The organism is Photobacterium kasasachensis (assembly GCF_050336885.1).
Classification (GTDB): Bacteria; Pseudomonadota; Gammaproteobacteria; order Enterobacterales; family Vibrionaceae; genus Photobacterium; species Photobacterium kasasachensis.
Map to the genome: position 1 here is coordinate 57672 of NZ_JAKJSH010000020.1, position 57110 is coordinate 114781.

Below are 57110 nucleotides of genomic sequence, written 5' to 3' on the forward strand. Positions count from 1 at the left end.
TAATCTGCTCCATCTAGTACATTACAAATAGCTTTATCAAGAAGCCTCACAACAGTGAGGCTTCTTTTTTTGCAATCACTAAGTAGTTTATTGGAAAGCGCATTTTTGCTTATTTACTCCATTATGAGCCCGTTATGTAAAATCTCTGTAAGACTTGCTTTAGATGGGAACTCTTGGTTTTGAATACTGCATGAGGCTGGGTATTCTTCGGGCAGAATTATTAATTGAGAGTTTTATCAATGCGCAAGTTGATTGTTGCCAGCGTAGTGAGTCTGGCGTTAGTGGGGTGTGGTTCTGGTTCATCTGGTGGTAGTAGCAATACTGGCCAGTTCAACTTGGCGTTTTCAGATGCGCCAGTCGACGGCTTGAGCAAAGTCTGTGTCGCATTCGATAAGATCACTGTTCATCACACAAACGGCGGTGAGTCTAGCTGGGGGACAACGTCTTTTGCCTCAGATCAAAGCTCGGCGGAGTGTATTCCTGATGGCCTTGCAATACCGCAAGATAGCAATGGAAACCCGGCGTTTATGGTTATCAACTTGATGGCTTATCAGGGCGAGCAGTCGTTACAGGTGCTAAGTGATGAGCAGATGGAAGCCGGCCAGTATACTCAGATGCGTCTGTCAGTGCTTGAAAAAGGGAATTACACTGATGGGACTCCATACTCACATGTCGTAACAGACACAAGTGCCACAGAGGGAATTCGAGTACCTAGTGGCGAGCTGAAACTTGATGGTTTTGATGTACAGGCAAATGCAACTCAGGCCTATACACTGGAATTCGATTTGCGCAAGAGCATGGTCGAAAATGCTAATGGTTATCAACTGAAGCCGCGAGGCGTACGCTTGGTCAACAATCAGGATGTTGCAACGATCTCTGGCGAAGTTGCATTGGGAGGCGGAGCGTGCGGCAACAACATTAATGATGCATTCGTTTATGTTTACACAGCGCCTACCGGTGGTGTTCATGGCGATCTGGGATCGGCCAATGAACCTTACACATCTGTTGGAGTTGATTCTGTGTCCGGTAAGTTTGAAATTGGATATGTGCCTTTAGGTAGCTATGACGTTGTCTTGGTATGTAACGGCAGTGAAGATGACCCTGAAAATGCAGGGGACCAGTTAACAATCGATTCTAGCTTTGTCGATGAAGCATTGACGGCCAGCGGCCGAACGTTCACTTTCTAGTCACTGATAACCCGCTATTACAGCGGGTTTTCTTTTAAATTATCACTATAAAATCAACTAATTATTCTCCGAATATCACATTTTTCATCCAGTTTAGGGCGTAGAATCTTTCGTTATCTCCTAAAGGAGTCAATGTCAGCCCTCTTATTGTCTGTCATCGCCGCAGGACATATTTGAGGACTGATTGTCGAAAAGAAGACTGGAGGGATACCATGACGATAGGCAAATACCTGCGTTGGAAAGATGAAAATGGCAATGAATTCAGACCTGTTTCTCTAACCGGAACAGAGCTGCTTAATGACCGGACACTCAACAAAAGTACTGCATTTACCTACGAGGAAAGAGAAGCTTTTCAGCTGAGTGGCTTGTTACCCCCGCGTGTTCAGACCTTTGATGACCAGCTTAACCGCGTTTATGACGGTTTCAGAAATGCATCGACGGATATCGAGAAGTATCTGTTCCTGCGTGCCCTCCAGGATCGAAACGAGACATTGTTCTACGCCTTGCTGTCTCGCCACATCGAGGAGATGACGCCGATCATCTACACCCCGACAGTGGGCAAGGCTTGTCAGGAGTTTAGTCACCGCTACCAGAAGGCACGTGGTTTATATATTACAGAAGACAACGTCGATAATATGGGCGAGCAGGCCCGTCACTTTACCGGTAAAGACATCAAAATTATCGTGGTAACAGACAGTCAGGGGATTTTGGGATTGGGTGACCAAGGGGTTGGCGGCATGGGGATCCCAATCGGTAAGTTGTCGCTCTATACCTTGGGGGCGGGGATCCATCCGGCTCATTGTTTGCCGATTGCACTGGATGTGGGTACAGACAATCAGGATCTGCTAGACGATCCTATGTATCTGGGTGTACCTCGCAAGCGTATGCGCGGTGAAGAATACAAAACCTTTATCAAGAAGTTTGTCCGTCAGGTGAAGCAGCATTTCCCGAAAGCCGTGTTGCAGTGGGAAGATTTCAGCAAGTCGAATGCGTTTGATAATCTGGCTGATTACGAAGACTTCCTGCCTTCGTTTAATGATGATATTCAGGGCACGGGCTCGGTGGTACTTGCTGGTATTCTGGGCGCAGTCAAAATCAAGGATGAATCGCTCGTTGATCAATCGTATGTGGTTTACGGGGCCGGAGCCGGCGGGGTTGGGGTAGCCGATCAGATTTATGCCGGTTTGTTGAAAGAAGGCTGTTCTCATGCGGCAGCGCGAGACAAAATCTTCATTCTCGATTCTCAGGGGTTGGTCTTTGATGACCGTGAAGGGCTGGATGAGTATAAGAAGCGTTATGCCAAGCCGCGCTCGATTGCAGAGAGTTGGCATACCGAAGTGCTCGGTAAAGTATCACTGACAGAGTTGATCGACAATCACCCGGTCACGGTACTGTTGGGAACCAGTGGCATTGGTGGTGCGTTCAAAGAAGAGCATGTCCAGAAGATGATGGAGTATACCAAGCGTCCAATGGTATTCCCGCTATCCAACCCGACAGCCAATTGCGAGGCGCTTCCGGAAGATATTTATAAGTGGAGTGACGGGCAAGCGATTGTGGCGACAGGTAGTCCGTTTGATAATGTCAGCTACAACGGCTATGAATACCGGATTGGGCAGGGTAACAATGTGTTTATCTTCCCGGGTGTTGGCTTGGCAGCCATTGTTTCTCGTACCAGGAAGATTAATTTGGATATGTTCACCATGGCTTCTTATGCACTAGCTGAATGCGTATCCGAGGAAGATCTCGCAGCGGGTTGCGTTTATCCGCGGATCAGTGAGCTGAAAGATGTCTCGTTGCGTGTTGCGACTAGCATACTATCCAATATGCAGGCGACGGATCCTAACAGCATTTTGCGAGGCAAAGATGTCGAACAGGAACTGGCCGAACATATGTGGGAGCCGGCTTACTTGCCATATCGCAGGGTGTGATCGTTGATTGTTAAGATATAACCCAAACCCGGCATCAATGCCGGGTTTTGTTTTATCTGCGGATTAGAAGCTAGGTGTACTATACCTGTCTGTTACGCTGCGCCCACGAACCGACAAAGATAAAAATAGAGACAACAAGGCAGATTAACCATTGGCTGGGTATATGGCTAAGCTGCTTGGCCAGCCAGGGAGAGACGGAAACAATCAAAAAGCCATACCCGAAGGCGTTGACCAGGATAAAGACTAGGGTGCGGATGATAAAGTTGGTACCGGAAAGTTGCCGTCTCAGTGCTCGGTTAATATCGGCACCGAAAACAACGAGCAGACAAGCGACCATGGCCGTGGAAATTTCGCTTAGCCAGGGGCGAATAAACTGGCCTGAGTCTGTCAGAAGTTCAATCAGTAAGTTCATGGATATAATAGCAATAACGTTAGATTTGCAAAGAATACTGGTTCTTCATTGATGACCATACTGTCTTGGGGCGAGCCTGTAAGCATGATCACATTTGGCTTGCTGACAACTGATTACAGAATCAGTGATATAATCGAGGTTTGAATACCTTTTCGTTACAGGTTTGTATTTCTTTTCATGTTAACAATCTCCAACTCCGTTCAGCTTGCTGAATGGGAAATCGAAATGTCAGCAATTCGCGCTCAGGGGGCGGGAGGCCAGAATGTCAACAAGGTTTCCAGCGCGATTCATCTTCGGTTTGATATCAAACGCTCATCCCTACCGGCTTTCTATAAAGAGCGCTTGCTGAAACTCTCTGACCACCGTATTACAAAAGATGGAATTATTATCATCAAGGCCCAGCAATATCGGACTCAGGAACAAAATAGGGAAGATGCATTATTACGGCTCAAGGAGCTGATCCAGGCATCAGTTGTCCAGCAAAAAGCACGACGGGCAACCAAGCCGACTAAAGGCTCCCAGAAACGCAGAATGGATAAAAAAACTCAGCGCGGCCAGACAAAGACCCTCAGAGGTAAGGTTAAGTTTTGAGCAGGTTAACAGTTTGATTCTTTAGTCCGTGAAAGATAGCCAAATAGGGTTTAATTTCGTTCCTAACATAATGATATGTAAAGGTGATATGGATGTCAGAGAAGAAAACATGCCAGTTGCTTCAACTGTATTTGCGTGAATCAGAACGGGTCAGGCTACTGGATTTAGATGCCTTGCCAGAGCTTGATTCAGACGAACAGGCCAATATGCATGAGTGGCTGTCCAATAAGCGAAATTTCTCACTTGAAGAGATAGCGTCCCAGCAGTGGCTGAAAACCTGTAGCGCCGGGTTTGTTACCGAGCTGACGTTCCTTCCGGACGGTTCGCTTAACGAATACACGCTATTTAACCGCCAGCAACATTCGGGCTGGTGGGAGCTGGTAGACGGTGTGATAGAAATGGTCATCCATAAAGGTGAAGATCTGTTCCGTTGTGCAGTAATAGCCAATCGAACTGTCAACATTCACTCGGCGATCGAGTATAAAAATGACGAGTTGCATTCTTATTTAAAACTGGCACAAACCCGACCTGTCGAAAATTAGTCAGTTTCACTGGCAAAACGTGAGTGAAACTGGTATTCATTTCAGTAGATTATGACGAGTGAGAGCCAGGCCTGTGAATACAAGGACGAATACAATTAATTCGGTTGCTGTTGTCGGCGGCACACATGGAAATGAATTCAGCGGGATTTACCTGCTTCGCAAATGGCAGCAAGATCCACAACTGATCGCCCGAGACTCCTTTGCGACCCAGACTGTTTTTGCCAATCCGAAAGCGTTTGAAGAAAACAAGCGTTATCTTGATTGCGATCTGAACCGACAATTCAGCTTTGAAGATTTGAACAACCCTGAACTGGCTAATTACGAGCAGAGTCGGGCGAAGGCTATCAACCTTCAGATCGGTCCGAAAGGAAACGCCAAAACAGACTTCATCATCGACCTGCACAATACCACCAGTAATATGGGGCCGACACTGATCCTGCTGCAGTCCGATGCGTTTAACCGCAATATGGGTGCCTACGTTAAGGCAAAAATGCCTGAAGCCGTCGTGGTGCTGGAAGATCAGACATCGGTTGATGAGCATTACTTCCTAAGTTCAATTACCAAGCAAGGCGTGATTGTTGAAGTCGGCCCGCAGTCTCAGTCAGTGATCCGCCAGGATGTGCTCGACTGGATGGAAGAGATGACCCAGCACATTCTTGATTATGTCGAACTGTACAATTCAGATTCTCTGCCGTCATTGCCTGCAAGCTATGAAGCATTCAAATATGAAGAAACGCTGAAGTTGCCCGAAGATGACAATGGCGAGCGTATCGGTATGGTTCACCGAAATGTCCAGGATGCTGACTTTAAGCCGATTCGTTCGGGTGACCCGATATTTACCCTATTTGATGGTAAAGAGATTTGCTGGATTGGTGACTATGAAGCTTACCCGCACTTTATCAACGAGGCGGCGTATTACGATAATAATTTAGCGATGTCATTGGCCAAGAAGGTCATTGTCGAGCTGTAGCAGTCGAACTGTAACGCGTAGCGGGTGAAACACAGCCATACTATAGAGCAGTTCCCAACATTGGTGGGGGCTGCTTTTTTATTCTTTTGCCCCCCTGTGAAGCAGATTACGAAGGTGTTGGTTAGATAAATGACACAGGATGAAAAGCCATTCTCAAGAGTGATGGCGGTGACTACGCTCGCAATGCTGGCATTTGCCGGAAACTCATTACTAAACAGGGTGGCGTTGCTGGAAACAGACATCGATGCTGCCACTTTTACCACTATCCGTCTGGTTTCGGGAGCTGCGGTATTGTGGCTGATTTCCATTCACAGAAGTAGTGCTCAGCCAGCCGAAGGGAACTGGCTCTCTGCTCTTGCCTTGTTTACTTACGCGGCAGGGTTTTCCTTTGCCTACATCAGTTTGCCGGCTGCAACCGGTGCATTACTGCTTTTTGCTGCTGTGCAGACAACCATGTTGGGGTATGGACTGTGGCAGGGGGAAAGACTAACAGCCATTCAATGGTTGGGCTTTGGCTTTGCCATAGGTGGGTTGTTGGGATTGCTGCTACCCGGTTTATCAGCCCCGCCTCTGCTGGGCTCGATATTGATGCTCGCCGCAGGTATAGCCTGGGGAGTTTACTCTATCAGGGGAAAAACAGCCGGTGATCCGGTTCTGGCTACGACGGGTAATTTCCTCCGGGCAGTCCCTTTTACTTTGGTGTTGAGTATCATCATGCTCGGCAGTTTTTCTCTGGACTGGTCTGGGGTGGGGTATGCGGTCTTGTCTGGTGCTATTGCGTCGGGTCTTGGTTATGTGATGTGGTATAGCGTTCTCCCTGCATTGCAGGCAACAACCGCTGCTACCGTTCAGTTGAGCGTGCCAGTAATAGCCGCAATTGGTGGTGTGTTATTTCTTGGGGAGTCGATTTCACTACGTTTGTTTCTGGCATCGATTGCAATCCTTGGTGGTATCACACTGGTACTTCGCCATAAAGGGAAATAGTAAAACTAGTGTTTCTGTAATATGCCGTATTGTGAGTTAACTCATTAAATGTATAGGGCTTTCTTTGCTAACTTGTTTCGAATATTACTGGCTACAGTGTGGCTAAACAAGAATAGACAAAGGATACGCAATGGATATTACGGATGCGGTTGGGTGTGACATAGCCACCAGCATGGGAAAGCTTGAGTTATTGAAGTTGCTCGGTAAGGGGAAGTCAGGTTACTCATATCTCGCCCAACGAGGTGAAAACCAATATGTAGTCAAGTTAATGCATTATGAGCCTTGCCTGTACTATTCGTTTGGTGATGCCAATAAGGTGGAACTTGAAGTTGCAGCCTATGAAAAGTTGCAGGAAGTCGGAATAAACGTACCGACTTTATTAGAGGTGAATGCTAAAGAAAACTATCTGGTAAAAGAGTTCATTGATGGAAGCCTTGTAACTGATCTTATCGTTGGCGAAACCCTACCGGAAACCTGTGTTGAGCAAGTCTGTAATATGGCCTCTACGCTCCAAAATGAAGGGTTAAATATCGACTATTTCCCCGATAATTTTGTATTGTGCGAAGGCACTCTCTATTACGTTGATTACGAACACAACCCCTATGATGAAAACTGGAATCTTATAAACTGGGGACTGTATTACTGGGCAAACTCACAAGGAATGAAAGCGTACAGGGAAACGAAAGATCCTGCTCAAATCAATATACATGAAAGTTCTGGGATTCCGATAAAAGCGCCATTCAAAGAAAAGATAAAACAGTGGGTTAACTGCTACGTCTAGGAAGCCTTTTATAGTAATAATCTTTTAATGTTGCCCGAATATTTCTGTGCGAACACTTAGCCTTTCGCCAAGCCAGATGGCATCGCGGGTATGATCGGCGAGATGATTCCCGGTAACCGGGTGGATCAATACAGAAAGCCCAGCACGATGTTGTTCGAGCCATTCGATGAAACCAAATTGGTTATCGTTGAACTGTACTTCGAACATGGGCTTCACATGAGGACCAACTTTCTTTTTCACCAACGGGAAGATTGCGGTGGTATCTGCTCTGCTTAGTCGGATTTGCTGATGGATTTGTTCAGCAAGTGACTGTTGGGAAAGGTCAAAATAAATATGAGCATGGTACATTGCTGTTTCTCCTGCAGTTATATCAAACCGAGCATTTATCTGTTTGATATAACCAATTGTAGAGAAACTGATAGTGACCTCCATAACCCCAGATAGAAGAAGATGTTCAGATATTTCGAATAATCTATTTGGACCAGCTCTAGACACTTAGTCAGTGAGAGAAGTTCAGGTGTCGTAGCTTGATAAAGTTAATGATCCACTGGGTGACGACTAAATGATCTGTGGGTTGGCTCTGTGAAAGTAAGGCGTGTTCAGATGTCTGTAAAGGATAGCTATCACGTCTTAATTTGATCAGATCGTGGCTGTATTCCGGAGTAAACTCCGGATGCCCCTGGACGCCGAGAAAGTGACTGCCAACTTGAATCATTGCATAGGGGCAAAATGCACTACCAGCCAGTACCCGTGTATGCTTGGGTGGTTCGATGACTTGGTCCTGATGGCTGACCAGCAGTGAGTAGCCTTTCATTGCTGGTGTGAGCCAGCTATGTTTGCTGACTTCGTCAAGTTGAAGCTCCACCTCGGCAACGCCGAGCCCCCAGCCTTTGTCTGAACGTGAAACTTCTCCTCCGAGTGCTCTTGCAATCATTTGATGGCCGAAACAAATTCCGATGAAAGGAATGTGTTGTCGGTACAGCTGGTGGATGAAGGCTTCAAAAGTGCGGATCCATCTTATGTCATCGTAGACGCTGTACTTGCTGCCCGAACTGACATACGCCTCGCACTCATCCAATGACTCTGGATACTGGCCGTCAATAACGCGATAGAAGTGGAGCTCGATGTCAGAGCCGACCTGGCGAAACAGCTCGCTAAACATTGCCGGATAGTTGCCGTGCTTTTCTTGCAACTCGGGCCTAACATCGTCACAGAGTAAAATGCCCAGTCTCATAGTGCCTCAGTCAGTTAGCTTGCCGCTAACGGCGCGACAAAAGATATCGGCATATTGCGCGGCGTCAAACGAAATAGGATTACCCGGTGCGGCCGCATCTGATGCCGCCATTTCACCTATGCGCTGTGCTTGTTGGTCATCAATACCAATTTCAGCCAGAGTATGAGGAATGCCCAGCTCTTTTCGGAGTGAGAGCACCCAAGCCATAATACCGTCAAAGTCAGGTTCGGACAGTGCAAGGTATCGGCCTAGCCTGGCCATTTTCTCATTAATTCTGGGTCGGTTGGCTGCGAGAACATATGGCATCAGTACAGCGTTGAGCAGCCCGTGGTGCTGGTTATATACAGCGCCTAATGAGTGAGCGAGGGCATGCATTGCGCCGAGCCCTCTCTGGAAGGCGGTAGCCCCCATTGTTGATGCCACGAGCATCTGGGTGCGGGCCTGAATATTGCTCCCGTCGAGATAGGCGACGGGAAGGTAGTGCATGATCATCCGCATGGCTTCGAGGGAAATGGCCTCGGCCATCGGGTGATAGGACGGGGAGCAGAAGGCCTCCAGATTATGTGACAGGGCATCCATTCCTGTCGCAGCTGTCAAGGGTTGTGGCAGGGTGGTGGAAAGAGAAGGATCAAGCAAAACGTGAACAGGTATCATTTTAGGGTGAAAAATGATTTTTTTTACCTGTTGGCTTTCATCGGTGATCACTGAGGCTCGGCCAACTTCTGAGCCGGTACCTGCAGTGGTCGGTATGGCGATCACCGGCGCAATAACATTGGCATCGGCTTTCTGCCAGTTATCTCCCTTATCTTCAAACTCCCAAAGCGGGAGAGACTGATTCGCCGCCAGTGCAATCGCCTTGGCGGCGTCTATACTGGAACCTCCGCCAAAAGCAATAATGCCGTCATGTTTTCCTTCCAGATAATGGTGGATCCCGGCTTCGACATTCTGTCCGGTTGGATTTCCCTGAATGCCGTGAAATATCTGAATCTCCAGATCAGCAAGACGACATTGAGCAAGGGCATTTCGAACCATTTTACTGTCAGCCAGGACAGGATCTGTCACCATCAGCGGCTTATGAATGTCGGCATCTTTACAGTATTGGGCAAGTTGGTCAGAACAATGTTCACCAACGGTAATTGCGGTGGGATAGTGCCAATGTGCCTCGAGCATGACGGTTACTCCTGAGGGTGCTTGATGTGAAATGATTTAGGCCGGGTCAGGGTTTCAAACCCCAGTTTTGACAGGGCGCACCCGCGCCCAGAGTGCTTAACGCCCGCCCAGGCAAGCGCCGGATCAAGGTAGTCACATCGGTTGACAAAAAACGTACCGACGTCCAATTGTTCCCCTAGCTTTATGGCCTGCTTGGTATCGCGGGTAAAAATGCTGGCGGTAAGCCCGAATTCGCTGTCATTCATCAGGGCGACGGCTTCATGATCGGAATGCACTTTCTGTACGGCAACGACAGGGCCGAATGTCTCTTCGGTCATGACTCGCATCTGATGAGTCACATCAGTCAGCAACTGAGGGGCTAAATAGGGCGTACCCGGTTTGCTGGCCGGAAAGTCGGATTCATTGATGTGGGCGGTTGCGCCCATCTCGATGGCCTGCTGGATATGAGCCCGAACAAAGTCGGCTGCGGCGGTTCGCACCAGGGGACCGAGGGTCGTCTCGTATTCGAGCGGCGAGCCAAGTTGGTACGTATGAATTTCCTCTTTGGCACGACTGACAAACTCATCATGAACTGTGGCGTCGACGTAAACACGCTCGATACCGCAGCATGATTGTCCACCATTGAACAGAGCGCCATCGATAACAGTGGCTACCGCATGGTCCAGATCGGCATCGCCACGGATATAGGCAGGATCTTTGCCGCCAAGCTCCAGACCAATGTTGTGGAAGTGGCCGGCCGCTGCTTTCTCGACCATCCGCCCTCCAGAGACCGAACCGGTAAAGACCACATGTTGTATTTGTTCGCTGGCAATAAGCTGTTCGGTATCAGTATGGTTAAGAAAGAGGTGCTGGAACACGCCTTTGGGCAGCCCGGCCTCATCAAAGGCCTGCTGCAGTCGCTCAGAGCATAGCGGCGTTTGTGACGAGTGCTTGAGAATCACACTGTTTCCTGCCAGCAGAGCCGGTATGATCGAGTTGATAGCGGTGAGGTAAGGGTAGTTCCAGGGGGCGATGACAAAGACAGTGCCGAGGGGCTCATGCTTGATATAACGGGTAAACCCCGGTTTTTCGTTCAGGGTGATTGGTTCAAGTGCCTCGTCGCAGATGGAGATCATATAGCGAGCACGCTCTTCAACGCCTCTTAGCTCGCTGTTGCTGTAGCGAATCGGGCGTCCCATCATCCAGCTGATCTCGCAGGCAATCATCTCTTTGTGGGTCAGCAGGGCGTCAATGGCTTTGGTGCAATAGGCTTTCCGCTGTGAGAGCGGTGTTTGTCGCCAGTGACTTTGCGAGATGTTTGCCCGTTCCAGCGTAGCTATGATGTCTTCCTGGCTGGCTAACGGCTGGGTGACAACAATGCTATTATCCGCCGGGGAGACAGTTTGTAAGACTGTGTTTTCATCAGGTTGATGTGTCATGCCTGCTTGCCTCAGATGATTTCGAAGTAGCGGTTGAGTTCCCAATCAGTAACATGCTTTCTGAATTCTCTGTCTTCCCATTCTCGTGATGCTGCGAAATGTTCTACGAAGGCATCACCAAACAGCTCGCGTGCTGCCTGTGATGCTTTGAAGCGCTGGGTGGCATCCCATAGGGTACGAGGTAATTCCAGCTCTTCAGGGTGGGGCTGCTCATAGGCATTGCCGGTAACAGCGTCATAGGGCTCCCATTCCCTTGCGATACCATACAGGCCGGATCCCAGGGCAGCGGCTAGGGCAAGGTAGGGGTTGGCATCTGCGGCGCCAATTCGGTATTCGATTCGCTGGCTTTTGGTAGAGCCTGAAATTACTCTCAGGGCCGTGGTTCGGTTCTCGATCCCCCAGGTGGCATCTGTGGGTGCCCAGAATCCAGGGATCATCCGGCTGTAGCTGTTGACGGAGGGGGCAATCATACACAACAGCTCGGGCATCAGCCGTTGCTGCCCGGCGAGAAAATGCCGCTGTGCCTTACTCATGGTATGGGGTTGGCTTGAGTCAAAAAATGCTGACGAACCGTCTTTGTTCATTAATGAAAGGTGAATATGGCCGCTCTGACCGGGATAATCATTGCTCCACTTCGCCATGAAGGTCGCCAGTAAATTCTGCTTTTGAGCCAGCACTTTCATGTAAGTCTTAAATAGCGCAGCCTTGTCTCCTGCGGCTTCGGCGTGGTCAACGGCAATAGCAGCTTCGATCACACCGGGCCCCGTTTCCGAGTGGATCCCCTCTATCGGAAAGTCCATGGTTTCGGCCATGGCAAGAATGCTTTTGTATAAATCCGAGTAGGTAGAGTTGCGGATCATGGAATAGCCAAACCAGTCGGGTGTGACGGTTTCTAAGTTTCTGAAGCCTTTCTCTCTGGCGGAGTGCGGGGTTTCATTGAAGAGAAAAAACTCATACTCCAGGGCAGCCATGGCATCAAACCCCATCTCGTCGGCTTTGTCGATCACCTTTCTTAGCGTGGCCCTGGGGCAAATCGATTCAGCCTTTCCGGCAAACTCGGCAATAAACAACAACATTCCGTCTTCATCGAGGACGTCTCGACAGCTGTCTGGAATAATACGAACGGGGGCATCGGGGTAGCCGGTATGCCAGCCGGTGTATTGGGTATTGTCATAAAGCTGATCTTTGACATCCCATCCAAGGACGACGTCACAAAAGGCGAACCCATGCTCGAGAGAAGAGAAGAATTTGCTTTTGGACATGTATTTGCCGCGCATGACACCGTCATTGTCAAATAACCCGACTTTGACGTGTGTGAGGCCGCGGTCGTTAATAATGGCTTTGGCGTCGTCGATCGTCTTGACGTCTCTTGGTTCCATATTGCTGGCATCCCTGTTAACTGTAAGAGCAGCCGGATAATGTTGTTGGTGCCTTATGAGTTCCCTAAGTCGTCTTTAGCTCAGCTTGGCTCAATAAGGTTTTATAGGTGGCTGATATATTTAACGTAGGAAGGCGAAGGGTATTCGTCAACTTAAGGAAGGCAGGGATTTGCCTTACGCTATAGTTAGCGGTGAGGATGAGGAGGCGCCGATGAAACGTATTCCTGAGCCCTTTCGGATAAAAATGGTAGAGCCTATTCGGATGACGACGTTGGCGGATAGGCAAGAAGCTCTCAAGCTGGCGGGTTATAATCCCTTTGCGCTGAGAAGCGAAGATGTCTACATCGATCTGCTGACCGACTCCGGTACCGGTGCGATGAGCGAGTGGCAGTGGGCGGGGCTGATGCTGGGTGATGAGGCTTATGCGGGTTGCCGTAATTACTTCCACCTTCAGGCTGCTGTTGACGATATTTTTGGCTACCATGACTTTGTTCCGACACATCAGGGACGTGGTGCCGAGCAGATACTGTTTCCGTGCCTGGTTGAGAAAATGCGGCAGGAACGCGGTGGCACGCAACCAGTATTTCTTTCTAATTTCCATTTCGATACCACGGCTGCCCATGTGGAGTTGTCTGGGGCCGTGGCCATTAATTTAGTGGATGATAGGGCATTTGATACTGAGCTTGCCTATAACTGGAAGGGCAATATTGATCTGCAGAAGCTCAACGCCTGTATTAGCCATTATCACGCCGAGAATATTGCGGGGATCATTGTCACCATAACCTGCAACAGTACAGGAGGGCAGCCGGTTTCGATGGCAAACCTGAAAGCGGTCTACCAGGTAGCCAGGCAATATCATATACCGGTGATCATCGATTCGGCCAGGTTCTGTGAAAATGCTTGGTTTATCAAGCAGAGAGAGGCCGGTTATCAAGACCGTTCGATTAAGCAGATTATAGCCGAGATGTATCAGTACGCCGATATGCTAACGCTATCGGCAAAGAAAGATCCCTTGGTCAATATCGGCGGTGTATGTGCTATTCGCAATGACCGAGCGTTATTGCAGGCTGTGCAAACCCGCTGTGTACCCATGGAAGGTTTCATTACCTACGGCGGTATGGCAGGCAGGGATATGGAGGCGCTTGCTCGTGGTCTCTATGAAGGGTTGGATGAAGATTATCTGACCTACAGAATCAAGCAGGTTGAGTACCTCGCTTATCGATTACAGCAAGCAGACGTTCCGATCCAGTTGCCTGCCGGTGGTCATGCTGTTTTTGTTGATGCAAAAAAGATACTGCCGCATATCCCGGCAGAACAATTTCCTGCTCAGGTATTATGTAATGCGTTGTATCTGGAGGCAGGGATCCGCGCGGTTGAAATTGGATCACTGCTTGCTGGTCGTGACCCTGTCACAAAAAGGCAAAAACCATCACCAGTGGAGTTTTTGCGTCTTACCATTCCCCGTCGCGTATATACCAATGATCATATGGATTATGTAGCTGACGCGTTGATCAATGTAGTCCACCAGGCGAATAACTTATCCGGACTGGAGTTTGAGTACGAAGCGCCGGTACTTAGGCATTTTACCTCGACATTTAAACCAGTAAGCGGATAGCTCAAAAATCGCGAACAAATCAGCACAATCCGTGATATTGCTTCCAATAAGCGCAAGGTTTAGCTTTCCTTAGTTGCTACTGACTATATTCAAAGTAAATCAAGTAATTAGTAAGCATTCTAACCAATAATTGCGATGGAGAAGGGGGCACGACAATGATGCGTTCAACTTTATGGATGAAGTGCTTTTCAGTGTTATGTTTGTTGTGTGTATGGTCGGCAAGTGCCTATTCAGCGAAGCTTGTTTTTTTGGAAGAAGGGAAAACCGTTAATGCGTTGACGCTGGGGGCAATGAAAAAACAATTACTGACACATCAGATAGATATTTATGATCCCCAATACAAGAAAGATAAGCGATATCTGGCCTTTGCCCTGCATGATGTTATGGCATTGGCTTACGGAAAATCGTGGGAAAGTAAGCTGAGTACCGACGTTAAGTTTGTTGCGCTTGATGGCTACCAGGCAGTTTCGCCTTTCGATAAACTGTTAGAACAAGGTGGCTATATCGTATACCGAGATGCGGAGCAGCCTGACTGGGAACTCATTGGTCACAACCAGTCAAACCCCGGGCCTTTCTACATGGTCTGGACTAGCGACAAGCAGACACCTAAGCAAGCCTACCCATGGCCTTATCAGTTGGCGGTAATTGATACGGTTGAGTTTAAGAATCAATACCCGGCATTGTACCCTCAGCAAGTTAAAGAAACGACGAACGTATTTGCCGGATTCAAATTATTCAAAGACAGGTGCATGAAGTGCCACGCATTAGATCAGCAAGGGGGAAAGGTTGGTCCTGATTTGAATGCCCCAATGAATATCCTCGTCTATCGAAGTCCCGAGATATTGCGGGAGTACATTCGTCAACCATCGAAATTCCGCTATACCCAAATGCCTGATCATACCGATCTTAGCTTCCAGCAAATTGATAGTATTCTGGAATATTTGGCCTACCAGGGCAAAGCCGCCAAACGTTGAATACCATTTTAAATGGGGAGACTCAACGTCCAGTAAGCTCAGCAGGATTGCTGAGCTTATCGATTGAAACTGCGTGATAAAAAGTAGTTTTCCGCTATTCCTAACTGTGTTCCAATACAAAAATAATAATAGTTAGTTGTAAAGGAAGTACTTATGTCTCTGATCATTCCCATGGTGATCTTTATGCAGCAGCGCATGGCTGAAGCAGGCAATGCCGAGGATGCAAAGGCGATGCAGGCATATATGAAGACGGACCAGCCGTTTTATGGTGTAAAGGCACCGGAACGTCAGGCCATTTTTAAACAGGCTCGCGAGCACACTAAAGTCGGCACATTTACAGATTATAGCCGCCTGGTTCTCTGGCTTTGGTCAGGAGAGAATCGGGAGGAACAGTATTTGGCGATGGATGTTGCCGAATACTATAAAGCCTTTCGCACTAAGGAAGCATTTGAAATCTACGAGGAGATGCTTCTAGAGGCTGACCATTGGGATACCGTAGATAAAATTGCATCTAACCTTATCGGAGGCCTGGTTAAAGAACACAGAGAGCTGGAGGAAAAGCTCAGAGAGTGGCGTGTATCCGATAACATGTGGTTGCGCCGAACTGCGTTGCTGGCCCATCTCAAGCATAAGTCTGAGACGAATGTCCCTTTACTGGAAGAGACTATCTTGATGCTGGCAGATGAAGAAGAGTTCTTTATTCGAAAAGCGATTGGCTGGGTGCTGAGAGAATATTCCAAAACCGATCCTGATTATGTCTCAGGGTTTGTAGCTCGCAATGAAGGTAAGCTATCTGCACTAAGCAAGAAAGAAGCATTAAAAGTGATTGAAAAAGTGTAGCGACCAGATACAGATATTGAAAAAGGCCATCTTGAGATGGCCTTTTAACGTTTGGGTGGTACAGTCTGGCTTCGTTTAGAAGTGCAGGCGGATCACAGATTCAGCGACACAGCCCGGACGGCGCACGCCCTCAATCTCAACGGTTAGTTCCTGAACGATTTCAAGTCCACGCTTGATAGGTGTAACAGACTGAATTTTAGTGCTGGCACGAACACGGTTACCTGCTTTTACCGGATAAGGGAAGCGTACCTGATTCAACCCGACATTAACGGTCATCTTCGCCGTCGGGAACTTCTGGTTGTCTGGATCAACACTATCAGTCAGCACAGAAAGTAGCGACAGAGTTAAAAAGCCATGGGCAATCGTGGTTTTAAAAGGTGACTCTTCGGCCGCACGCTCTGGATCGGTGTGGATCCACTGATGGTCCTCAGTAACATCTGCGAAGCTGTTAATACGGTTTTGATCGACTGTCAGCCATTGACCGACATGAATGACTTCACCAAGGGTGTCATTCAACTCATTGAACAGTTTTTCTGCTTCAGGCTTCATTACGATTGGCGCAGGCTGGGCAACAGGCTCAGCAGGTGCTGCTATATCGTCATTGGATGCCAGTTTATGATCTTTTATTAAAAGACCGATTTGGCTATTGTTTGCCTTATTTCTAAGCTCAAGCCAGTAGTCACGCAGGGAAGGTGATAGGAAATCTTTAAGTTCGAACGGATGTACTGAAAGAACATCACGCTTCTGTTTAAAAAAATCGACTACATTCATGACTATGTGACCTTATTAATATGTGTCTTGAAGTGGCTGAGGCTGTGTATTGTAGCGGTTATGGCCAACAATAAAAGTCATTTTGTGCCCTGGATCTCACTTTCAAGCTCATCCGATGAGTGTTTCTTTTTATTTATCAAGTATATATGAACAGCGCAAGGATAGTGCAAATAATCTAAAAATTGACATAACTATCACGTAAACGGTATGAGTTCTCAATAAAACACTATTTTCAGCGAACACTTGTACACAATAAATATTAATTTCAGCGAACACCTGTACACAGTTTGGCTATTTTGAGCGCACACTTGTAAGCAGTAATTATTAATTCTGTTGAATTAATAGCAAATAAATGCGTCATGTTAAAAAAGAACAATAAAATAATCATAGAGGAAAAATAAGTATATTTCTTGAACTATTTTCTAATAAATGATTTTTTTTGTTCTATTTTTTGACACTTTATTGTTATCGAGTTTAATTCTCAATTCAGAGAAGATAATGTGCTGCTTTTAGGCGCTAACCTTAGTGAAAATTCGATAAGGTTGGTGTATCTGTGATGTGCAGATTGTGGTCTGTCTTCCTTCTCTTGCTGCCTTTGGGGGCTGGCAACGCTGCCCCCAAAGACGAGATTGTTTTCGCACTCGATAGCTATGTGAAAAAGTCAGTGAAGAAAGGGATTCCCGGTGCATCACTGGCTGTCATTATCAATGGCAATATTCGCCTGCTGCGTGGCTACGGGGTGACAAAAGCCGGTGGCAATAAGCGGATAAACTCAGCCACGGTTTTTCCGCTGGCATCGATATCGAAAACATTTGCATCGGCAGCAACATCGATATTGGTTTCCAAGGGGTTAATTGAATGGGATACCCATGTCATACCTTATCTCGACAATATTGAGTTCAGTGATCCTAATCTGGGTAAGAGCGTCACATTAAGACACTTGCTGTCACATACTACCGGATTGGTGCCTCAGGCCTATTCCGATCTGCTGGAAGACAACGTGCGCTATACCCGCATACTCCGGGCGTTAAAGCGAGTTAAGTTCGTGTGCGATCCCGGAAAGTGCTATGGCTACCAAAACGTGGTGTATAACCTCAGTGCCGACATGCTGGCTCAGGCCGCGGGGATGGATTTTCCCACCTTGGTCAAAGAGCAGGTCTTTATTCCGCTAAAAATGAATCATGCATCGTACGGGCTGGATGAGTTCGAGCAGAGTTCAAATCGCGTTGTTCCGCATGTCAAAGTTAAGTCTGGCTGTGCCGCTGTGAAACCCGCGCCTTATTACTACAAGGTGCCGGCTGCGGCAGGGGTTAATGCCAGCGCACAAGATTTGGCAAAATGGATGCTGGCCCAATTTGGCCATAACCCGTCGGTACTGCGATCTTCGGCCCTGGAGGTGATGCATAAGCCCCACATACGGGCAAATCAGTACCGTTATCGTGCCAAGCTGAGCAATGTTTATTACGGGCTGGGCTGGCGGACTTTTGATTACAAGGGGATCACTGGCTTTGTTCACCACGGCGGGTGGGTGAAGGGGATACGAACTGAAATGGTATTTAATCGGCACACCCAAACCGGCATGGTCTTTCTGACCAACTGCGAAACCAAAGTTGCCAGAGAGATTGTGCTGGAGTTTCTCGACCTTTATAAAGAGTATCTGGAGTGAATACAGGATCAGGCGTTATGCGTTTTTTTGCTTCCAGTCATTGATGGCGGTAATATTTACCCCTGAGGTAGAATGTGTATTTCTATCTCGTCAAAGATTCTTATCAGAGGAAAGATATCATGGGCAAGAAAAAGAAGTTACAGCTGGTGGAGAATATCCGGCTAGCTGAGCAGAATGAGCAACAGACCGAGCTAGGTCGCGGTACGATTCAGGACAACGCCCTGAAGGCGGCTGTGACAAGCAAATTATTTCGTACCCGTGTCGTGAAGGCGAAAAAAGGGAAGGGTAGCTTTCAGCGCAAGGGTAAGCACGGAGGGCGAGAGTCCTATTCAATAGCAGCATAGTTGTTGTTATCGCATAGGGTTTTTCCCCTGTACTATAATTATTCATTTTAGCCATCTCAGATGCGCTAACCGTATGGATTGCAGGTAGTTAATCACAATGATAGACTCCTCAGCCAACTTGCTTCGTATAATCCCAATGATATGGTTTGGGAGTTTCTACCAAGAGCCTTAAACTCTTGATTATGAAGTCTGTAACTTTATGTACCATTTGAATAAAGGTAGAGACTCATGAACTACTTCGACCTGCCCAAAATAGATCTTCACTGCCACCTAGACGGTAGTGTTCGTCCGCAAACGATTATTGAACTGGCTCACCAGCAAAACCTGACTCTGCCAAGTGAGGATATCAGTGAAATCAAAACACTGATGGTTGCTCCAGAAACATGCCAGAATCTTGATGAGTATCTGATGCGCTTTGAATTGCCACTTTCAGTGATGCAAACAGAAGAAGGGCTAGAGCGTATTTCGTTTGAAGTGTTTGAAGATGCTGCCAAAGAGAACGTCAAGTATTTGGAAGTTCGCTTTGGTCCTATGCTTCATCTGCAAAATGGCCTGACCTTTGACCAGATCATCGGCAGCGTTGTTAAAGGCATGAAGAGAGCAGAAGAGCAGTACGATATTCATGGCAATTATATTTTGTCGATTCTGCGTACCATGCCGAAGGATCGTATTAACGAAGTCATTGATGCCGGTGCCAAGTACCTAAATAACGGTGTTGTCGCTTTCGATTTGGCGGGAAGTGAAGTGTCTGGCTTCTGCCATGAGTTCATTCCATATGCTCAGTATGCCATCGAGAAGGGATATCGAGTGACCATCCACGCTGGTGAGCAGGGCGACGGCCAGAATGTTCATGATGCTGTATCGCTATTGGGCGCAGAACGTGTTGGCCACGGTATTCATATCAAAGGCCACCCGGAAGCTTATGAGCTGGTAAAGAGTGAGTCTGTGGCGCTGGAAACATGTCCTAGCAGTAACATCCAGACTAAGGCCGTTGATAACCTCAGCAGCCACCCGATCAAAGCTTTCCACAAAGACGGTGTATTAATCACCATCAACACCGATAACCGTACTGTGTCTAACACGACGATGACTGATGAAGTGCGTAAGGTAGTGGAAGAGTTCGATCTAACCCGTGAAGATTACTTTGCTATCTATAAGGTCAGTGTTGAGCACTCCTTTGCGGCAGATGCAGTGAAGCAGCATCTGATGCAGTACGCAGAATAACGATCTGTTTATTCGAAAAGGGCCAGACATGATGTCTGGCCCTTTTTGTATCTAAAGCTGCTTTGGAATTAGAGAGCAAGCATTCGTGCAGTTCGAGCTGGTACAGAGAGCGTGTGATAGCGTGAGCTGATGGTTTCGCTATGGTTGCTCAGCTTATCTTTGTATGGCAAGTACCAGTTGAATTCGAACTGATTGGTATCAATGGTATAGGAGCGCTCCTCGCCACACTTGTTGATAGCGACAAGCCCTTGTTTCTCGCGTTTGAATACAAGCAGGCACTGATCGCTGTACAGCGTTTGCATTGTTTTGCCTTGCATCTGATTATGGAAACTGATCATGGCGGTCATATCACTTCTGTTCCATACACCTTTCCAGCGGCCATTGTCCTTGTCTTCGTTGGCTGGTAGTGCATCGCTATAAATTAGTGGTGTGCCACCGTCTTTACCCAGAATATACGCATAGGCGAGCTTTTCGTCAGCTGGATCCATGATTTGATAGCGGAAGCCGTCATTGGTCGGAATATCGTGGGTAATGGTAAAGGTAACGGCTCGATCATTGGATAGTGCCTGACCGTAAGCTTGAGGGTCGTGGAGTACTGACATACTTCCGTTAAACGAGAAGGCCGAGCGGATTGAGGCAAACAGAGGGAAGTCGTAGGCACTGTGGTTGGTGTCGTTCAAGTACGGTTCCAGGAACGCATGGTAATCGTTGCTGCCCTTGCCACCGCTGGTGATCACTTCGCCAAAGACATGCATACCAGAGGTGATCTCTGGGGTGAAGACTTGAGTGATCTGGTAGTTGCTCATGTGCTTGACGGCATCCACTCGAAAACCAGATATTCCCATATCTTTAAGCGCCTGAAGATAGAGTCGTTGCTGCCCGACAACCCAGTTGTTTGGATCAAGATCCGGCAAGCCGACATCGCCGTTGCCACCGCACAGGCGCCAGTATTGCACGTGCCCCGGATTGCTCCAGTCGGTGATACACCCGGCCGGGTGAAAGTCGTTGGCAGAGAACTGACCAAGGCTGAGATCACCAAACAATTTCTGCCGATTCACGTAGTCTGCGTTTTGGCTATATTGGGCAAGCAGTTCGCTGCCAGGGTAATTCAGATCGCTGCGTTTCCAGCTCTCGTTAGCCATGTGGTTGAGAACAACATCGGCATAGACACCGACACCTTCTGCTTTTAGTGCGGCAATCAGTGCCTGCAAGTCCTCTTTGTTACCAACAGGTGAGTCAATCAGGCGAATGTCCTGAGGCTGGTAACGGGCCCACCATTGATCACCGGTCGATTTTAACGGCGGGGAGATGAGTACTGTCTTGTAGCCGGCTTGTGCGATTTCTTTTGCCTGACTGGTGATGTCACTGTATTTCCAGTTAAAGGCATGAAGAATGGTATCGGCATGTGCCTGGGAAGCAAACATGCCTGCGCCTAGCAGTGCGCTTGCGCTTAACAGGCTCGCTTTCGTCAGCTTGTTAATCCCCGATGTTTTTTTCGATGTTGTGGTTGCTAATGTAGAGTTGAATTTTGTCATTGTTGTGCTCTGCTTTGTTATTGGAATAGGTTGGAGATTATTTATTAAACTGGTCAATAATTAGCGCTTTTTTATAAAGGTGAGAGCGGTATCTCGAACGGTAGTGATGAACTTGTCAGTAGTGTGAGTGGATGAACATTTTGTAGGGGTGGAAAATAAGGTTTGTCATGCTGGTTGAGCGTCAGTATAGCACTGCTATTAGATGAATATATTGAGCTGGCTCTATAATGTTGAAAAAGCAAAAAATAATTTGGGTGAAGTAATATCTGAGATTATTCGGAAATTGCTTTCGGTTGGTTGATATGTCCCGAAGCCAACGCTTATTCGATTTGCTTCAATTGTTGCGCTGTCATAAATACCCAGTTTCAGGTGACTACCTAGCCCAAGAACTAGGTGTCAGTCTTCGTACCATCTACCGTTAGCCGCTTGTATGTAGTTAATCATGTAGTAGAGCTGTTTCTAACGTGATTAAGCTTTAAAGCGGCTCGTTTTATATTTTTTTAATCAAGTCAAATAGTTGTTCAACTTCATCTTTTGTTAGCCCTTCAACATTCATATCTAGTAGTTGCTTATCTGCATCAACATGCGCCTGAGCACCTTCGGCAGTAAGGTGGATATGAACAATACGCTGGTCTTGCGTACTACGCTGTTTTTCGATTAATCCGGCATCCATCAGCTTGTTTAAGGCTCGGGAGACATTCGGGCTGTCATCAATCATTGCCTGCTTGATTTGATTGACGGTTAGGCAATGGTCTGGTGCAAATGACAGTGCATGCAAAATATTCAATTGCGTCATCGACAGGTTCATCGGGGCCAAGCGACGTGCCATCTCGCTTTTGTATTCTTGACCAATACAGGTGATTAAGCCTATCACCTTACTTTCTATGCTCATATCGGCATCAATAATTGCTTTTTTGTTGGCCAACTGTCATCTCCTCCGCCAGAAACGGCTAGTTTACCCCACATCGTAGCCCATCTCATCTCTTGCTATATGTTAAAATAATCCTTGTATTTATAATCCATGGATCATAATATTCAAATCGTTCAAAACATGATCAGCGAGGTTTGAAAGTGATCACCGTTCACCATCTGGAAAATTCGCAGTCGATCCGTATTCTCTGGCTGCTTGAAGAGTTAGGCGTGGAATACAAGATTCAGCATTACAAGCGTGTAGGACCGCAAACGTTGGCACCTGAACAATATAAAAAACTACATCCTATCGGCACATCGCCGACTATCTCTGATGGCGACCTAGTGTTGCCTGAAACTGGCGCTATCGTTGATTACATTCTCGATAAATATCCGAATACTGCTTTAAGGCCAGAGCCCGGCAGCTCTCAACGTACTCGATACCTTTACTGGATGCATGCAACTCAGGCGAGTTTTATGCCTTTGCTTCTCGAAGCGCTGATATTCAAACGGATGGTGTCGAAAGTGCCGTTTTTCATTCGTCCGGTAATCAAAGCGGTCGTGGATAAAGTACGTGAAGGCTACCTGTGGGTAAGGTATCGCCGCCATTTGGCATTTATGGACCAAGAACTGTCGCAATCGACATGGCTTTCTGGTGAAGAGCTTACAGCTGCTGACATCGTGATGGGTTATTGCCTGGAAGTGGCAGAAGTACGCACTGGAATAGGTTCACAATATCCGCATGTTGAAGGTTTCTTGACGCGGATGCGTGCTCGTCCAGCCTACCTGGCTGCATTGAAGAAGAACGGCGAATTCAAGCCATTGGCAGAGTAGGGGAAACGATTATGACTGATCAGCAAACCTTCATATTTCACCATAAATCGGTCTCTCCATATTCCGAGAAAATTCGTCTAATGCTGGGCTACACCAATTTGTTCTGGCTTTCTGTTGAAGCGCCATTAACCCCGCCAAGACCATCGATTGACCCGCTTCTCGATGGTTATCGCCGAATTCCGGTGGCTCAGCTGGGCGCAGATATTTTTTGTGATACGCGGATCATAGCAGCTGAAATTGCTGAACTATCAGGAAATGAAAAACTGAACCCGTTCTTTCAGTCACAGGAAGAGTGGCAATGGTCTGAGTATATAGAGAATGATGTTTTTCATTTCTCCCTTAATTCGTTACACCCTCTGGGGTTGATACGGGCCTTGCTGTCTCAGGTTCCATTGCGCCAGTTACCTAATTACCTGGCAGATAAAAAGCATCTATTCAGAAATAGTAATCCTGAGCTCACAGCGGCGGCACCTGACAGGGCAAGAAGTAAAGCGTTGTGGCAACGGTATCTTGATAAGCTAGAAACGCGATTGCTGAAGGACTTTCTGAATGGGTCAGCACCGACCTATGCGGATTTTTGCGCTGTTCATCTGATTTGGTTTCGAATGGGAATGGAAGGGCGCGTACTGTTTAAAGGCCGGCCTCAATTGGAAAAGTGGTATCAGAAAATGATCAGCTTTTCTCATGGCAGATCGGCTGACATTACACCATTCAATGCAATTACTTCAGCTAAGAATAACCAGCCACGTTCAATAGACACTTCGATGACTCAAGGCTCATTAATAGGCAAGCGTGTATCAGTGGCAACGACGGATATTCTTCTGGGCGATACACAGGGTTGCCTGGTGGGCGAAGATAATGAACGTTGGATACTGGCGAGAGACACAGAGGTTGCGGGTAGGGTTCATGTTCATTTCCCCAAAGCCACCTATCAGATAACAACACTGTAGAGGTAATAAGATGCATACATTGAACCCAGAACAAATGACAGGATTACACCTTTTCTATCATCCGCTCTCGAATTGTGCCGGGCGCGTTTTACTGGCTATCGAAGAAAAAGGGCTCAAAGTAGAAAAACACCTGATTGATTTGCTAAAAAGCAAGCAGCTGACGGAGGAGTACATTGCTATCAATCCCAAGGGAGAGGTACCCGCTATCGTACATGACGGTATGGCTATGCATGAGTCAGTTACCATTCTGCGTTATCTAGAAGAAACCTTTCCTGAGGTGAGTCTGAGCCCAAAAGAAGATTCTCTTAGAGAGCAAATGAATGACTGGTTGGACGCCGCCGGACGTTCTCACGAACCCGGTGTCGTTAACTATGTATATGCCAAGGGGTATGGTCGGCTTCCGACCCCACGAGACTGGGTGTTTTATCAAGCGCATATTCCTCACCGTACTCGTTTTCACGAAGAGAGAAGGAAGGGATTGATTGGTTGCGATCTCAAACAGGCTGAAGCTGTGCTGCATGATCAGTTCAGTAAGCTGGAGCAGGCATTGCAAGACAGGGAATATCTGGTCGGCAATACGTATTCGCTTGCTGATATTGCCTGGTTTCCCAATGCGTTTGTGTTGCAGGTTCTGGGTTACTCACTTCAACCTTTTCCTAATGTTAAGCGCTGGATGAAACGCATTGAATCTCGTCCAGCGTTTAAGAATGGTTACCGAAAAGAACTGCCGCCAGTACCTATGTCTTTGCTGGGGGTAATTGCAAGGGCAGTGACTAAGATTGTGCGCAAAACAGGCGATCGTTTTTAGAAACGATGGTTACTCCATTATCTCAACATTTTCTTTTTGAAGGATATCCTCAAGCTGGTGGAATCGTGTATTTTTGTTGCTTGACTTTAATAGCAACTAGTAGAGCTTGGTCGCTAGAAACATTTAGTCTTTTAGGGCTGTGGTTTTCAATGTATATAAGATTTTTTGGCATACGCATTTTGTAAGCCATGATTTTCGTATAATAATGAGTAACGGCTTAACGGAATTTGCAGTATGAGTAACAAAGAACGAATTTGGCAGGCTTTCTCTCCTTACGCGAAACGTATAGAGCTAAGGAAAAAAGAGGTTGTGATTGAAGAAGGTTCAATGAGTGACACACTTTATTATGTTGAAAGTGGTTGCCTGAGATCATGGTTTAACCACGATGGTAAAGATGTATCGTTTCAGTTTTTTCTCGAGGGGCAATTTGTCTCTTCTTTTGAAAGCTTTATGTATGATGAAGTTAGCCCTTATACCGTTGAGAGTATTCTCCCGTCGACGGTATATGCTATTTCAAAGCAATGTGTCAATGAGCAGATCGTGCAGTCTCAAGAACTTAAAGATGCTATTTTTCAAATGCTTTGTGAAAGGTTAAAGCATTATCAGAGGCTGTTTCTGTCGCGAATCAAAGATACACCACAACAAAGATACCAAGAATTAACCAATGAACACCCAGAGCTTATTAGATTAATACCGCAGCACTATATTGCATCCTATCTTGGGATCACTTCTGTTTCACTGAGTCGAATTCGATGTCGGAAGTAGCTACATTGATAACATATGTTATCGTTTGATTTCTTTCCTCTGCTCTAAGATAAAGCTTTCTAATTGAGACATAGAGAAAGCTATGCGTGTACTGATTGTGTTTAATCACCCTTATGAGATGAGCTTTTGTAACGCCATTCTGAAAGCGGTCAAAAGAGGGCTGGATGAAGGAAATCATGACATTGATCTTATCCATCTCGATAACGACAATTTTGACCCTGTGATGAGAGGAAAAGATCTTCAGGCATTTGCCCTGGCTCGAACCGATCCTGAACGTTCCCAGCAGCTTCTTGATGAGCAAGTTCTCGACTACAAACAGCGAATTGAAAGAGCAGATCATATTGTATTTATTTTCCCTATTTGGTGGGAGCTTATGCCTGCACTGACAAAAGGATTTATCGATAAACTGATATTTCCTGGGATTGCTTATGACTACAACTGCAAAGGGACTCGCATGTTTTCCAAACTGGATAAATTGAAAGGCGTAACCATGATCACGACGATGAATACACCGTCTATCGCCTATAGGCTGTTGTTTGGTAATGCAATTAAAAAAGCTTTATTGCTGGGGACATTCTGGAAGATCGGTGTAAAAAACAGAAAGTGGATAAACCTGACCTATGTAAAGTTCACTTCGGATAAAAAGAGATCAAAATGGTTAGCAAACCTTGAAAGCAGTTTTTCTGCAATCAGGTAAACGTCTGGTTTAGTAAAGGTTATATGGGCAGGATAAATATGCAAACGCACGTTACAGGGCTAGAAAAGTGTCCTTTCTGCGGCAGTATACTGTTAAGCGTTGAATTGGTTGTTCCTTTATGGGGGGATTCAACTCCTCAAGAAACAATAGTTTGCAATGATTGTGCAGCATCAGCGCCATATTTTATCTGGAATACAAGATATGAGGTATTCACGGATGAATGCATTTCGTGATGGAGGTTTATCAGCCTGGTTAGGTTCGTCTGATTAAAGGATAGAGTGTGAATTATACTAGGCAGTAGTCTATACCTTTACTGAGCATAAATTCCTTATGCGACATGCTGTAGGGGGATAGGTGTTCCCCGGTAAGGAGATGACAATGAATCTAACCGTTACCAAGTACGAGCGAGTATGGATTGAAGGGCTCAATAGAGGAGATGTTTCGGTTGCTGATGAGGCTTTTGCACCGAATTGCGTCATTCACATAGCCGGGGCACCGGAGCCTAACATCTCGGTTTCAGCATTCAAAGAGTTGGTAGCGGGTCTTTTGACCGCTTTCCCTGACTTACAGATTACAGTCGAAGATCAAATTATCGCGGGTGATAAGGTGGCGACAAGGTGGTCGGCTGAAGGGACGAATACGGGGCCTCTAGGTGACACTCCGCCAACAGGTAAACGGGCAAAGTTTGAAGGCTTGATACTAGATCGTGTTGTAGGGGAGCAAGTTGTTGAACGTTGGGAGCAGTGGGATCAAATGGGGATGCTGCAACAAATTAGTGTTATCCAATAGGAATAATAACCGACAAATCACATGTATATGCTTATCGCCTCACAGCAAAGCGGTTGCGTATTGCCGCTAAGCTGTTAACTTATATTCTTCTTTATAAATCAGCCTCGAATAAGGTGCACAATAGGGCGTGTTGACCTTTCGAGTTGATTTTTCCACTGCACAGGAGGTAACAGTGCAAGAAGAATATATGGGGTACTATGCGAATTTTGACGAGGAGCAACGTCTCGTCTGTCAAAATATCACCCGGATTGAATTTGATACAACGGTTAACCAGTTGGAAGTATTTACCCAGTCAGCAAAGAAGCTAACAGAGCTCGGAGCAGCAACTGGCCGCTATTCCATATATTACGCGCAGAAAGGGCTGGAGGTTACCGCTGTAGAGCTAGTGCCAGAGTTGGTTTCACAATTAGAGGATAACACGGCCGAGCAAGGTGTCGAGCTGAATATTCATGAGGCAAATGCGACGGATGTGAATTTTATTCCGAATAGCTCTCAGGATATCGTGCTTATTCTAGGTCCTCTGTATCACATTCAGAATGAAGGTGAGCGACAGGCTGTTATTAAAGAAGCTCATCGAATTCTCAAACCGAATGGTATTGTGGCAGTGGCCTATATCAGTCGCTTCTTTGTTGCCGGCTTGCTGGCAAAAATGTCTCATGCTCTGGTAACACCACAAGTTTTGGGTGAGTTACATGAAACAGGATTGGTGACGACAAAAGATGTCGACCCGTTCTTTAGAACGGGATACTTTGCCACGCCCGATGAGGTTGAAAGTTTAGTTCAATCAGAATGCCTCGACGTTGAAAAGCATGTGGCGACAGATGGCTTTGGGCGGTACATTGGGGCGGAAATTAATGCGCTGTCTGAGCAAGAGTATCAAGCCTGGTTGAAGTATCATCTGATGGTATGTTCCGAACCATCATTGCTTGGCTCGAGTAATCATGGGCTGGTTATTGCACGTAAACCAGAATAATAACTCTGATATGTTTTATATATTTTCCAAATGGACGCATGTGGAATGAATAACCTTTTTACTTATGTCGCTGTGATAAAAGGTGAAGCGGTAGGGCTGGAGTTAATCAGTCAGGAGTCAGTTGATAACTCTTATGAAGATCAGAGTATTACCGTAGATTGTAAAGAGTCGTTATTTCACTTTTCAAATGGTGTAACAATTAAACATTGCACAGAATCCGAGGAGTTTGAGGCGGATGAGCTGATATGCCCGGAGTGCTGGATTTCATATGAAGTGATTTCAGAGTCATCAAGTATACAGGTGCACCCAAAGAGAAAGACCTTTACCAACCGGTGCCAAGAGAGTTTTTGGCTTAAGATTAACAAACAGCAGTCAGTCTTATTCAATTAGAGTTTTAGCTAAGTGGTGCCGAGGCACCACCTACTATCTTCAACTTAAGCTAAATCGCTACCACTTCATTTCTCCCATATGTACTTTAGCGCCGATGCTTAATGCGATTGGTAGCTGGGCGTCGGGATAGCTGGCAGACATCTTGTCGATAAGCTCATCGCTGTTTTTGCTTGATGCTTTTGTTTTCTGGAAGTCTTGTAAATATTGCAGCGAATAACTAATGGATGCTGTATTCAGTTTAGTACCGGACTTCATATGACCCGGAATGACTGTTTCAGGGTGAAGTGCTTGCATCTCTTTAAGTTGCTTTATCCATGCTTGTTGAGATTTATCACTTTGCGCATCAGCCATCCATAAATGGAGATTACCGAAAATTGCGACATTACCTAGGATAGCCTTGTTTTCCGGGATCCACAGATAAGGACGATGAGCAATGGCTCCTTCTGTGCCATGGATTTCTACTTTGTGGCCATCTACAGTTAGCGTATTTTTTGTATATGCTGCCGGTAAAACCGGAGTGACGGGCGCATTGTTTCCCAGCTTCGGCCCCCAATAGGCTACCTTTCCGGCAAGCTTTTCTTCGATAACTTTTCTAACGGCTGGAGTTGTGATGATCTCTGCCTCAGGAAACAGGCCGTGTAGTACCTCTGCTCCGAAATAGTAATCAGGATCCGCTTGGCTAATGAAAATAGTTTTTAGCTCTTTGCCTGAGTCAATCACCTTGGCTGCAATTCTTAATGCATCGGCTTTGGTAAAACCGGTATCGATAAGCAGAGCTTCAGTGTTACCGTACACAAGCGTGGAGTTGACATGGAAGCTGTTACCATCAGCGTTATAGACATCTAGTGTTAAAGGCGTGGTAGTTGCTGCAGTGGCCGCGTTAGCAAGCAATACTGATGCCGCAAGTAGGGTTAGTTTTTTCATGACATTCTCCGTAATACATATCAAGCGAGTTCGGATAGCATCTTAGGAGATTGATATGTTCAGAAAAATGCACATTTACAAACATGGTTGTATCTACCAGTGAACTAATGAATGAGTGCTTTAGCAACAAGCAGTGATGCGGTTAGCGTTTATTATCTTTTCATCTGAAAGTCATTGCCCTGATATCTTTCTAGTCTTAATATGAACGGTTTGGTTTAAGTTGTTGATTTTAATTGGTGGTTGCCAAGTAAAATCTAGGTGACTAGGGGGAAAGCATGATGAAAGGAGTCTTATGAAAACTGCCATTTTAGTGATAGATGTACAGCGTGTATTAATTGATCCTGCTCCTCAGCCTTTTGAAGCGAAGGAAGTGGTAGAGCGCATTAACCAGGTAACTGAGTGGGGCAGGGCTTGTGGTCATCCAGTTATTTATATTCAGCACGAACAACCTGATTCTATTATTGAGTTCGGAAGTGATGGTTGGCAATTGCAGAGTGGTTTAGTTGTCGAATCAAATGATAAGTTTGTTCGCAAAACGACACCGGATTCATTTCTGAATACAGAGCTAGAAACCACCCTAAAACAGGCAGGTATCGAACATTTGATCATTTGCGGCTATGCGACAGAGTTTTGTGTCGATACCACCACAAGGCGTGCTGCGGGTTTGGGTTATTCGGTTGATCTTGTCGCTGATGCACATACTACCCATGATAAAGAGCATGCGACAGGGCAACTAATTCGGGAGCACCACAACTGTACGTTGCCTAATATTTCAAGTTTTGGGGTTAAGATTAGCGCTATACCAACCACGAGCTTAGTTAAAGCACCTTGATAGGTAACTCTTTCTGTTCACGTAAGATATCGACAAAAGCTTTAATCTTGGCAATGTTGAACATATCCCGGTGTACAAGAATCCAAGTGGAGATTGACCACTCATTGTGAATCGGAATTTCTAGCAAAGTATCGATATCGCTGACTGTCTGCTTGGGAAGAACGCCGATGCCACATCCGTTCAGTATTGCCTGGGTTAACACTTGCTGGCTGGAACATAAGAACACAATGTTATTTTCAGGGATATGATTGTGAACCCATTCATTCCAGGTGAGATGCTCTGGCCTGCTTTTTAATGCGATAAAGTGATGATGAGTGAAGTCACGTTCAGTGGGTAAACCATACTGTTCTACATAGTCTTTATGCGCGCACAACACCAGTTGAATGTCTGCGAAAGGCAGAACAACATTATCAGGTGTTGTGGGTTTTCCTCCGCTTCTGATGGCTATGTCGGCTTCCCCATACTCAAGATTCAGATTTCTGATATCGCCAATGAAATCAACCCGCATTTTGGGATAACGGGACTGGTATTCTTTTATCACAGGCATAATCATGGCAGCCATTTCACTGATGCTGGTGATAGTAATCGTACCTTCTAACTGCTGCTCTTTACTCTTCAATCGTGAGGACAGTTGTGAAAAGTGGTTCTCAGTGACTTCCCCCAAACGCATGATATCGAGCCCAGCTTCGGTAGGAATGTAACCTTTATCATTGCGTTGAAACAGAGTAACCCCTAAATGTTCTTCCAGGGCATCAATGTGCCGCATGACGGTTGAACGGTGAATGCCCATATCCAGTGCTGTCGCACTCAGGGTTCTCAATTTGGCTAACTTATAGGCCGTTCTGATTTCGTTCCATTTATCCATCAATCCACCATCGCAAAAATGCACATGTAGCGTGTATATTCGCTCATTTACCGCATAAATGATACCGGATAGCCTTGTCGCAGGTAGCAATTTCGAACAATCTCGATGAGAACATAGAGGTAACGTGCGGTGATACAGACAGATGTGTTAATTATTGGTGGTGGTTTTGCTGGCGTCTCAGTTGCCCAGGAATTAGAGAAAAATGGCATAAAGACAACATTGGTGGATAAGAAAGATTACTTCGAAGTCACCTTTGCCACCTTGCGTAATGTTGCTGATCCGGAAAAAACACAAGACAGAGCGAGGAAAAAGTACCTGGACTTTCTTGCCAGTACGTTCATTCAAAGTGGTGTCGTGGAGTTGTCGAGAGAATCGGCGTTATTGGAAAATGGTAAACACATAGCGTTCAAACGTGCAGTCATTGCATCGGGTACTCGCTATCCAAGCATGCCAGTTGCAAAATCGAATGTAGCCTTGGATATCGAGGCACGTAATACGGAATTCAGTGACTTTCATACCAAGCTGGAAGCTGCTGATAAGGTGTTAGTGATTGGCGGTGGTGTGGTCGGTGTCGAATTGGCGGGTGAGATTGCTTATGCATTCCCGGAAAAACATATCACCTTAGCCCATAACACAGGAGCTTTGCTCAATGGCTTTAAAGAAAAGGCTCAGCGTAAATCCCTTGAGCAGCTAACGTCTCTTGGCGTTGAAGTTCAATTCAATAGCAGATACCGAAAAGCGCAGCAGCATTACGTCGATGAAAACACGGGCATGGAAAGTGATGCTGATTTGGTTTTTGAAGCGACAGGAATACTGCCAAACAGTGAATTCTTAAAGCCACATTTATCCGATACGTTAAATGAGCATGGGTATATCCAGGTTAATGAAAAGCTTGAGGTTGTAGGAGAGAAAAACCTCTATGCCCTCGGTGATGTTGCCGATGTCGGTGAGGCAAAGCTTGGCTACCTTGCTCAGCAGCAAGGCAGTTACTTGGCAAAGTTGATCATCCGTGATGCTAAAGAGAAAAAGATTAAGGGCTACAAGCGTAACCCCTTAATGGCACTCATACCTACAGGGCAAAAGAGTGGTGTTGCGCAACTGCCTTTTGCGGTGACGACGTCCAAGTTTTTGATGAACATGAAGCAGAAAGATTTATTTATTAGCAAAGTTTATAAAGCATTTGGTGCCGAGTAACGTGAGCTAATTAATATCGTTTGCATGGCTGTAACCTCAAACAAAGCAATATCACTTTGTTTGAGGCTATCCATACCGAGCTAGTCAGTTGTCACAACTTGCTTTTTCGTGCTGTTCGTTCTTAGGAAACACAGAAGAGGCCAAAACTAAAGATACGCTGATTTACCCTAAATAGTGGCTCTGCTAACTCAGGTCTTTCATGGCTACAGTTTCTGTCTCAGTAATTCACGCTAAGAGAGAACACGTCATGGACTATGGGCATGATCCAATTAAACGTTTATTTTTCAATTTATATTGGCCGACACTAACCGGAATGTTGACTATGGCGGCTTACCAAGTCGCTGATGGTATTATTGTGGGTTATGGTGTTGGCAGTATGGCGCTAGCTGGCATTAGCATGAGTTTTCCTGTTTTGATGGTCGCGATTTCACTGGCGATGTTGGTCGGGATAGGAAGCAGCATGGTTGTCGCCATCAAACTTGGAGAAGGGCAGACTTCGGAAGCCAATCGTATTTTTCATTACAGTTGTAGCTTTTCAATACTGATATCAGTAGTCCTTGCGGGGGCATTGCTGGTTTTTATCGATACGTGGGTTAGCCTGCTTGGCGCCAATGCCGACATCCAACCTTATTTAAAAGAATACCTTACCTACTTCGCGTTATTTCTGCCTACGCTGTTTCTAAGGTTTTGCTTTAGCTTCTTTCTCAATAATGACAGTGCACCTAGTGTATCTCGCAATGCCAATATTATTTCCAGCATTTTGAACGTTGTGCTCGATCTATTATTCGTTCTTGTATTCGACTGGGGCATTAAAGGGGCTGCTATTGCAACGGGTATATCCCAAACTGTTGCTGTTGTTTTCATGGGCTATCACTTCTGCCTAGGGAAAAAGCACCTTTCATTTAGACATTATGCAGTTAGAGTCATTGACCCTGAACAACGACGAATTTTCGGGTTAGGCTTTCCTATTTTCATCTCCGAGCTGTCGGGAGCTTTGGCATTTGGGCTACTCAACAAAACGGTAATATCTCAAGGCGGAAGTGAGGCTGGTGCTGCGCTGGCGACAATCAGTTTTACGTTGTTCTTCGTGATGAAATTTATTGTTGGGGTCGCCTTCTCGGTACAACCTTTATTTGGATTTAATTACGGGGCGAATAACCCACGGCGTATCGAAGAGTTGCTGCGCTTTTCTCTGAGGTTCGTTGTAGTGATAGGGATGTTGGCTTATGCGCTTATTTGTCTGTTTGCAGAACAAATTGTCCATCTGTTCAACGTGGTATCGCCCGAAGAGGTTGAGCTGGCTTCTCAAGCACTGCACTGGTTTTATTTTGGTATTGCCTTTATGGGCGCGAATCTGGTCTTTGGTGCCTACTTCCAGTCATTAGAAAGAGTCAAAGTCGCAACCAGTATAGCGATTTTGCGTGGCGTGATGCTCGTGGCCGCATTTCTTATGGTGTTGCCAAAAATCTTTGGCATGACGGGAGTATGGTTAGCCATTCCGCTGGCTGAGATCGTCGCTTTCATTATCACGCTACCTTTGGTCTTTTGGAGAAGAAACCAGAAGATTTGCAGTCAGCTTTCATAACATCGGGCATTAGCCATTTTCAGGTTCTCCACTGACCTTAATGGCTTGTTGCTTTCGCCACTGAGCAGGCGTGTGGCCGGTCGTCTTTTTGAATTGTCGGATGAAGTGCGTAATATCTTTCCAGTCTAGCTCGGTGGCAACGTTTTGTACCGACAGGGTGGTGTGGGACAATCGGTAGGAGGCTTGTTTTATTCTTGCTTGGCAGATCCATTCACCAACCGTAGAGCCGGTTTCTTTTTTTACAGTAGCAGCAACATGTGCGGGAACGCGGTGGACAGCGGCGGCTACCTCTTTGAGGGAAATCGATTGATGGCTGTGCTGGTGAATAAATTTCAGCGCTTCCGAGGTCAGTTTGCTCACTGGGCTTTGGTTGTCAATCGAGCCCATTTTTCGATAGATGTCGCCAAAGAGTATAGAAAGATAGGATCGTATCAAAGGTGTCGATTCTGTACCTGATTGCTGACTTTCAGTACTTAATGCTTCAAGAAGCTGGGTCAGGAAAGGAAGTCGCTTTGTATCCAGTGCGACAACAGGCAGAGAGCCATTGATGACTTGCCGGTAAGGTTGCATTAAAAGGCTGTCTTCATCAATTCCCAGGCAGCCAACACAAAAAGAGACTAAGTACATAACGGCGTGTTTGGCTTTTAGAGGATGATGTGGCATGCCAGGAGGAATGATGATGATGGCAGGTGCAACGATCTCGATCTTTGAGCCGTAAACCATCTCAATAGTACCGTAGGTAAGCAAGGCCAATCGGTGCTCTTGGTGGTGGGTGGTGTGGCCATCTTCTTCAAATGACAGATCTACAAAGCGATCGATGTTTATCCTGTGGTCATGTTTCATCAGCATGCCTTTTTATTGAGGATCTAAATATTTGCCGATTTTAACGCAAATTACCACCTATGACATCGACGGTTAATTGGCTACGATAAGTGCGTTGTTCTGCTGGCCGACAAGCAATATATTGAGAAGAGCATTGATCGTCTGCCTGATAACGGGGAAAACCAGAAGGAGTCATTACATTGAACAAGAAGACATGGGAAATACGTCAGGCCAAGCTTTCTGATGCTGATAGCCTGGCTCGTTGCATGTACGATGCTTACAGCCAATTTAAAGAAAAGTTAGGAGGCCAGGATCTTCCCCCGATGCTGGTTGATTATGAGGAAGAGATCCGATCATACCCGGTGTGGGTAGCATATGCTGGTGAGCACTTGGTTGGCGGGCTTATTCTGGTATTCAGTGAGACTTACACGACAATAGCCAACGTTGCTGTTCATCCTGAGTTTCAAGGACATGGATTAGGCAGGGGCTTGATTGAGTTTGCCCAGAAACAGGCGGAGCTGCGCGGACATAAGGAGATACGCTTAGTTACCCATGTTGGGATGAGCGCAAACATTACCTTGTACTCGTATCTAGGCTGGAAGGAATATGAACGCAGCGAGAATAAGGTGTTCATGACAAAATTATTGTGAGTAAACCATTAATGAATAAACCGTTTTTGTATATTTTTTCAGGGTTGCCAGCTTCTGGCAAAACAACCTTAGCGCGTCTGCTATCGCAGCATTTGAGAGCCTTTTACCTTCGAATCGATACGGTTGAGCAGGGATTAAGAGATCTGTGTGATTATAAGGTGGAAGGAGAGGGATATAGGCTGAGCTACCGGGTAGCCAAGGATAACTTGGAGCTAGGGCATTGCGTCATTGCTGATTCATGTAATCCCATATCTCTAACACGAGCAGAGTGGCAAGAAGTCGCCACCTCAACCAATGCTGATTATGTCAACATAGAAGTGTATTGCTCGGACGACAGTGAACATAAGCACCGGGTAGAGAACCGAGAGTGCAGCATCAAAACCCTGCAGCTTCCAAGTTGGCAGCAGGTACAGAATAGGCACTATGAGCCGTGGCAGAATAGAGTGATTCGCATCGATACTTTCGGCAAGACACCATCTGAGTCTTTGCATGAGCTAATTGAAAAACTCTCAAGACAGAGAAGCAACGACTGAATTTCCATAACGCCACTTACTTCTTAACTCAGAGTAGTGGCGTTGCGGAAAAGGGTTAAGAATAGTAATAATGTCTAACTAAGATATTCCAGAGTTCGAAATTTACAATGGCGAGTAAAACAAAGGAAAATAGGCAGGGTATTGCACTATTCTTTACTACCGTGAAGGTGTCCTCGTTGGACTTTTGTCGTATATTCGCAAAGTAGTAGATAGCGATAACCAGAGCAGACATTGATCCTAATGCCAAGTATAGATAGCCAAACTCGCCGACATAGTAGTCATAGGGTAATAAACGTAATAAAAAGTCTTGCGTTGTGATTTTATAACCTATTTTCACCATACCTGCGACTACAGCAGTAGTCACCCAGAGCCCTACAATGAGAAAGAGCCCCCAAACTTCTTCTTCCTCAGTTTCCTGTGCATCGTATACAACATTCATATTTGCACTCAGCCAGATTGTAATCAACATCATCAAATACACAGCAGTGGAAATAGCAATTTCATCTAGCATGAAATTTTGGGATGTTCGAATGTTATCCCCGTAAAGAAAAGCAGCTACGAGTAAAGAAGAGAGTAACAGAAACAGGTTGATAGCGTTAAAAAGTCCTGTAATACCTTTTGATGTTATTCGGTTTATGGTAGCTGAACAGATAAAGAATAAACTGTATGCAGCAGGGCGAAGAAGGCCGATATATCCTATGAAAACATAAAGAACAAATAACAGAGTTAACCAGATGATTTCATATAAGTCTGGTTTTGCCATTTGTTTACTCAGTTCACTATAAAGTGAATCTTTGGTGGCTAGGCTGTAAGCTAGTGGGATCAGTAATAGTAGCTTAGCAATACGTCCTAGCCAAATAGAGGGCTCAGCATCAGTAATGTCAGCCTTATAGAAAAAGCGTGTGATCGTGCCGGCAATAAAAACTGGCAGCAGGAATAGCATTTCACTGAAGTAATACTGTTGGTAAATTAGACCAACGCCTTCAATAGTAACACTGACTAGTATACCTATGATGATTACAGGTATCAGTAGAGAACCTATGCTGAGCGAGCTTCTGTTAGAAGAGTAATTATTCTGATGGTTTCTGTTAACGCTCTCTGTACTTGAATGTATGTTGGATGATGTATTGATGCTATCCCTGGACATGCTAAAGATTGTACTGACGCTGGCTGCAATGACAACTAAAAACGGTATAGTAATAACAGGATCGTACTTGGGGTGAGATAAATTGCTCACAAGGAATCTCCATGAAATAAAAAGCGCCCGCAATATACAGATTAATGTTGCCTTCTTACATACCTTATTTATCATCTAGATATGCAAAATTAGCTATTGTTTAATATTTTTCTATTAGGAGACAAGTTGTAATCAATATTGGAGTTGTAATAGCTAAAGTATCCAATCATGATTGTTATGCTTCCTTTCAAGTTTAGTAGTATCTCATTGGAGTGAAATGGCTTAGGATGTACATGATAAATACCCTTATGGAATACTGGCTAGTGATGTGATGAGTGGGTTTGTAAGCTCGTTAAAAATATATTGATGGTAAATTTATTCTTTGCATTTTTTTGACAATGTTTATAAAGCCTAGGAGGTAGACTTGTATTAATCTTCTTTTTCTTAAAGGGRATTCATGAAAATTAACCGATTTCCATTTGTTACCGTCATCATATCTGTTCTTACACTATTCTATTCGCTAGTTGTTAATTCTGAGATAAGTGGCTCTTTGTTTGGGGCGATTAAAATAGTCCAGCTAGAGCCATATGGTGGTGTTACTTTTGGTCATCTTTGGAATTTTGAGCTTTGGCGCTTATTCGTGGCTCAACTAATTCATGTCAAGCAACTCCATATGTTGTTTAATGTGCTGTCCTTTGCAGTGCTAGGTTGTATTCTAGAAAAGTATATTGGTTCTGCTCGTTTCTTCGTTCTCTGGTTTATATCCGGAACAGTTGGCACTTTGATAAGTACGCTTACCGTTGAACCGCCTTGGAACCTTGGAACTGGTGCCTCGCAGGCCATTTTCGGTGTGGCAGCATTGGGGGTGTTGCTTTTGTGGCGAGAAATTAACACATCACTTTCTCTCAAGTTCGCCCTTGTTATTGCCATGGTTCCTGCCTTGTTGTTAGATCTTATCTATGCTCATCATCCTAAGTTAGGGCATGTCACAGGTTTTCTAATGGGCTGGGCGATAAGCCTCTATTATCTGAAGGCGTACAAGCACAAAGTGATATGAAGATAGTAAGAATAATCTCATATACGTTTACAAACTCCCCCAACCATTACTGCTAACTCATTTATCATCAACGAGCGAATATGTTCGAACTAAAAATGTTGCTAACTTTCTGAATAATAGTTAGTTTGCTTGTGAATGAACTAGGGGCGGATATGAATATTAAGGACTTTTCCGAGGTGACTTCGTTGTCGCCTCATACACTCAGATATTATGAAAAAATAGGTTTACTACTGAATATTCAAAGAAACCCTAGTGGACACCGGTTCTACACTTCAAGGGATCTGGAATGGGTTCAGTTTATCGTCAGGCTCAAAGATACAGGAATGCCACTGGATAACATCTTGGAATATGCACAGTTAAGGAACTTAGGTGATAGTACTTTAGCTGAACGGCAGACATTACTGGAAGCGCATAGATGCAGTTTAAGACGTCGAATTGATGATGAACTTCTACACTTGAAAGCCCTAGATAAAAAGATTGATTACTATAAGAACCAAAAATCACCTTGACTTAGAGTTCACTCTAACTTGTAACCTCGCTTCATTCATCAGTAATAGGAGTGAGAAAATGAATAAGACAAGATACGAAATTGGTTTTGAAAAGCTCAGCGAAATTGATGGTAAGGCAGGGCATAGCGTTATCGAAAGCTTGCAGGACGTTTGCCCTGATTTAGCTCGATTCACTATTGAGTATCCATTTGGTGATATATATTCGCGAACAGGCTTGGATTTAAAATCAAGAGAGATTGCAACCGTTGCGGCGCTTACTGCTCTGGGTAACTGTCAGCCTCAACTGAAGGTACACATTAATGCAGCTTTAAATGTTGGTTGTACTGAGGATGAAATTAAAGAGGTTGTATTGCAGATGTCAGTCTATGCTGGTTTTCCGGCAGCCCTTAACGGTATGTTTGCGGTTAAAGAAGTGCTGATGGAGCGTAATATGGATTTGGCTTGATTTCATAATCTTCTTCGCTGCATTGAAAAGGCGCTAATCGAGATTAAGCGCCTTTTTCATTCGCCGATACATCGTTAGGCAATACTTGATTGGTACCAACGTTTTACTGGTTGTGGAATGCCAAATACACGTAGGTTACCGGTTAATACTAACAGGACGCCCAGTGCCGATAGCCATGTCCACTCGTAGTCTTCAAACAGGGTAGATAACGAGAGTGCCACCAGCGGAAAGAGGACGGTACAATACGCAGCCTTTGCTGCCCCAATTCTTCCGACGAGAGCAAGGTAAGTATTGAATCCAATCACGGACCCTACAATCGCAAGGTAAACCAAAGCTGAAAGATACATTGGCGTCATAGTCACGCTCAGCGGTAGGCCCATAACCATTGCAATAACAACCAGGTAGATCGCGCCATAACCCATTGACCAGGCCGTGGTCGGCAAGAGTGGCATCCCTTTTTTCTGAGCGTGGGCGGACACCATATTACCCATAGAGAAAAAATAGGTACCCAACAGGCTGAGCATTAACCCCAGCAGTATGGTCCAGTCCATCTCTGCATTCATAAACTGGGAGGCGAAAAGCAGCACGACGCCAGTAAACCCTATCAGTGCCCCTTGTATAAAAGTGACCGACGGACGGCGTTTTTCAATAATCCAAAGATTAAGTGCATTCAAGATCGGCGCTAGTGAGAAGACGACAGCATTGAGTCCGCTAGGGAGATATTGCGTTGCGGCATAAAAACAAAGGAAGTTGTTGGAGAAAAGGCACAAAGCCAGTAAAGCGGCCAATTTATGGTTTTCAGCAGAAAGACGAGGTAGTTTTTTTTGAAAAGCCAATATGGCAAATAGTGCGATAGCGGCAAGACCAAACCGCCAGGCGACAGACACGACAACGGGTGTATCGCCCAGTTGATAGGCAATAGCGAGCCATGTCGAACCCCAAATAAATACAGTGGCTGAGTATAAGATACCATTCATTACGTTGTTACTCCTTCACCCAGGATGCTGAGGGCATTTAATTCATACCATTAACGTTATTGCGTTTGCGCGAGGGAGGCGTTCATATCTTTGCTGTTTTTACAGATTCTTGCGCATTTTATTTCATCAGGTGTTCATGATTTTCAAAAATCAGTATATTGATGGAGGTCGGGACAGGAGAGTGAGATGGAAACAGGGATGACTTCGGGGGCTAAGAGACAGCGCGTCTATAACGTGCTGTCCAACAATACCGCGTTACTTCATAAGGACTTATGGCTAGATAGTGGCATGGGTACGGCTGTCTGGAGCAATAGCCATGGTAGGGCAAGTTATGATAAACCAGGTCACCATACTTTAAGCTTTTATCTCGAAGGCGGCCAAAATACCCAGCGCGTCATGAGCTCAGGCAATCTATCTGGCGGAGCGGGCAAGCTCTGTCTGATGCCCCAAGATCATCGCTCAGACTGGACTTTCTCTGCGCCGTTTAACTTTTTCCACTTCTATTTCGAGCAGGCTCATCTGCAAAATTTTGCCGAGCAGGTCTTTGATAAAGAAGGTCGTCATGTCGAACTATCAGAACGTACCTTTGTGGACGATCCCTTCGTCAATCAGTTGATTCGAGAAACCATAGTAAAACTAAACTGGGAGAGCTCGACCGATAAGCTGATGGTTTCCCATACTCAGCAAATTCTATTGCTTCATCTTCTTCGTCAGTACTGTAATAACTCACCGAGGCAGGCATTAAGTACGGGTGGGTTGTCATCAGTGAATCAGCGGCGGGTGATTGATTTTATTGAGGCCAACTTATCGAGTCAATTCACCTTGAGAGATTTGGCAGCACTAGCGCATTTAAGTGATTTTCACTTTGCGCGGATGTTTAAAACAAGTTTTGGTTGCACGCCGCACCAATATGTTCTTTCCCGACGGGTTGACCTAGCAAAGCAACTTCTCTCTAGCCCTACAAAATCGTTGGTCGATGTGGCACTTTTGTGTGGTTTTTCCTCTCAGCAACACCTTTCTCAGCAGTTCAAGAAACGAGTCGGGATTACACCTGCAGCATTTCGTCGCGAACATCAGTAGTAAGATTGGTTGTGATGTACTCTTCCTAATAGGGCCTGTACTAGGACTCTGGGTGGCTCAATTTTGCCCCTGCCTGCTTGATCCCGCGTGAGTCGTCGGGGTTATACAAGGCACAGCTATCTAATGACAAACAGCCGCATTGTATACAGCTTCCCAATTGAGTTTGCAGGGCTCTCAGGCTTTGGATCTTCTCTTCAAGTTTCTGGTGCCAGTCCTGGGCAAGCTCTTCCCATTCCTTCTTCTTGGGAGCCTTGTGTTTCGGGAGGTGTCCGAGCTCGTCAGAGATTTCCTGTAGCGTTAGCCCGACATTCTGTGCCGCCTTAATCACGGCAATTCTTCGCAATATCTGCCGGTCATACCTGCGTTGGTTCGCTTGGTTTCTGGAGCTGTAAATGAGTCCTTTCTCTTCGTAAAAATGAAGGGTTGCCACGGTTACCCCGGCTCGTTTTGCCACTTCGCCCACACTCATGTCCATACGTTCTCTCCTGAAATAGAGCTTGACCTCAAGTTAACCTGAGGTTCTAGAGTAGCAGTGAATTAACCAAATCACACGGAAAGAACGATGAAGAATAAAACGATTCCATATTTGTCCGGGCGCTTTTTTGATGGTATCAGCTCTGGTTTGTTCATGATGGCGTTGCCCTGGATCATGTTGCAAGAGCCTGATATGGGTACGTTCGTGGCGATTACGGCACTTGTTTGTACGGGGCTATCATTTCTCAGTACGCCTTTTTTCTCGACACTGACAGATAGGCACTCTCGAAAAGCGATTTTGATTCTGGTGCAAATTGTGCAATCAGCAACGGCGATGCTGGTTTGCATTGTGTACTGGATGGGATTGGGGTCACATTGGGTATTGGCGTTTTCACAGTTAGTGTTCTGGGTATCGAGCAATATCGCCTGGAATGCGAACAACGCCTTCACTCAGGAAAACTATGAGCAGCAAGAGTACGCGAAAATTTCAGGTTATCAGGAAGTTGTCATGCAAGGTACAACCTTGGGGGCTGGTGCATTGGGTATTTTCTTACTCGAAATGTGGGGAATCGAAGAGTTTGCTGCGTTTGCGGCTATCGCATCAGGCATTGCGGCGTTGAGCTATATTGCGACACCATATCGTCGTCAGATCAGGCAGTCCCATAACACGCCGTTTCTAAGCCAGATTACAGAGACCAAAGGTATTTTTTCCCAGCAGCCTAGGTTCTATGGCTTCTTACTTATCTCTTGCCTGTCTTACCCAGTACTAACTTTTTTGGGAAAACTTGTTCCTATCTGGTTTGCCGAGCTAAGTGTGTCGGGAAACTGGGTTGCATTCTATAATATTGCCTTCGGCCTTGGCTCTTTGATGACGGGATTGTTGGTATCGCGGATATTAACCATGATGTCGCACCGAAATATCATGCAGTATTCAATGCTAGTTCTCGCATTAACATTGCTGGTAATGAGCGGGGTGATGCAGCCTCTGTATATTGTTTTGCTGACGCTTGGTTTTGGTTTCTTTAATGCACTCAATCGTATTGCCAGAACCAATTGGATGCACCACACAATCCCTATGTCACAACGCGGGCGTGTGGATGGCGGGCTGGGGATGTTCGCAACGCTAGTCCAGAGTCTGAGCTATGTGTTGATTGCTTTTCTTGCTCATGTTGATGCCATCGAATACGGCTTTGTTATTGCTGGGTTCATTGTATTGTTCGCGAGTCTCTGGATGCTGCTGATTGGAACAAAAATAGATGCTGATAATGAGCTTGCACCGCAGTACTGACAGGTAAAGGGGCGTGTCTTCCCTGTTTTATGATGTGGCTCGTCGAGAGCTTGATAACTGGAGGTGGAAGTTTGAGTTAGAGCCTTGATCTTGAAAGGTGTAAATGTTCTATTTATCTTCCTCGTCGGTTATCGGGAAGTAATTGTGTCATCTCTTCAGTCCTATATAGAGTATTTTCGTCGTTGCTACCGTGCGGATAGCAGCGACTTGTCCATTGCCAATATCACGCGAATAAGAAAAGACAGAAAGCTCTATATCAAAGATGAAGATCTGTTGTTAACCGGTACATTGCCACGGCTGCCAATAGCCGGGATCGAAGCTGAGGTATTGCTCCAGCAAGCTGATAGCTTTCGTCGGGAAAGACGGCTGATCTATGGCTGCTTCATGATAAAAGGGCAGCTTGAGGTCAAAACTGGATTTTCAAATCAACGCAGTATTGCCGCTCCCTTGCTGTATCTGCCAGCTACGCTATCGCATGATGAAGATGAGCATCTCTGCGCCAGTATCGATACCTCAGATATTCGCGTTAACCTCGATGTGCTTCGATTGCTGGTAAAGCCACACCTTGAAACCACCGTCGTTGATTCTTTCCCTGTACCAGTGTTTCCGATCACTCATGAACAGATAGCGCTTATTACCAGCTGGCTTCGTGAAAACACTGAAATTAAGGATTTGGATGAGCTGGCAAGATGGCCGCAGCTCGTTGACGGCGAAGATTTCTTTCGTCGTAAGACAACTAAATCAGCAACCATTGCTTGTATCAGCATGCTTATTTTGGCAGATCGGTCCCGTGGGGTACGGGGTGTGTTGCACGAGCTCAATCAGCTTATTGCGCAGCCCCATTTCGCTCGGCCTTTGACGGGTATATTCGAAGGGGTTGCAGCCCCTGCTGGGCAACCGAGCACTGCTGTCGACCTGCTTAGCTATAAGTTAAGCAATGCCCAAATACAGACTCTTGAGAATGCTGCATCACAGCCCTTGAGCGTGATTTCGGGACCGCCAGGTACCGGAAAAAGTTTTACCATTGCTGCTATTGCCATAGACCGGATGTTAAACGGGGAGTCTGTGCTGGTTGTTACGAAAACAGAGCAGGCGATAGATGTGATAGGCAAAAAGCTAAGGCATGACTTTGGTCTGGAAAGCGGTTTTGTCCATGCTAACGCATTGAGTTTTGTTAAAACGATGCGCCAGTATCTTGATTCAATTCTGTTCCAGGGAGTCGAGTGCAAAGACTCGTCACAGGCTATGAAGAAGCGGGTCAAACGGGCGAGAAAGGAAGTCGAAAAGCACCAAGCTGCATTTGAACGGTCATTGTGGGCTGCTCGCTATGCGGGAGGTGAGAATAGTGGTTCCTGGCTGCAAAAAGGCATGGCAAATATCTACCACTCGTTAAAAGACGAGCAGGTGTTATGGCAAAGCCATCAGGCATTGGCGAAGCACCGTCAGGCTTTTCATCAAATAGCGATGGATTACGTTAATGTCTACCGAAATGAAAAGCTCAGTGGCTTGTTAGACTCTCGCAGGCAGGTATTGCAAGATTTTAATCGTGCATTAAAGTCAATGAACTCGAAAACTCAGGCAGAACGTTTTGCCAAGCTGGATGTGAATACGGTCCTGGAGGCATTTCCGATATGGCTGGTTACCGCCGATGAGTTGAGCCAGTCATTGCCACTGATAGAGTCCATGTTTGATCTGGTGATTTTTGACGAGTCGACACAATGTGATATTGCCAGTGCGCTTCCTGCATTGCAGCGGGCGAAACGTGCTGTCGTTGTCGGCGATGCAAAACAACTAAGACACGTGTCATTTTTATCGAAAACGAAACAGGCTGAGTTGTGGAGGCAGAGCGGTTTTGCCGATAGTGCACCCGTTAAATACAGCTACCGCGATCAATCGCTGCTCGATATCGTTTCTGATTCGCTGGACTCCCAAGCCTGTGTGGCTTTTCTGAATGAACAGTACCGCAGTAAATCAACGTTGATTGCATTCAGCAATGCCCAGTTCTATAACGGGCGCTTGAACGTGATGCAGTCACGGCCGAGTGTATCAGCCCAGCCCGCGCTGTATTTTAGGCGCGTGGATGGCAAGCGAACGGCAACCGGACGAAATACCGTCGAAAAAAATGCGGCGATCGAGCACCTTTCCCAGCACTTTGACAGATATAGGCATGCGTCGATAAAGCCCACTATCGGGGTTATTTCCCCATATCGTGATCAGGCTGAATTTATCGAGAAAGCCGTCAGCAAGCAGTTTTCACTTGATGAACTTTATGCCTTTGATGTGCGTATCGCGACACCGTATGGTTTTCAGGGAGAGGAGAGGGACGTTATGATTCTGTCTATGGCGATAGACGCGCAATCTACACGGGCTGCAGCTTATCTGAATCAGGAAGCCGCCTTCAATGTTGCTATTACTCGGGCGAAAGAGAAGCAGATCGTTATTCATTCTCTGGCCCCAGATGATTTGAGTCCGAATAACTTATTTCGTCGTTATCTAGACTTTGACCACCAGGAAGAGGTTGCGAAATCAGAGCATGCGAAAGCATGTACATTTACCGGCGTACTAAAAGCACGGCTTGAGGAACTTGGTATGTCGGTCTGGGTCGGATTTGAAATCGCTGGGCAGGATGTCGATATAGTTTGCGAATATGGCGGAAAGATCCTTGGTATCGACCTCATAGGTTATCGCGGCGAGTTTGAAACTTCTTTTGATTTAGATACTTATCAAATGCTCTCCCGAGCAGGGCTTGAAGTGTTGCCAGTGTCTTATGCTATGTGGATGAAAGACAGCGAGCAAGTCGTAGAAGCTATCCGGCAGCGGGTTGGTTAGCTCCTTATCTTCACTCTGTAGAGTGATAAAAAAACAAGTTACTAAATTCTTTTATTTCAGGTTGTTAGAGTGTTGTTGTTTTTTTGTGGTATTTATTTGTCCTAAGTGCCTTACATAGTGGCTTATATATTTGTAATATAGCGCCAATAATTACAAAGGATTTATTGGCTCAATGAAAAAGTTTCCCCTTTTATTTCCACTCGTTTTAGCATCATGTAGCTCCACTAGCTTTGATAGTTCTTACACCCAGTCACCAGAATCTTTGGCTATGCCTAGTTTTTCTGATGTTAATGTAGAGAATGACAAGCAAGCATTTAAAATGCTGTTATCTCAGTTTTTGGATACAGATGAAATACCATTCAACAATCAGCAGTTTGTTGTTTGTAAAGAAATCGAAGGAGATGATGTCTACGAGTTTCAAGCTGAGCATATTGGTAGGTGGGAATTTATTGGTATAAAAAAGAAGGAAGAAAACAAAATAAATCAAGAGACATCGATTCTAGATGCCATTAATAATGAACGGATTAAAAACGATACTCATGACTTTACTTCTATTGAGTACTCTCGAATTTTAGCTGATAGAGAAGTGTGCAACGCAATTGACAACAATTTAGATTTGACGGGATTGACTTACGTAGTTGATACAGTACTTGCTTTTAAACAACCGGAAAATACAATACTTAATAAAGAATTTAGAGTGTTCAAAACTGAGCACAATAAGAAAATTAGTATTGGTGTAACAAAAAATGATATAAAGGTTGAGCCTGTAACGCAGGAATATATCAATCAACTTAAATTAAAAAGAACAGATTTTTCCAATGAAGGTTTTGATGGCTATAGCTTCTTGTACTCCTCGTATACAGCAGGCTATTTCGCAGAGTTTGAATACATGCCTGTATTCAATAGAGTTTCAACGAGTTTAGTACGTAAAGATAACAATAATAATGCGAAAGAGGTCTACTACGATAATGATAAGCAATCTATGGTATTTCGGTATAAGAATGGTAAGCCACATGGACTCTGGGAATCATCTACGGGAGATACTTGTTTTCAGAATGGATTGAAAACATTTTTGACTGATTGTAACTAACTCCTTTTCACTGAAATCAGCAGGTGGGTGATTTCAGTGAAATTCCACTATACTGATTAACTTAATAACCATTGACATTATTATGATTTCGAAAAATCACCTGCTCAAGCAGTTGGCTGTAGTTTTGCTTTGTGTAATTACAATTGGCTGCCAGACAACAAGTCAGCCAACCTTAAAGCCAGCATTTAAAGAACCTGTTTTAAAACTAACACCGGAAGAACCAAGTGTTAGTTATACTGCCCAGAGCAAGGATGCCAAGGGGTACATTAAAGTAGGTACTGCCAGCTATAAACATAATGAGCAATATACAGATACCTTTAAAGGGGAGTGGCAGACTTATTACGACCCTTTTTCAAAGAACATGCTTAGCTTCCCTTATAAAGGCCAATATGAGTCCTCGCTAACTGGCGCGGTGTATCGAGGTGTCTTTTTCGCTGTACCCACAAGGGGGACCTTAAAGGCTTACTTTGAAAGTGATCTTGATTATATACCGGCCTTTAATCAAGCTAATGTCGTTTTTATCGGTGAAGTTTCATTTAAAGGACAAAGTGAAACGTTGGTGCTATCAAGGGAAGATTATCATCATGGTAAGCCTTTGGTCGAAGGAGGCTGGGGAAACAGTTTGTACAAAGCTGACGCTGATCGTCTAGTTCAACTTAAGCAAAGATTAAAAACGGAACTGAATGAGCAAGATATTGCTCGCGATAAGATGCAAAAAGCAATAGTAAAAGCTAAGGAAAATGCTAGAGCTCGAGCTAAAAGTGCGTCATCAGAGTCAGATTATAGCGGCTTTTTTGCTTTTGCCGGAGCAATTGCAGCAGTAGCTTATGGGGCTGATGCAGGGCTTACTAGTGATAGTGCAGCAGCTTTAGGCGTCGGGACGTATAATCTACTTTCTGAAGGTGATGCAAGTAAACTGAATGATGCAACAAAATCGTTGAAGTATGACACTTCAGAGCGTGATCTCAAATTACAGTTAGATAAGGATATTGCTGAAATTAAAGCTAAGTACGCTAAACAGAACTCTGTTGCTCAACAGGAATATCAAAACGGAGTTGCACGCTCTGAAGCTAACAAGTTGAGACTAGAGAAAGGCCAAACTACACAGCAGCGAGCCAGTGACCGTAGTACGTCAACTGCTGTCGAGCGAACTGTTTCAGTATCAAGCTCTGCTAGTACTCAGTTGGCGACAACTGGCACTAAAGCAGTAGCAGTGCCGTCCAGCGCTAATGCAATAAATAGTTTGAGTAAAGATGCGCAGAAGAAATCATCATATTTTCTTCGCGTTGAAGCGGTGGCCTATTGCAATATGAAGAAAGGTGGCTGGAAGTGTGATGGGCCGTCTGGTTGGTCTATCGGCTCTCGAGTTAAAAGCTTATCTAATGCATTGGATAGATCTGGCTGTCGGAACCCGAGTAGCCGTCAGAATGCTTTCAGAGCCAACGAGCATCTTGATGAAACCTACCTTGAAGGGCGTATTGTCTATTGCGGTTTTCCTTTGAACAGTTACAACGCAACATTAGCCCAAAAGTACTCACTGCCGAACAAAGGATCTGATGCTTACGATAAAGACATTGCTAAGAAGTATTCACTTCCGAATAGATTACTAGTGACCAGAAACATATATAAGACACAGACACCAATGACAGCAACAAGTGAGTTATATCAAGCAGCAAATGGCTTGGTACCTAATATTGTTGAACGTACTGAATAAAGTTGTAGCTAATAACGGTACTGACTGTTCTTGGTCAGTACCGTTCCTCTAATCACCGTTATTTCTGAACATACTGTTTACCAGTACTGTTGGTTTTATCATAAATCAGGGTAATGTTTGACAGCTGTTAAGAGCTTTTGAAATGAAGGACAGTCTAAATGGTTTTCGGCTGGACACATGGCAACATGACGCATGCTGTCTCTGACGAGTTCCAGCTTTTTGATGGTTTGGTCAATCTCATTCGCTTTATGAGTCAGCATGTCACGGTCGACGGCTAGGTCACCCTGAGATGAAAACATGCTGGCGACTTCTTCCAGAGATAATCCAGCTTTGCGCCCAAGGTTAATTAGGGTCAATTTTTCTAATACGTCTTGTTTATATTGTCTTCTGAGTCCCTTTCTGCCAATCGAGCTAATTAATCCCAGCTTTTCGTAATAACGTAGTGCAGAGGCTTGTAGCCCAGATTTTTTAGCGACTTCACCAATATCAAGGTATTTCATGCTTGACCTAAAGTTGACTTCAAGTTGTATGATTTCGCCACTCTATCAGGTGGAATAATAGTTAACAACTTAAGGGTGAGGGTCAGATGAATTTCTTTTTGTGGAGTGAAGAGCTGTGGAGTAACGCTCTGTGGATTGGTATCGGTGCAACATTGTGTATGGATGCCTGGGCCATATTACAGAAGCAATTGTTTAAGCTTCCTTCTCTTGATTATGCTCTCGTCGGGCGTTGGACAGGACTGATGCTAAAAGGCCAGTTTACACATGATTCTATTGCCAGTGCAGATAAGGTTAGGGGAGAGAAGGCGATAGGTTGGATACTGCATTATGGCATCGGTATTATATTTGCTTTCATGCACATTGCTTTCTGGGGCGAAGAGTGGGTGCTGATGCCAACGTTTGGAGCAGCGCTATTGACGGGGATCGTGACTACAATAGTCCCGTATTTCATTATGCAACCGGCTTTCGGTATGGGGTTTGCGGCATCCAAAATGCCCGCTCAGTTCTCGGTATGTATGCGTAGTATGGCTGCTCATACTGCCTACGGTATTGGGATTTATTTGGCGGCAGTGATCATTTGAATATGCTGTTCTATCTCACTATGACACTGCCGAACAATTATTGAACAGCGGCTCAGATTGGCCGCTTGGTTGGTACACAAGCTTTGGTTTGCTCGATGGACTGACATTGGCCATTCATGAGGCCATGGGGTGTATTCATTTGGCAATCGTCACGTATGGTTTTGCTTGCGCATGCTGCAATAGCAGCCTTGGGTGGTTGGCGATGCTGTCTTTTCTCAGGTTTTCCTCGCTGCATATTTGTCGGTGTTTCGTTGTCGCTTAAGGCGTAGGTAACCGGCATTCGTTGCGTGCTATTGGGCTGTTGAACAAATTTTGTATCATCGCTGGTCACACAGCGTACATAGTTGTCGATACGAATAGCATCACCTTGTGGTCCTTTTCCTTGAGGGTATTGGTTGGCATCACCTGTTTTAGGATCACTACGCTGCGCACCTGCGCCATGAACATCGAGCCATCGGCCATGCATATATCCCATTGAACGCCCGAACGCGATGTAGACGCCATTTCCTTTGCCCCGGGCATTGGTATGGGTGGTACTGCTCCAGTAATTGGCATAATCAGTTTGGCCAGCTTCACTCACAATCGGTGAGGTACTGAAGATACTATTAATCGCAGCGCTGCGACTGGTGTCCGGTGAGCGGGTGTAGTCAACGAGTGACTGCAGCTCTTTGGCATTGGGTAAACGCCAGTTCCCATGTCCTGCAAGGTTTAGTTGTTCGCAGTAGGCTAGCGCACTTGGCCAGTTCATGGCATTTCGGCTATCTGACTTTTGCCAGGTCAAGCCTGTTGCGCTATCTGATACGGTGCCATTGTTGTTGTCGGTAAAGTGGTTGGTGCCGTAGTTGGTGTTGCCCCGTACCAGCAGGACATAGAAGGTCTTGTCGCCACGGGGCGTGCGGGTGCCATAACCTTTGATTCTGCCATCGATAAAATTGACGCCGAATACCGTATCTTCACCGTTCATTGTGGTAGAAACATATTTTGTACTGCTGACATACTGGCTGTCGATGAGACGCTCCCCGGCGTTGGTATCACCTGATGCAAACCCAAATACCGACGCATCAATAAACGGCACCATTGAAACAGCACCGCTGGCGCTTTTGACCCCGCTTGGGTCCTGGCCGTCGAACAGGATGAGCGAGTAGAGCTCTTTGATAGTCGGTATCCGCCAATCGGTATAGCCGCCGATACGTGCTTGTCTGGCGTATGAAATGGCTTCGCTGTATGTCATTTTATCGATATAGCTGATCTTGCCGTCTTTGTTTATATCGGTACTTTGTGCCCACATAAGCCGGGTGACATTATCAGACACAGTTCCGTCATGATTGTTGGTATAGCTTGGGGCAAACCCTTGGTATTGCGCATCTTGTCCGAAGGTTTTGCTATTGGCTGTCGGGCAGCTTTTTCTTTTATTGATTAAGCCGAAACATTGAGAAGAGTTGGTATCGACGATGGGGTAGGAGAGCGACGAGGCTATCGACAAACTTGGCTCTGTCGAGGCAAAGCTGGTGGTCATACCGGAGAAAAGGGAGCTGATAGCGAAGGCTAACAGAAAAACTTTCTTCATAACATGCTCCTGGAATAGCTGAGAATCGTGTGATATTAGGCGAATCGTGATTTGATAAGAGCAAGTGTACAGAGCGAATAAGCAATAAATGTGCAGAAATAACGAAAAAAATGTTCAAAGATCACTTTTTTTAAACGCCAGATTTCACAGTATTTAAGAAGGAGCTGGTGACAGTTGTGAAATAATAAAGCGGCCAGGTATAAATATCTGGCCGCTGGGATAGCAAAGATAAACGAGAGCTTTATTGTTTAGGTTTTAAACTTGCCCAGTTCTTTGTGAAGATCAGTTGCGCTTTCTGCAAGCCCTTCACTGGTGATCAGAGAGGAAGTCATGCTATCCATGACGTCTGTTGCCGTATCGTTGATAATAACCACATTGCGATTGATCTCTTCTGCTACTGCACTTTGTTCTTCAGCGGCTGAGGCAATCTGATTGTTCATGTCATTGATCACTTCGATGGCTTCATTGATTTCAGCAAGGGCATGCTGAGCGGCCTGTGTTTCCTCTTTGGTGTCCACTGCCTGTTGCTGGCTTTCTTGCATAGATACCATAATGGACTGAGTGTCTTGTTCCAGGCGGCCCAGCATAGCCCGGATTTCTTCTGTCGACGTTTGCGTTCTGGTCGCCAGGTTACGTACCTCATCGGCAACAACCGCAAATCCTCTACCGGCCTCACCTGCTCGGGCTGCTTCGATGGCAGCATTGAGTGCTAGTAGGTTCGTTTGATCTGCAATACCGCCGATCTCAGATAGCAAGCCCTGGATCGCGGCACTTGACTGGGCAAGGTTCTGAATTTGCTCTTGGGCATCATTGATGCGACCGGCTAATTCGCTGACGGCTGTTGCTGTGTTGTCCATTTGGCCCATGCCGCTGAGGCTGTTGGACTGCACCTGACTTGCTGCTGCGGCTGCCTGAACAGCAGAGCCGGCAACTTCCTGCGCCGATGCCGTCATTTGGTTGATTGCCGCTGCCAGAGAGTTCACTTCATTAACTTGAGCATTCAGCTTTTCTTTGGAGTCTTCAGCTTTTGCTTTTCCTTCCTGTGCGTTGCAACCAACCTGATCTGCCGTTTGTTTTACTGAGCAGAGTGTATCTTGCAGGCGAATGAGAAAGGTGTTGAACCAATGGGCAAGCTGGGCTGTTTCATCTTGCCCTTTTACATCTAGTCGGTAAGTCAGATCACCATCACCGTGTGCGACATCCTTGAATCGCTCAACAAGGTTTGACAGTACTTTGCCAAGAGAGTTGGCAATGAAGGCGATTGTGGCGATACCAAGAGCTGCAGCAATCAGCCCGGCAACAATACCTTTCTGAATAGCCTGGTCATTTTGGCTGCCAATCCAGCTTTCAAAAGCAGAAATGCTTTGAACTAACTTGCTACCCGGTACCGAGACCATCACGATCCACGGTGCGCCTGAAGTATCGACAGAGGTAATGGCATATTCTTCGGCACCGATGGTTATACGATCGATCCCTTCTTGGCGAGCGAGAGCCTGAATATGTGACCATTGTGATGACAGCTCGCTGGCGACCTTATTGCCAACCTGAGATGGCGTACCACTGTTAGCCAATACCGCCCCTTTCCAGGATGTGATGATGATATTGCCTTCACCATTGAATAAATCACGGGCAAGGTTTTCGCTTTGGCCCTGAAGTTCGGCCAGTGAGAGGTCAAAGCCCAGCGAGCCGATGATTTGACCGCCGACTTTGATTGGCTGGCTAATTGTCGTGATCAGCTCTTCTTTGCCACGAACCGGGTACATATAAGGTTCCATTACAAAAGTTTGGCCCGTTTCGTACGGCATCAGGTGCCAGTCGTCAGTGCGTTCGCCATTACTGTTTAGCTTTGTATTGCTAAAGCTTTCCATGGCAACAGGATCAAAACTGTTGCTGCTGTTCGGCGAGAAGAATGGGGCAAGGTAGCCTTTACTATTGATTGCTGCCGACGCTTCCAGCTCGGAGCTTGCAGGCCAGGTTTTCTGTTCCCATACCATGTAGCCGGCAAATACGGCGCGGTCCTGGGCTTCCAGGGCTGCAATAAACTGCTTCACTATGGTTTGGGCGCCAGCCCCGTTCTCGCCACTTAATTCAATAATCGAGCGTATCTGGTTGAGGTTGGCAAGAACAGGAAACAGTTTGTTGGCGATGGTTTTTCCCTGCTCAGAAGCGGTTGCTTTCAAATTAAGGTTGGTGGCATCACTCAGTTGGACAGTAACCTTTTCGCTCACTTGCTGGTTAACGTTGGTAAATGCCGTCGTTGTCATTCCCATTGCAATAAGTAGTGTAAATGCCATAGCAATACCAGCGCTAATGGCAATACGTGTTCGAATTGTTTTAAACACGAAATATCCTTTAATATTATATGGTTATTGTGATTCAGCTGTTCTTGTTGAGGCTGCGGCTTCATCGTGTTTTAGGAAATGAATAGTTATCGATGAAAAGGTATTAAAAAAGCTGAAATAGGATTATATACGAAACAAATTAACAGGATGTGTGGGTGTGTTAATGCTTTATGGGTATAAATTAAAGACTGTTAATGATGTTGGCTGGCTGAACTAAGTTGTTGTGTGACTGTTGAGGTATTCTTGATGATATTTTCTATTACTTGCTAGTGACTTGGGTACAATGGCCGCCCTTTGATAATTGATTAGAAGAATAATTATGACAACACCAACAACAATGACGTTCTTTGAACGTTTTGAAACCGACATCTTGGCTGGCAAAAAGACAATTACAATCCGAGATGAATCGGAAAACAACTATGTCCCGGGAACGGTTGTCCGTGTGTCTACATTGGAAGAGGGGCGAGAGTTTTGCTGCCTGGAAATCTTGTCGGTTGAGCCAATTCTGTTTGATGATCTCTCTGATTTTCATGCGCAACAAGAGAATATGTCTCTGCCGGTCCTGAAGGACGTTATCCAGGAGATCTACCCGGGCATTGAGCAGCTGTATGTTATCTCCTACAAGCTGTCACAGTAATAATGCCAGCCTGAGGTAATTCAGAGAACTAAAACTATCCTCTTTTGGGAGGCTTTGAGCTACCAGAGTTATTAAGCGCTTTATTCATCTGTTTAATACGGGTGATGATTGCGGCATTGATACTATTGGCGGGGTACTGATTCTTGGTATTTATTTTTCCCATCGCAACCTCGGTGAGGAGATTCATCACTTGATCAACATGATCTGCAACCCAAATATGGAAGGTGCCGTTTTGAACAGAGTGGCGAACGCTTTCGTTAACCATTAAATGAGCAAGGTTTGTTCTAGGGATGATGACGCCTTGTTCGCCGGTTAATCCTTTAAGATTGCAAATATCAAAGAAGCCTTCGATTTTCTCGTTGACCCCGCCAATGGCTTCGAGATTTCCATGCTGATCAATAGCACCAGTGACGGCTATGTTTTGCTTTATCGGGATTTGCGAAATTGCAGACAACAAAGCACAGAGCTCCGCGGCAGAGGCACTATCGCCATCTATCATTCCGTAGGATTGCTCGAAAGTGAGGGTGGCCGAGAAGGACAGGGGTTGCTTTTGCTCGTATTGCTCGCGCAGATAGGCCGTTAGGATCATGACACCTTTCGAGTGGCTCGGACCGCTCATATCCACTTCGCGCTCAATATTGACAACATTGCTTTGCCCGAGATGAACCACTGCAGTAATACGGCAGGGGCGGCCGAACATATTTTCATCAACACTAATAATTGAAAGCCCGTTGACCTGGCCAATTTTGCTACCCTGAGTATCGATTTGGTTAATACCGCGCTGGATATTATCGGTGATGCACTCTTTCAGGTAACCGCTTCTAAACTGCTTTGCCTCAATGGCTTGCTGAATCAAATTGTCTGTGATGACGGCCTGCTCATGTTGCCTGGCCAGGAAATCTGCTTCGAGTATAATTGCGCTGATATTGCCCCGGTGGAGAGTAAGCTTTTCGCCGTCTTCTGCTTGCCGAGCTGCAAATTCAATGAGCCTTGCCACGGCAGTTCGATCAAGCGGGCGTGCCTTTGCGTCAGACTGCAACTGCCCGATAAGCTGCGAATAGTGCAAGCATGACACCTCTGTGCGGTTGATTTCTTCTGAGCAGTCAGCCTGAACCTTAAAAAGCAGGCTGAATTCGGGATCGTATTGTTTGAGCATGTAGTACATCATGCGATCGCCGATGAGGATAATTTTGACATCAAGAGGAATGCTGTCGGGTTCAAGGCTGGCAATACTATTGACGCTAAGAAGCTGTTCAAGAGGCTGGAGTCTGATCTGGTTTGACAGCAAGGTACGTTTAAATACATCCCAGACGAAAGGCTTGTTGAGTAATTGAATAACATCAATAACTAAAAATCCGCTGTTGGCGCGGTGAAAGGCACCCGGTTTAATTAAGGTGAAGTTTGTGACAAAAGTGCCCAGCTCGCCTTTGTGTTCAATACTGCCAATTAAGTTCGCGTAAGTTGGATTGTCCTCATAAATCACGGGTGATGCGTCAATATCACTGTTATCAACGATGATGTTGACTTCGTAAACGGTGTAAGGGCTAAAGCTGAGTTTTTGACCTGTGTACTCGTTGATTTCGGTTTCAAGGCTGCCGTTAAAGAGGGAGATATTGTCGAGAACGTGTCTTTTTAGATTTTCTATATAGCGGCTAACGGAGTCGATGGCTAGCAACTCTTCTGGTAGCTGGCCAATAAGGTAGTCAACTGTTATCAACATATAATCACGTTCTAGTTTGTTTTTCTTCTCCTTCATTTCCTGATCCCAATGAGGGACCTGTTTTAGAAGGTTAACCAGCAAGAGGCGTAGCTCTTCAATTGATTTGTCTATAACTGCTTTCTCTTGGTCTGGCAGCTTGTCGAATTCTTCTTTACTGAGCACTTTGTCCTTTTTGATTGGGTGAATAAGGTAGCCGTTTTGTGAGCGCTTCAAGATGCAGTTTTGAGCCTTGGCTTTTTCCTCTATTGATTGAAAGGCAGCTATCTCCTTTTCGTTAAGTTCGTTCTGCAATCGGTCCGCATGTTGGACGTAGTCTTCATTTTGCAATAATGTCGGAACCGTTTTTTTTAATGCCTCGATGAGCTCATGTATTTCAAATTTCAGTCTTTTTCCCATTCCCGCAGGTAACTGAAGTGCGATAGGCTTGTTTCCGTCTCTGAAATTATTGACATAACACCAGTCAAAAAGCTGTTTGTCTGGATCTCGATGCTGAAGCAGGAGCTGTTGTGCAATGGCATGTTTGCCAAGTCCGGTAGAGCCCATCAAGAAGATATTAAAACCAGCCGACTGGACTCCTACGCCCAGTTTGATTGCATCTATTGCGCGATCTAGTCCGAGAGGGGGGCTACTCTGGTTGATGTCATCAGTTGTATCAAAATCAAACTGATTTGGATCGCAGGGATGAAAAAGCTCGGCTGCGGTAAGTTTTGTCGCTTGGGTCGGGGTTGCCTCCTTGCTGCGCGGGTTAGCCTTTGATGAAATACCTTTCATAGCATTGGATCACCTGTCATTGTTGTTGTATCGCTAAGTATAATAACCAATGGCGCTTGTTTCTGAGTTTACTTCTGAAATCCAGCTGTATAGGCCGGATGACTGAGGGAATGACTGCAAGGTTGCTTATTAAACCCACGCAATTTCTCCTATCTTTAATAGGGAGGTTGTTATGATCGAGTTTGACAAAATGTCTGACTTTTTTTCAGACTTTTATGACTTTAAGCTTCGGGATGAATTTATTTATCTCGACTTTCATTTAAGGAC

Annotated in this window: 56 protein-coding genes, 2 pseudogenes and 1 riboswitch (2 of these 59 cut by a window edge); of the genes and pseudogenes, 39 read left to right on the top strand and 19 right to left on the bottom strand. The window is 45.6% G+C overall.

Annotated elements, in window-relative coordinates:
* The 3 genes from selB to L4D19_RS23645 form a co-directional block, all read left to right on the top strand.
* Nucleotides 1-3: the 3' end of a selenocysteine-specific translation elongation factor gene (selB, locus tag L4D19_RS23635; protein ID WP_160656012.1), read on the top strand. Its footprint begins 1803 nt before the window's first position; 3 of the gene's 1806 nt are visible here — the last part of the coding sequence; the start codon falls outside the window, past its left edge; it ends in the stop codon at nucleotides 1-3.
* 236 nt (nucleotides 4-239) lie between these two features.
* Nucleotides 240-1187 (top strand): DUF4382 domain-containing protein, encoded by a 948-nt coding sequence (locus L4D19_RS23640; RefSeq protein WP_428454498.1) that lies wholly within the window; start codon nucleotides 240-242, stop codon nucleotides 1185-1187.
* Nucleotides 1188-1399: 212 nt separating this feature from the next.
* Nucleotides 1400-3115 carry an NAD-dependent malic enzyme gene (locus L4D19_RS23645; protein WP_428454499.1) on the top strand — a complete coding sequence of 572 codons (1716 nt, stop codon included), beginning with the start codon at nucleotides 1400-1402 and terminating at the stop codon, nucleotides 3113-3115.
* 79 nt (nucleotides 3116-3194) lie between these two features.
* On the opposite strand, the gene L4D19_RS23650 is transcribed toward L4D19_RS23645, so the two are convergent.
* Nucleotides 3195-3527, bottom strand: a complete 333-nt coding sequence (locus L4D19_RS23650) for a DUF3392 domain-containing protein (protein WP_428454500.1) — start codon at nucleotides 3525-3527, stop codon at nucleotides 3195-3197.
* A 177-nt stretch (nucleotides 3528-3704) separates the two neighbouring features.
* On the opposite strand from L4D19_RS23650, the gene arfB reads away from it, so the two are divergent.
* The 5 genes from arfB to L4D19_RS23675 all read left to right on the top strand — a co-directional run bounded on the left by arfB (nucleotide 3705) and on the right by L4D19_RS23675 (nucleotide 7395).
* Complete coding sequence (gene arfB, locus L4D19_RS23655; protein WP_075766080.1) at nucleotides 3705-4118, top strand: alternative ribosome rescue aminoacyl-tRNA hydrolase ArfB; 414 nt, start codon at nucleotides 3705-3707, stop codon at nucleotides 4116-4118.
* Nucleotides 4119-4210: 92 nt separating this feature from the next.
* Complete coding sequence (locus tag L4D19_RS23660; protein WP_428454501.1) at nucleotides 4211-4660, top strand: hypothetical protein; 450 nt, start codon at nucleotides 4211-4213, stop codon at nucleotides 4658-4660.
* A 73-nt stretch (nucleotides 4661-4733) separates the two neighbouring features.
* A complete protein-coding gene (locus tag L4D19_RS23665) occupies nucleotides 4734-5630 on the top strand; it encodes an aspartoacylase (RefSeq protein ID WP_428454502.1) in 897 nt (298 codons plus the stop codon).
* 129 nt (nucleotides 5631-5759) lie between these two features.
* Entirely contained in the window at nucleotides 5760-6614 is an 855-nt protein-coding gene (locus L4D19_RS23670) for a DMT family transporter (protein WP_428454503.1), read from the top strand.
* A 130-nt stretch (nucleotides 6615-6744) separates the two neighbouring features.
* On the top strand, nucleotides 6745-7395 hold the full coding sequence (locus L4D19_RS23675) for a BUD32 family EKC/KEOPS complex subunit (RefSeq protein WP_428454504.1): 651 nt from the start codon (nucleotides 6745-6747) through the stop codon (nucleotides 7393-7395).
* 24 nt (nucleotides 7396-7419) lie between these two features.
* Here the strand turns inward: L4D19_RS23675 and L4D19_RS23680 are convergent, their stop codons facing one another.
* The 5 genes from L4D19_RS23680 to L4D19_RS23700 form a co-directional block, all read right to left on the bottom strand.
* The gene (locus L4D19_RS23680; RefSeq protein ID WP_428454505.1) at nucleotides 7420-7743 is read right to left on the bottom strand and encodes a DOPA 4,5-dioxygenase family protein; all 324 of its coding nucleotides are present in this window, start codon (nucleotides 7741-7743) and stop codon (nucleotides 7420-7422) included.
* A 151-nt stretch (nucleotides 7744-7894) separates the two neighbouring features.
* A complete protein-coding gene (locus L4D19_RS23685; RefSeq protein ID WP_428454506.1) occupies nucleotides 7895-8629 on the bottom strand; it encodes a glutamine amidotransferase-related protein in 735 nt (244 codons plus the stop codon).
* A gap of 6 nt (nucleotides 8630-8635) precedes the next feature.
* Nucleotides 8636-9799, bottom strand: coding sequence for an iron-containing alcohol dehydrogenase (locus L4D19_RS23690; protein ID WP_428454507.1), 1164 nt, complete (start codon nucleotides 9797-9799; stop codon nucleotides 8636-8638).
* 5 nt (nucleotides 9800-9804) lie between these two features.
* Nucleotides 9805-11217, bottom strand: coding sequence for an aldehyde dehydrogenase family protein (locus tag L4D19_RS23695; protein WP_428454508.1), 1413 nt, complete (start codon nucleotides 11215-11217; stop codon nucleotides 9805-9807).
* An 11-nt stretch (nucleotides 11218-11228) separates the two neighbouring features.
* Nucleotides 11229-12596, bottom strand: coding sequence for a glutamine synthetase family protein (locus L4D19_RS23700; protein ID WP_428454509.1), 1368 nt, complete (start codon nucleotides 12594-12596; stop codon nucleotides 11229-11231).
* 211 nt (nucleotides 12597-12807) lie between these two features.
* On the opposite strand from L4D19_RS23700, the gene L4D19_RS23705 reads away from it, so the two are divergent.
* The 3 genes from L4D19_RS23705 to L4D19_RS23715 all read left to right on the top strand — a co-directional run bounded on the left by L4D19_RS23705 (nucleotide 12808) and on the right by L4D19_RS23715 (nucleotide 16025).
* Nucleotides 12808-14211, top strand: coding sequence for a tryptophanase (locus L4D19_RS23705; protein ID WP_428454510.1), 1404 nt, complete (start codon nucleotides 12808-12810; stop codon nucleotides 14209-14211).
* A 155-nt stretch (nucleotides 14212-14366) separates the two neighbouring features.
* Nucleotides 14367-15185 carry a c-type cytochrome gene (locus tag L4D19_RS23710; protein WP_428454511.1) on the top strand — a complete coding sequence of 273 codons (819 nt, stop codon included), beginning with the start codon at nucleotides 14367-14369 and terminating at the stop codon, nucleotides 15183-15185.
* A 153-nt stretch (nucleotides 15186-15338) separates the two neighbouring features.
* Nucleotides 15339-16025 carry a DNA alkylation repair protein gene (locus tag L4D19_RS23715; RefSeq protein ID WP_428454512.1) on the top strand — a complete coding sequence of 229 codons (687 nt, stop codon included), beginning with the start codon at nucleotides 15339-15341 and terminating at the stop codon, nucleotides 16023-16025.
* Between the two features lie 75 nt (nucleotides 16026-16100).
* On the opposite strand, the gene L4D19_RS23720 is transcribed toward L4D19_RS23715, so the two are convergent.
* Complete coding sequence (locus L4D19_RS23720; protein WP_160656053.1) at nucleotides 16101-16796, bottom strand: MaoC family dehydratase; 696 nt, start codon at nucleotides 16794-16796, stop codon at nucleotides 16101-16103.
* A 556-nt stretch (nucleotides 16797-17352) separates the two neighbouring features.
* Here L4D19_RS23720 and L4D19_RS23725 point away from each other — a divergent pair.
* From L4D19_RS23725 to add, 3 genes and pseudogenes are all read left to right on the top strand, one after another.
* Nucleotides 17353-18462 carry a serine hydrolase domain-containing protein gene (locus L4D19_RS23725; RefSeq protein ID WP_428454555.1) on the top strand — a complete coding sequence of 370 codons (1110 nt, stop codon included), beginning with the start codon at nucleotides 17353-17355 and terminating at the stop codon, nucleotides 18460-18462.
* Between the two features lie 119 nt (nucleotides 18463-18581).
* A pseudogene (locus L4D19_RS23730) lies at nucleotides 18582-18794 on the top strand (alternative ribosome-rescue factor A); the annotation flags it as partial.
* 115 nt (nucleotides 18795-18909) lie between these two features.
* Nucleotides 18910-19009: riboswitch (purine riboswitch) on the top strand.
* A 25-nt stretch (nucleotides 19010-19034) separates the two neighbouring features.
* Nucleotides 19035-20030, top strand: a complete 996-nt coding sequence (gene add / locus L4D19_RS23735; protein WP_428454513.1) for an adenosine deaminase — start codon at nucleotides 19035-19037, stop codon at nucleotides 20028-20030.
* Between the two features lie 68 nt (nucleotides 20031-20098).
* Here add and L4D19_RS23740 read toward each other — a convergent pair whose 3' ends face one another.
* On the bottom strand, nucleotides 20099-21454 hold the full coding sequence (locus L4D19_RS23740; protein ID WP_428454556.1) for an alpha-amylase family protein: 1356 nt from the start codon (nucleotides 21452-21454) through the stop codon (nucleotides 20099-20101).
* Nucleotides 21455-21867: 413 nt separating this feature from the next.
* Between L4D19_RS23740 and L4D19_RS23745 the strand changes: the two are divergent.
* Nucleotides 21868-21984: pseudogene (locus tag L4D19_RS23745) on the top strand (HTH domain-containing protein); the annotation flags it as partial.
* A 71-nt stretch (nucleotides 21985-22055) separates the two neighbouring features.
* Here L4D19_RS23745 and L4D19_RS23750 read toward each other — a convergent pair.
* Nucleotides 22056-22490, bottom strand: a complete 435-nt coding sequence (locus L4D19_RS23750) for a MarR family winged helix-turn-helix transcriptional regulator (RefSeq protein ID WP_428454514.1) — start codon at nucleotides 22488-22490, stop codon at nucleotides 22056-22058.
* Nucleotides 22491-22636: 146 nt separating this feature from the next.
* Between L4D19_RS23750 and L4D19_RS23755 the strand changes: the two genes are divergently transcribed.
* From L4D19_RS23755 to L4D19_RS23790, 8 genes are all read left to right on the top strand, one after another.
* Nucleotides 22637-23308, top strand: a complete 672-nt coding sequence (locus L4D19_RS23755; RefSeq protein WP_428454515.1) for a glutathione S-transferase family protein — start codon at nucleotides 22637-22639, stop codon at nucleotides 23306-23308.
* Between the two features lie 11 nt (nucleotides 23309-23319).
* The gene (locus tag L4D19_RS23760) at nucleotides 23320-24258 is read left to right on the top strand and encodes a glutathione S-transferase family protein (protein WP_428454516.1); all 939 of its coding nucleotides are present in this window, start codon (nucleotides 23320-23322) and stop codon (nucleotides 24256-24258) included.
* A 10-nt stretch (nucleotides 24259-24268) separates the two neighbouring features.
* On the top strand, nucleotides 24269-25066 hold the full coding sequence (locus tag L4D19_RS23765) for a glutathione S-transferase family protein (protein WP_428454517.1): 798 nt from the start codon (nucleotides 24269-24271) through the stop codon (nucleotides 25064-25066).
* A gap of 234 nt (nucleotides 25067-25300) precedes the next feature.
* Nucleotides 25301-25831 (top strand): Crp/Fnr family transcriptional regulator, encoded by a 531-nt coding sequence (locus L4D19_RS23770; RefSeq protein WP_239413584.1) that lies wholly within the window; start codon nucleotides 25301-25303, stop codon nucleotides 25829-25831.
* An 82-nt stretch (nucleotides 25832-25913) separates the two neighbouring features.
* Nucleotides 25914-26528 (top strand): NAD(P)H-dependent oxidoreductase, encoded by a 615-nt coding sequence (locus L4D19_RS23775; protein WP_428454518.1) that lies wholly within the window; start codon nucleotides 25914-25916, stop codon nucleotides 26526-26528.
* A 378-nt stretch (nucleotides 26529-26906) separates the two neighbouring features.
* Entirely contained in the window at nucleotides 26907-27317 is a 411-nt protein-coding gene (locus L4D19_RS23780) for an ester cyclase (protein ID WP_428454519.1), read from the top strand.
* 172 nt (nucleotides 27318-27489) lie between these two features.
* Complete coding sequence (locus L4D19_RS23785; protein ID WP_428454520.1) at nucleotides 27490-28290, top strand: class I SAM-dependent methyltransferase; 801 nt, start codon at nucleotides 27490-27492, stop codon at nucleotides 28288-28290.
* Between the two features lie 45 nt (nucleotides 28291-28335).
* Nucleotides 28336-28680 (top strand): hypothetical protein, encoded by a 345-nt coding sequence (locus L4D19_RS23790; protein WP_428454521.1) that lies wholly within the window; start codon nucleotides 28336-28338, stop codon nucleotides 28678-28680.
* A 57-nt stretch (nucleotides 28681-28737) separates the two neighbouring features.
* On the opposite strand, the gene L4D19_RS23795 is transcribed toward L4D19_RS23790, so the two are convergent.
* Nucleotides 28738-29604, bottom strand: coding sequence for an MBL fold metallo-hydrolase (locus L4D19_RS23795; RefSeq protein ID WP_428454522.1), 867 nt, complete (start codon nucleotides 29602-29604; stop codon nucleotides 28738-28740).
* 292 nt (nucleotides 29605-29896) lie between these two features.
* Between L4D19_RS23795 and L4D19_RS23800 the strand changes: the two genes are divergently transcribed.
* On the top strand, nucleotides 29897-30436 hold the full coding sequence (locus L4D19_RS23800) for a cysteine hydrolase family protein (RefSeq protein WP_428454523.1): 540 nt from the start codon (nucleotides 29897-29899) through the stop codon (nucleotides 30434-30436).
* Here L4D19_RS23800 and L4D19_RS23805 read toward each other — a convergent pair.
* A complete protein-coding gene (locus L4D19_RS23805) occupies nucleotides 30423-31301 on the bottom strand; it encodes a LysR family transcriptional regulator (RefSeq protein ID WP_428454524.1) in 879 nt (292 codons plus the stop codon). The two genes, L4D19_RS23800 and L4D19_RS23805, sit on opposite strands and share 14 nt — an antisense overlap.
* A 129-nt stretch (nucleotides 31302-31430) precedes the next feature.
* On the opposite strand from L4D19_RS23805, the gene L4D19_RS23810 reads away from it, so the two are divergent.
* Together L4D19_RS23810 and L4D19_RS23815 are read left to right on the top strand one after the other, a co-directional pair.
* Complete coding sequence (locus L4D19_RS23810; protein WP_428454525.1) at nucleotides 31431-32495, top strand: FAD-dependent oxidoreductase; 1065 nt, start codon at nucleotides 31431-31433, stop codon at nucleotides 32493-32495.
* Nucleotides 32496-32742: 247 nt separating this feature from the next.
* The gene (locus L4D19_RS23815; protein WP_428454526.1) at nucleotides 32743-34080 is read left to right on the top strand and encodes an MATE family efflux transporter; all 1338 of its coding nucleotides are present in this window, start codon (nucleotides 32743-32745) and stop codon (nucleotides 34078-34080) included.
* Nucleotides 34081-34089: 9 nt separating this feature from the next.
* Here L4D19_RS23815 and L4D19_RS23820 read toward each other — a convergent pair whose 3' ends face one another.
* Nucleotides 34090-34923: a helix-turn-helix domain-containing protein gene (locus L4D19_RS23820; RefSeq protein WP_428454527.1), complete on the bottom strand. Its 834-nt coding sequence runs from the start codon at nucleotides 34921-34923 to the stop codon at nucleotides 34090-34092.
* 179 nt (nucleotides 34924-35102) lie between these two features.
* On the opposite strand from L4D19_RS23820, the gene L4D19_RS23825 reads away from it, so the two are divergent.
* Together L4D19_RS23825 and L4D19_RS23830 are read left to right on the top strand one after the other, a co-directional pair.
* Nucleotides 35103-35552, top strand: a complete 450-nt coding sequence (locus L4D19_RS23825; RefSeq protein ID WP_428454528.1) for a GNAT family N-acetyltransferase — start codon at nucleotides 35103-35105, stop codon at nucleotides 35550-35552.
* Nucleotides 35553-35563: 11 nt separating this feature from the next.
* A complete protein-coding gene (locus tag L4D19_RS23830; protein ID WP_428454529.1) occupies nucleotides 35564-36085 on the top strand; it encodes a P-loop nucleotide/nucleoside kinase family protein in 522 nt (173 codons plus the stop codon).
* Between the two features lie 55 nt (nucleotides 36086-36140).
* Here the strand turns inward: L4D19_RS23830 and L4D19_RS23835 are convergent, their stop codons facing one another.
* Complete coding sequence (locus tag L4D19_RS23835; protein ID WP_428454530.1) at nucleotides 36141-37322, bottom strand: hypothetical protein; 1182 nt, start codon at nucleotides 37320-37322, stop codon at nucleotides 36141-36143.
* Between the two features lie 397 nt (nucleotides 37323-37719).
* Between L4D19_RS23835 and L4D19_RS23840 the strand changes: the two genes are divergently transcribed.
* From L4D19_RS23840 to L4D19_RS23850, 3 genes are all read left to right on the top strand, one after another.
* Nucleotides 37720-38319, top strand: coding sequence for a rhomboid family intramembrane serine protease (locus L4D19_RS23840; RefSeq protein WP_428454531.1), 600 nt, complete (start codon nucleotides 37720-37722; stop codon nucleotides 38317-38319).
* Between the two features lie 152 nt (nucleotides 38320-38471).
* Complete coding sequence (locus L4D19_RS23845) at nucleotides 38472-38828, top strand: MerR family transcriptional regulator (RefSeq protein WP_428454532.1); 357 nt, start codon at nucleotides 38472-38474, stop codon at nucleotides 38826-38828.
* A gap of 58 nt (nucleotides 38829-38886) precedes the next feature.
* The gene (locus L4D19_RS23850) at nucleotides 38887-39273 is read left to right on the top strand and encodes a carboxymuconolactone decarboxylase family protein (protein ID WP_428454533.1); all 387 of its coding nucleotides are present in this window, start codon (nucleotides 38887-38889) and stop codon (nucleotides 39271-39273) included.
* Between the two features lie 74 nt (nucleotides 39274-39347).
* Here L4D19_RS23850 and L4D19_RS23855 read toward each other — a convergent pair whose 3' ends face one another.
* The gene (locus L4D19_RS23855; RefSeq protein WP_428454534.1) at nucleotides 39348-40250 is read right to left on the bottom strand and encodes a DMT family transporter; all 903 of its coding nucleotides are present in this window, start codon (nucleotides 40248-40250) and stop codon (nucleotides 39348-39350) included.
* A gap of 186 nt (nucleotides 40251-40436) precedes the next feature.
* On the opposite strand from L4D19_RS23855, the gene L4D19_RS23860 reads away from it, so the two are divergent.
* A complete protein-coding gene (locus L4D19_RS23860) occupies nucleotides 40437-41330 on the top strand; it encodes a helix-turn-helix domain-containing protein (protein ID WP_428454535.1) in 894 nt (297 codons plus the stop codon).
* 40 nt (nucleotides 41331-41370) lie between these two features.
* Here the strand turns inward: L4D19_RS23860 and soxR are convergent, their stop codons facing one another.
* On the bottom strand, nucleotides 41371-41805 hold the full coding sequence (gene soxR / locus L4D19_RS23865; RefSeq protein ID WP_428454536.1) for a redox-sensitive transcriptional activator SoxR: 435 nt from the start codon (nucleotides 41803-41805) through the stop codon (nucleotides 41371-41373).
* 87 nt (nucleotides 41806-41892) lie between these two features.
* On the opposite strand from soxR, the gene L4D19_RS23870 reads away from it, so the two are divergent.
* The 4 genes from L4D19_RS23870 to L4D19_RS23885 all read left to right on the top strand — a co-directional run bounded on the left by L4D19_RS23870 (nucleotide 41893) and on the right by L4D19_RS23885 (nucleotide 48725).
* Nucleotides 41893-43092 (top strand): MFS transporter, encoded by a 1200-nt coding sequence (locus tag L4D19_RS23870; protein WP_428454537.1) that lies wholly within the window; start codon nucleotides 41893-41895, stop codon nucleotides 43090-43092.
* Nucleotides 43093-43236: 144 nt separating this feature from the next.
* Nucleotides 43237-45921 (top strand): DEAD/DEAH box helicase, encoded by a 2685-nt coding sequence (locus L4D19_RS23875; protein WP_428454538.1) that lies wholly within the window; start codon nucleotides 43237-43239, stop codon nucleotides 45919-45921.
* A 172-nt stretch (nucleotides 45922-46093) separates the two neighbouring features.
* Nucleotides 46094-47011 carry a hypothetical protein gene (locus L4D19_RS23880; RefSeq protein WP_428454539.1) on the top strand — a complete coding sequence of 306 codons (918 nt, stop codon included), beginning with the start codon at nucleotides 46094-46096 and terminating at the stop codon, nucleotides 47009-47011.
* Nucleotides 47012-47093: 82 nt separating this feature from the next.
* Nucleotides 47094-48725 carry a hypothetical protein gene (locus tag L4D19_RS23885; RefSeq protein WP_428454540.1) on the top strand — a complete coding sequence of 544 codons (1632 nt, stop codon included), beginning with the start codon at nucleotides 47094-47096 and terminating at the stop codon, nucleotides 48723-48725.
* 98 nt (nucleotides 48726-48823) lie between these two features.
* Here L4D19_RS23885 and L4D19_RS23890 read toward each other — a convergent pair whose 3' ends face one another.
* A complete protein-coding gene (locus L4D19_RS23890) occupies nucleotides 48824-49225 on the bottom strand; it encodes a helix-turn-helix domain-containing protein (RefSeq protein ID WP_428454541.1) in 402 nt (133 codons plus the stop codon).
* Between the two features lie 86 nt (nucleotides 49226-49311).
* On the opposite strand from L4D19_RS23890, the gene L4D19_RS23895 reads away from it, so the two are divergent.
* Nucleotides 49312-49806, top strand: a complete 495-nt coding sequence (locus L4D19_RS23895) for a DUF2938 domain-containing protein (protein WP_428454542.1) — start codon at nucleotides 49312-49314, stop codon at nucleotides 49804-49806.
* Nucleotides 49807-49858: 52 nt separating this feature from the next.
* Here L4D19_RS23895 and L4D19_RS23900 read toward each other — a convergent pair whose 3' ends face one another.
* Both L4D19_RS23900 and L4D19_RS23905 read right to left on the bottom strand, forming a co-directional pair.
* Nucleotides 49859-51373, bottom strand: a complete 1515-nt coding sequence (locus L4D19_RS23900; protein WP_428454543.1) for an Lcl C-terminal domain-containing protein — start codon at nucleotides 51371-51373, stop codon at nucleotides 49859-49861.
* 248 nt (nucleotides 51374-51621) lie between these two features.
* Nucleotides 51622-53715 carry a methyl-accepting chemotaxis protein gene (locus L4D19_RS23905; protein ID WP_428454544.1) on the bottom strand — a complete coding sequence of 698 codons (2094 nt, stop codon included), beginning with the start codon at nucleotides 53713-53715 and terminating at the stop codon, nucleotides 51622-51624.
* Between the two features lie 319 nt (nucleotides 53716-54034).
* On the opposite strand from L4D19_RS23905, the gene yqfB reads away from it, so the two are divergent.
* Nucleotides 54035-54352, top strand: coding sequence for a N(4)-acetylcytidine aminohydrolase (yqfB, locus tag L4D19_RS23910; protein ID WP_428454545.1), 318 nt, complete (start codon nucleotides 54035-54037; stop codon nucleotides 54350-54352).
* A 34-nt stretch (nucleotides 54353-54386) separates the two neighbouring features.
* Here yqfB and L4D19_RS23915 read toward each other — a convergent pair whose 3' ends face one another.
* A complete protein-coding gene (locus L4D19_RS23915; protein ID WP_428454546.1) occupies nucleotides 54387-56843 on the bottom strand; it encodes a Lon protease family protein in 2457 nt (818 codons plus the stop codon).
* Between the two features lie 172 nt (nucleotides 56844-57015).
* On the opposite strand from L4D19_RS23915, the gene L4D19_RS23920 reads away from it, so the two are divergent.
* Nucleotides 57016-57110: the beginning of a PHP domain-containing protein gene (locus L4D19_RS23920; protein ID WP_428454547.1), read on the top strand. It continues 622 nt past the right edge of the window; 95 of the gene's 717 nt are visible here — the first part of the coding sequence; it begins with the start codon at nucleotides 57016-57018; the stop codon falls past the right edge of the window.

What these genes read in the sequence shown, in the direction of transcription:
- L4D19_RS23640 (WP_428454498.1), top strand. Translation starts at nt 240, where the DNA reads ATGCGCAAGTTGATTGTTGCCAGCGTAGTGAGTCTGGCGTTAGTGGGG.
- L4D19_RS23645 (WP_428454499.1), top strand. Translation starts at nt 1,400, where the DNA reads ATGACGATAGGCAAATACCTGCGTTGGAAAGATGAAAATGGCAATGAA.
- L4D19_RS23650 (WP_428454500.1), bottom strand. Translation starts at nt 3,527, where the DNA reads ATGAACTTACTGATTGAACTTCTGACAGACTCAGGCCAGTTTATTCGC.
- arfB (WP_075766080.1), top strand. Translation starts at nt 3,705, where the DNA reads ATGTTAACAATCTCCAACTCCGTTCAGCTTGCTGAATGGGAAATCGAA.
- L4D19_RS23660 (WP_428454501.1), top strand. Translation starts at nt 4,211, where the DNA reads ATGTCAGAGAAGAAAACATGCCAGTTGCTTCAACTGTATTTGCGTGAA.
- L4D19_RS23670 (WP_428454503.1), top strand. Translation starts at nt 5,760, where the DNA reads ATGACACAGGATGAAAAGCCATTCTCAAGAGTGATGGCGGTGACTACG.
- L4D19_RS23675 (WP_428454504.1), top strand. Translation starts at nt 6,745, where the DNA reads ATGGATATTACGGATGCGGTTGGGTGTGACATAGCCACCAGCATGGGA.
- L4D19_RS23680 (WP_428454505.1), bottom strand. Translation starts at nt 7,743, where the DNA reads ATGTACCATGCTCATATTTATTTTGACCTTTCCCAACAGTCACTTGCT.
- L4D19_RS23685 (WP_428454506.1), bottom strand. Translation starts at nt 8,629, where the DNA reads ATGAGACTGGGCATTTTACTCTGTGACGATGTTAGGCCCGAGTTGCAA.
- L4D19_RS23690 (WP_428454507.1), bottom strand. Translation starts at nt 9,799, where the DNA reads ATGCTCGAGGCACATTGGCACTATCCCACCGCAATTACCGTTGGTGAA.
- L4D19_RS23695 (WP_428454508.1), bottom strand. Translation starts at nt 11,217, where the DNA reads ATGACACATCAACCTGATGAAAACACAGTCTTACAAACTGTCTCCCCG.
- L4D19_RS23700 (WP_428454509.1), bottom strand. Translation starts at nt 12,596, where the DNA reads ATGGAACCAAGAGACGTCAAGACGATCGACGACGCCAAAGCCATTATT.
- L4D19_RS23705 (WP_428454510.1), top strand. Translation starts at nt 12,808, where the DNA reads ATGAAACGTATTCCTGAGCCCTTTCGGATAAAAATGGTAGAGCCTATT.
- L4D19_RS23710 (WP_428454511.1), top strand. Translation starts at nt 14,367, where the DNA reads ATGATGCGTTCAACTTTATGGATGAAGTGCTTTTCAGTGTTATGTTTG.
- L4D19_RS23715 (WP_428454512.1), top strand. Translation starts at nt 15,339, where the DNA reads ATGTCTCTGATCATTCCCATGGTGATCTTTATGCAGCAGCGCATGGCT.
- L4D19_RS23720 (WP_160656053.1), bottom strand. Translation starts at nt 16,796, where the DNA reads ATGAATGTAGTCGATTTTTTTAAACAGAAGCGTGATGTTCTTTCAGTA.
- L4D19_RS23725 (WP_428454555.1), top strand. Translation starts at nt 17,353, where the DNA reads ATGTGCAGATTGTGGTCTGTCTTCCTTCTCTTGCTGCCTTTGGGGGCT.
- add (WP_428454513.1), top strand. Translation starts at nt 19,035, where the DNA reads ATGAACTACTTCGACCTGCCCAAAATAGATCTTCACTGCCACCTAGAC.
- L4D19_RS23740 (WP_428454556.1), bottom strand. Translation starts at nt 21,454, where the DNA reads ATGTTTGCTTCCCAGGCACATGCCGATACCATTCTTCATGCCTTTAAC.
- L4D19_RS23760 (WP_428454516.1), top strand. Translation starts at nt 23,320, where the DNA reads ATGACTGATCAGCAAACCTTCATATTTCACCATAAATCGGTCTCTCCA.
- L4D19_RS23765 (WP_428454517.1), top strand. Translation starts at nt 24,269, where the DNA reads ATGCATACATTGAACCCAGAACAAATGACAGGATTACACCTTTTCTAT.
- L4D19_RS23770 (WP_239413584.1), top strand. Translation starts at nt 25,301, where the DNA reads ATGAGTAACAAAGAACGAATTTGGCAGGCTTTCTCTCCTTACGCGAAA.
- L4D19_RS23775 (WP_428454518.1), top strand. Translation starts at nt 25,914, where the DNA reads ATGCGTGTACTGATTGTGTTTAATCACCCTTATGAGATGAGCTTTTGT.
- L4D19_RS23780 (WP_428454519.1), top strand. Translation starts at nt 26,907, where the DNA reads ATGAATCTAACCGTTACCAAGTACGAGCGAGTATGGATTGAAGGGCTC.
- L4D19_RS23790 (WP_428454521.1), top strand. Translation starts at nt 28,336, where the DNA reads ATGAATAACCTTTTTACTTATGTCGCTGTGATAAAAGGTGAAGCGGTA.
- L4D19_RS23795 (WP_428454522.1), bottom strand. Translation starts at nt 29,604, where the DNA reads ATGAAAAAACTAACCCTACTTGCGGCATCAGTATTGCTTGCTAACGCG.
- L4D19_RS23800 (WP_428454523.1), top strand. Translation starts at nt 29,897, where the DNA reads ATGAAAACTGCCATTTTAGTGATAGATGTACAGCGTGTATTAATTGAT.
- L4D19_RS23805 (WP_428454524.1), bottom strand. Translation starts at nt 31,301, where the DNA reads ATGGATAAATGGAACGAAATCAGAACGGCCTATAAGTTAGCCAAATTG.
- L4D19_RS23815 (WP_428454526.1), top strand. Translation starts at nt 32,743, where the DNA reads ATGGACTATGGGCATGATCCAATTAAACGTTTATTTTTCAATTTATAT.
- L4D19_RS23820 (WP_428454527.1), bottom strand. Translation starts at nt 34,923, where the DNA reads ATGAAACATGACCACAGGATAAACATCGATCGCTTTGTAGATCTGTCA.
- L4D19_RS23830 (WP_428454529.1), top strand. Translation starts at nt 35,564, where the DNA reads ATGAATAAACCGTTTTTGTATATTTTTTCAGGGTTGCCAGCTTCTGGC.
- L4D19_RS23840 (WP_428454531.1), top strand. Translation starts at nt 37,720, where the DNA reads ATGAAAATTAACCGATTTCCATTTGTTACCGTCATCATATCTGTTCTT.
- L4D19_RS23845 (WP_428454532.1), top strand. Translation starts at nt 38,472, where the DNA reads ATGAATATTAAGGACTTTTCCGAGGTGACTTCGTTGTCGCCTCATACA.
- L4D19_RS23850 (WP_428454533.1), top strand. Translation starts at nt 38,887, where the DNA reads ATGAATAAGACAAGATACGAAATTGGTTTTGAAAAGCTCAGCGAAATT.
- L4D19_RS23855 (WP_428454534.1), bottom strand. Translation starts at nt 40,250, where the DNA reads ATGAATGGTATCTTATACTCAGCCACTGTATTTATTTGGGGTTCGACA.
- L4D19_RS23860 (WP_428454535.1), top strand. Translation starts at nt 40,437, where the DNA reads ATGGAAACAGGGATGACTTCGGGGGCTAAGAGACAGCGCGTCTATAAC.
- soxR (WP_428454536.1), bottom strand. Translation starts at nt 41,805, where the DNA reads ATGGACATGAGTGTGGGCGAAGTGGCAAAACGAGCCGGGGTAACCGTG.
- L4D19_RS23870 (WP_428454537.1), top strand. Translation starts at nt 41,893, where the DNA reads ATGAAGAATAAAACGATTCCATATTTGTCCGGGCGCTTTTTTGATGGT.
- L4D19_RS23880 (WP_428454539.1), top strand. Translation starts at nt 46,094, where the DNA reads ATGAAAAAGTTTCCCCTTTTATTTCCACTCGTTTTAGCATCATGTAGC.
- L4D19_RS23885 (WP_428454540.1), top strand. Translation starts at nt 47,094, where the DNA reads ATGATTTCGAAAAATCACCTGCTCAAGCAGTTGGCTGTAGTTTTGCTT.
- L4D19_RS23890 (WP_428454541.1), bottom strand. Translation starts at nt 49,225, where the DNA reads ATGAAATACCTTGATATTGGTGAAGTCGCTAAAAAATCTGGGCTACAA.
- L4D19_RS23895 (WP_428454542.1), top strand. Translation starts at nt 49,312, where the DNA reads ATGAATTTCTTTTTGTGGAGTGAAGAGCTGTGGAGTAACGCTCTGTGG.
- L4D19_RS23900 (WP_428454543.1), bottom strand. Translation starts at nt 51,373, where the DNA reads ATGAAGAAAGTTTTTCTGTTAGCCTTCGCTATCAGCTCCCTTTTCTCC.
- yqfB (WP_428454545.1), top strand. Translation starts at nt 54,035, where the DNA reads ATGACAACACCAACAACAATGACGTTCTTTGAACGTTTTGAAACCGAC.
- L4D19_RS23915 (WP_428454546.1), bottom strand. Translation starts at nt 56,843, where the DNA reads ATGAAAGGTATTTCATCAAAGGCTAACCCGCGCAGCAAGGAGGCAACC.